Raw genomic sequence first — 56,749 nt, 5'->3', positions numbered from 1 at the left:
GGGGAGCCCATGGCCGAATGGTTCGTCGAAGGGCTGCTGCGCCGCCTGCTGGGTATGGGCGAGCACCAGGGCGATCCGGTTGGCGCCAAGCTGCTGGAGCACGCGGTCCTGCACGTGGTACCGAACATGAATCCAGACGGCTCGGCCCTGGGTAATCTGCGCACCAACGCCGCCGGTGCCAACCTCAACCGCGAGTGGCTCGAACCGGACGAGCAGCGCAGTCCCGAGGTGCTGGCGGTGCGCCGTGCCATCGCCGCGAGCGGCTGCGATCTGTTCCTGGACATCCATGGCGACGAGGCCCTGCCCTATGTCTTCGTCGACGGCTGCAACGGCCTGCCCACCTTCGGCGAGCGCGAAGAAGCCGAGCAAGAGGCCTTCCTGCAACGCTTCCTGCGCGCCAGCCCGGATTTCCAGACCCAGTATGGTTATCCCCGCGGCCACTTCGGCAGCGAGACCCTCAAGCTCGCCACCAAGTACGTCGGCCATACCCACGGCTGCCTGGCCCTGACCCTGGAACTGCCATTCAAGGACAACGCCAACGACCCGCGCCCGGACGTCGGCTGGAACGGTGCCCGCAGCGCCGCCCTGGGCGCTGCCATGGTCAGCGCCCTGTACTGGCAGTTGGCGGACCTCTGAGTCCAGACCTGCCCCTGCCATCCCCCCACGGATGAAACCGACCGGCCATTTCGCTATGATGGTCGGTCACCTTATCAGCGTCGCGATCCAGCCAAGACCATGACCGAGCCCCGCAAGATTCTCGTCACCAGTGCCCTGCCCTACGCCAACGGTTCCATTCATCTCGGCCACATGGTCGAGTACATCCAGACCGACATCTGGGCCCGCTTCCAGCGGCTGCGCGGCAACCAGTGCACTTACGTCTGCGCCGACGACGCCCACGGTTCGGCCATCATGCTGCGCGCCGAGCGCGAAGGCATCACGCCCGAGCAGCTGATCGACAACGTCAAGCGCGAGCACAGCGCCGACTTCGCCGACTTCGGCGTGGCCTTCGACAACTTCCACTCCACCCATGCGGAGGAGAACCGGGAGCTGTCGCGCGCCATCTACCTGAAGTTGCGCGAGAACGGCCACATCGCCACCCGTCCGGTCACCCAGTACTTCGACCCGGACAAGCAGATGTTCCTGGCCGACCGCTTCATCAAGGGCACCTGCCCCAAGTGCGGCAGCCCCGACCAGTACGGCGACAACTGCGAGAAGTGCGGCGCCACCTACGCGCCCACCGAGCTGAAGGACCCCAAGTCGGCCATCTCCGGCGCGACCCCGGTGCTGCGCGAGTCCGAGCATTTTTTCTTCAAGCTCCCCGACTTCAGCGCCATGCTCAAGGGCTGGACCCGTGGTGGCGCCCTGCAGGAATCGGTAGCCAACAAGATCGCCGAATGGCTGGACGCTGGCCTGCAGCAGTGGGACATCTCCCGGGATGCGCCCTACTTCGGTTTCGAGATCCCCGACGCCCCGGGCAAGTACTTCTACGTCTGGCTGGATGCGCCCATTGGCTACATGGCCAGCTTCAAGAATCTCTGCGACCGCCGCGACGACCTGGACTTCGACGCCTACTGGAACAAGGACAGCACCGCTGAGCTGTACCACTTCATCGGCAAGGACATCGTCAACTTCCACGCGCTGTTCTGGCCGGCCATGCTCGAGGGCGCCGGCTACCGCAAGCCCACGGCGCTCAACGTTCACGGCTTCCTCACCGTCGACGGCCAGAAGATGTCCAAGTCCCGTGGCACCTTCATCAAGGCGCGCACCTACCTGGACCACCTGAATCCCGAGTACCTGCGCTACTACTTCGCCGCCAAGCTCTCGCGTCACGTCGAGGACATCGACCTGAACCTCGAGGACTTCGTGCAGAAGGTCAATTCCGACCTGGTGGGCAAGGTGGTCAACATCGCCAGCCGTTGCGCCGGCTTCATCCACAAGGGCAATGCCGGCCTGCTGGTGGACGCCCAGGCCGCGCCCGAGCTGGAAGCTGCCTTCCGCGCCGCCGCACCGAGCATCGCCGAGGCCTACGAGACCCGCGACTTCGGCCGCGCCATGCGCGAGATCATGGCCCTGGCCGACCGGGCCAACGCCTGGATCGCCGAGCAGGCGCCCTGGAGCCTGGCCAAGCAGGACGGCAAGGCCGACGAGGTCCAGTCCATTTGCGCCCAGGGCATCGAGCTGTTCCGCCAACTGGTGATCCTGCTCAAGCCCGTGCTGCCCAAGCTGGCCGCCGACGCCGAGGCCTTCCTCAACGTCGCGCCCCTCACCTGGGCCGACCTCGATACCCGCCTGGCCAACCATCAGCTCAATGCCTTCCAGCCCCTGCTCACCCGCATCGAACCCGCCAAGGTGCAGACCATGATCGACGCTTCCAAGGAAGACCTGGCCGCCCAGGCCGCGCCCCAGCCCGACGGCAACGGCGAACTGACCAAGGCCCCGCTGGCCGAGACCATCGACTTCGACACCTTCGCCAAGGTCGATCTGCGCATCGCCCTGATCGAGAAGGCCGAATTCGTCGAAGGCGCCGACAAGCTGCTGCGCCTGACCCTGGACATCGGCGATGCCAAGCGCAACGTCTTCTCCGGCATCAAGAGCGCCTATCCCGAGCCGAGCCAGCTCGAAGGCCGCCTGACCCTCTACGTCGCCAACCTGGCGCCGCGCAAGATGAAGTTCGGCGTCTCCGAAGGCATGGTGCTGGCCGCCGGCCCCGGTGGCAGCGAGATCCACCTGCTCAGCCCCGACAGCGGCGCCAAGCCCGGCCAGCGGGTGATGTGACAGCGACGGCGCCTTAGAGCCTGTTCAAAGGCTCGCGAGCTAGCGACAAACAAGGCGAAAATGGCTAGGGAAGTGGAATTTACAAGGCGTAAACGAGCATTCCGAAGCCATTTCCAAAGCAGTTTGTCCGACGCGCAGCAGCCTTTGAGCAAGCTCTCAGGGCGCCGTTCTTCTCTCAATCAAGACCATGAACGCTCAAGCCCAGCTCATCACCGCCATCGACGCCCTGCTGCCCCAGACCCAGTGCGGCAAGTGCGGCCATCCCGGTTGCCAGCCCTATGCGGTCGGCATCGCCGCGGGCGAGGCGCACAACAAGTGTCCGCCCGGGGGCGCGGCCACCATCCACGAGCTGTCCGCCCTGCTCCAACGGCCAGCGCTGCCGCTGGACTCACCCTATCCGGTCACGCCGAGCCAGCGCGCGGTGATCCGCGAGGACGAGTGCATCGGCTGCACCAAGTGCATCCAGGTCTGCCCGACCGACGCCATCCTCGGCGCGGCCAAGCTGATGCACACGGTCATCGAAAGCGAATGCAGCGGTTGCGAGCTGTGCCTGGCGCCCTGTCCGGTGGACTGCATCGATCTGGTCCCAGTGGCGGAGCCTGCGGATCGAGAAGCGGCGCGCCAGCGCGCGCGCTACTATCGCCGCCGTTTCGACGCTCGCCAAGCGCGCCTGCAGCGGGAGCGCGAGCGGCTGGAGACCGAGCGCCAACGGCGCCAGGCACCGGCAGCCGCTATCGCCGCATCCCCGGCGGCGGCCGCCGCGGAGGCCCCGCTCAAGTCCCTGAAGATCGCCGCCGCCATGGCCCGTGTCGCCCAGCAGAAGGCCGAGCGGCAACTGGCCCAGTACGGTACGCCAGCCCTGGCGGCCCAGGTTCGGCAGTTGCGTGAGGCCGCCCGACAGGCCCAGGAAGCGCTGGATCAGGCCCAGCAGGCGCCGGTCGATCCGGCGGCGACTGCACGGACGCCTTCAGTCCCGGCCCCCGCCGCCCTCAAGCAGGCCCGCATCGCCGCCACCCTGGCCCGCGCCCGGCTGACCAAGGCCGAGCGCGCCTTCGGTGTCCTGCCTACGCCCGACCAAGCCGCCCAACTGGAAGCGCTACGAGACGCTGCCGAGCAGGCCGCCCACCATCTCGTCGCCCTGGAAGACCGGACCACCCCATGAACGCCGCCAAACGCCTGGAGATCTTCCGTCGCCTGCACGAGGACAATCCCGATCCCAAGACGGAGCTGTCCTACGCCTCGCCCTTCGAGCTGCTGATCGCGGTGATCCTGTCCGCCCAGGCCACCGACGTCAGCGTCAACAAGGCCACCGCGCGACTCTATCCGGTGGCCAACACGCCCCAGGCCATCCATGACCTGGGCGTGGAGGGCCTGTCGGAGTACATCAAGACCATCGGCCTCTACAACAGCAAGGCCAAGAACGTCATCGAGACCTGCCGGCTGCTGCTGGAGCGTCATGGCGGTGAGGTGCCCCAGACGCGCGAGGAACTGGAGGCTCTGCCCGGCGTGGGTCGCAAGACCGCCAACGTGGTGCTCAACACCGCGTTTCGCCAGGTCGCCATGGCGGTGGACACCCATATCTTCCGGGTCAGCAACCGCACCAACCTCGCCCCCGGCAAGAACGTGGTGGAGGTCGAACAGAAGCTGCTCAAGGTGGTACCCAAGGACTACCTGCTGGATGCCCACCATTGGCTGATCCTTCACGGACGCTACGTTTGCCAGGCGCGCAAACCACGCTGCGGCAGCTGTCGCATCGAAGATCTTTGCGAATACAGGGCGAAAACATCGGACGATTGAAAAAGGGCGTACCAAAGCCCTTCGCCGATTGAAAAAATCTTTTTTACCGGTTCCTGCTTTGCCGCTATAAGGTCGGCGAAAAGGTCCCGCGGCTCTGTCGATGACTGGCGTGTGACCCTGTTCAGCCTTGCAGGAGTTACCCATGGCCGAAGACAAAAGCGATATCGATGTAGACGAGGATTTCGAGATTGAAGGCGAGGCGCCCGAGGCCGTCGAGCCCGTCGTCAGCAAGACCAACCTGACCAAACGCCGGCTGATCGACAACATGCTCGAAGAGCGCCGCCTGAAGAAGCAGATCTCCGAATACGACTTCGACTTTTGAGCCAAGAAAAAACCCCAGCCTAGGCTGGGGTTTTTGCATTGCGACGCCACCCTTACAGCAGGGTACGGCCCTTGCCTGCGGCAATGCGCATGCGCAGGGCGTTGAGCTTGATGAAGCCCGCTGCGTCCGCCTGGTTGTAGGCACCACCGTCCTCTTCGAAGGTGGCGATGTTGGCGTCGAACAGCGACTCGTCGGACTTGCGACCGACGACGATGACGTTACCCTTGTACAGCTTCAGCCGCACCACGCCGTTCACGTTGGCCTGGGAAGCGTCGATCATCTGCTGCAGCATCAGGCGCTCGGGGCTCCACCAGTAGCCGGTGTAGATCAGGCTGGCGTACCTGGGCATCAGCTCGTCCTTGAGGTGGGCTACCTCGCGGTCGAGGGTGATGGACTCGATGGCGCGGTGCGCCTTGAGCATGATGGTGCCGCCGGGGGTCTCGTAGCAGCCACGGGACTTCATGCCCACGTAGCGGTTCTCGACGATGTCCAGGCGACCGATGCCGTTCTCACCGCCGATGCGGTTGAGTTCGGCCAGCACCGTGGCCGGGCTCAGCTCCTTGCCGTCGATGGCGACGATGTCACCATTGCGGTAGGTCAGTTCCAGGTAGGTGGGGGTGTCCGGCGCGGCTTCCGGGGACTTGGTCCAGCGCCACATGTCCTCTTCGTGCTCGGTCCAGGTGTCTTCCAGCACGCCACCCTCGTAGGAGATGTGCAGCAGGTTGGCATCCATGGAGTACGGCGACTTCTTCTTGCCGTGGCGCTCGATCGGGATCTGGTGCTTCTCGGCGTAGTCCATCAGCTTCTCGCGGGAGAGCAGATCCCACTCGCGCCAGGGCGCGATCACCTTGACGCCCGGCTTGAGCGCATAGGCGCCCAGTTCGAAACGCACCTGGTCGTTGCCCTTGCCGGTGGCACCATGGGAGATGGCGTCGGCGCCGGTCTCGTTGGCGATATCGATCAGGCGCTTGGCGATCAGCGGACGGGCGATGGAGGTGCCCAGCAGGTACTCGCCTTCGTAGAGGGTGTTGGCACGGAACATCGGGTAGACGAAGTCGCGGACGAATTCTTCGCGCAGGTCGTCGATGTAGATTTCCTTGACGCCCATGGCCTTGGCCTTGGCGCGAGCCGGCTCGACTTCCTCGCCCTGGCCGAGGTCAGCGGTGAAGGTCACCACTTCGCAGTTATAGGTATCCTGCAGCCACTTGAGGATCACCGAGGTGTCCAGGCCGCCGGAATACGCCAGGACAACCTTCTTCACATCCGCCATGCCGTTCGCTCCCGTGCGTTGCGTTGAGTCGGAAAGCGGCAATTCTACTGGTCGTGGCGCGCCTTTTACAGGGGTGCGACCCAGTCAGATGTCTGAGCGACATCCGCGCCCAGGTCGCTAGTGCGGTGTTGCAGAAGTTCGCGCAAGAATTGGCGAGTGATTTTTGGGCGGTTCGCCGCTACGGCCGAAAAACGCCGCCAAATTGTGCAGTCAACTTCTGAAACACCACACTAGCCCTTGGGCTTGGCCGGCGGTGCCGGGGTGGGCGCCGGCGGCTCGGCGGGATTGGCCGCCGTGCTGGTAGGGGTCGCCGGCGCCGGGGCACTGCTCGGCGGGACACGGGAGAACACCAGGGTCACCCGGCGGTTCGCCGCCCGATTGGCCTTGCTGTTGTTGGGCGCCACCGGATACTGCTCGCCGAAGAAGCGCAATTCGATCTGCTCGGCGGCGAAGCCCTTGGCCTTGAGGTACTCCATCACCGCGATGGCACGCAGGCGCGATTCCTGGCGATTGTCCAGACGCGTGCCCTGGTTGTCGCTGTAGCCGGAGACAATGACGTGGTTGACCGTCGGATCGGCGTTCAGATAGTCGTCGATGAGGTCGAGCTTGGCCTTGGCCACGTCGTCCAGGGTATCGCCGCCACCGGGGAAATTGATCTGGGAACGGCGGATCTGCTCGAAGTTGACCGCCAGCAGCTTCTGGGTGCAGGCCTGGAACTGCTGGTAGGCCGGTTCGAAGCGCACTGGCAGCAGCCGCACCTCGACCCGGTCGTCCAGGGTGCCTGAGCGACTCACCTGCGGCATACGCCCTTCCATCAATCCCGCCAGCAGCCGCTGAGCCTGCTGTGCGCTGGTCGCCAGGGCCTGCTCGCCCTCCACCACCTGCACCGAGCCGAGACTGATGTCGCCCAACCCCGGCTTCCAGGGCACCGCCGCCGCCTTGAGACTGGCGCTGCCGGTCGGCAGCCACTGCCCGCTCGGGCGCAGTTCGAACACCGTGGCCTCACCGGCGCGGCGCAGGAAGCCGCCACTGCCGAAGCGTGGTATAGGCTGTACCAGCCGACAGGCGAAGATATCGCCCTCCACCTTCCATTCCACGCTCTCGAGCCGGCTCTGGAAGGTCGTTCCCCAGGCCGGTACGGCGAGCAGTAGCGTGGTGAGGATGAGGGAGTGCGGGCGCACGGCGAGGCTCCGGGAGCTAAAGGTACTTGGGCTTCTTATCGGTCGGGCAGGCGGAAAACTTGAGTATCGATAGGCCTCACGGGTGCCGGCTATCCGCCTTTTCCGGTAGCATTTCCCTACTTTCCCGCAGCCTGGAATCCCGCATGACCGACCGGATCACCCTCGCCCGTCCCGACGACTGGCACATTCACCTGCGCGACGGCGCCGCCCTGCAGCAGACCGTCGCCGACGCCGCCCGCGAATTCGGTCGCGCCATCGTCATGCCCAACCTGGTGCCGCCGGTGCGCAATGCCGAGCAGGCCGCCGCCTATCGCGAGCGCATCCTCGCCGCCCGCCCGGCCGGCAGCCGCTTCGAGCCGCTGATGGTGCTCTACCTCACCGACCGTACCAGTCCGGAAGACGTCCGCACGGCCAAGGCCAGTGGCTTCGTGCATGCCGCCAAGCTCTATCCGGCCGGCGCCACCACCAATTCCGATTCCGGCGTCACCTCCCTGGACAACCTCTTCCCCACCCTGGAAGCCATGGCCGAGGTTGGCCTGCCCCTGCTGGTGCATGGCGAGGTCACCCACGCCGAAGTGGACGTCTTCGACCGCGAGAAGAAGTTCATCGACGAGCACCTGGTGCGCATCGTCCAGCGCTTCCCGACGCTGAAGGTGGTCTTCGAGCACATCACCACCGGCGACGCCGCCGCCTTCGTGCGCGAGGCCCCGGCCAACGTGGGCGCCACCATCACCGTCCACCACCTGCTGTACAACCGCAACCACATGCTGGTGGGCGGTATCCGGCCGCACTTCTATTGCCTGCCGATCCTCAAGCGCAACACCCACCAGCGCGCCCTGCTGGACGCCGCCACCAGCGGCAATCCCAAGTTCTTCCTCGGCACCGACTCAGCGCCCCACGCCCGCCATGCCAAGGAAGCGGCCTGCGGCTGCGCCGGCTGCTACACCGCCTACGGCGCCCTGGAGCTCTATGCCGAGGCCTTCGAGAGCCGCAATGCCCTGGAGCGCCTGGAAGGCTTCGCCAGCCACTTCGGCGCGGACTTCTACGGCCTGCCGCGCAACACCGAGACCGTCACCCTGGTGCGTGAGGACTGGCAGGCGCCCGCGTCCCTGCCCTTCGGCGATCACGAGGTGATTCCCCTGCGCGCCGGCGAGACCCTGCGCTGGCGCCTGGAGGTGGGCGCATGAGCATGGACGAGACCTTCAACGAAGAACTGGACGCCGGCCAGCCGATGTCCGATTCGCGCATCCCCATGGCGCGACGCTTCCGCGGCTATCTGCCGGTGGTGGTGGATGTCGAGACCGGCGGCTTCAACGCCGCCACCGATGCCCTGCTGGAAATCGCCGCCACCACCGTGGCCATGGACGACGAAGGTGTGCTCTACCCGGACCACACCTACTTCTTCCGCGTCGAGCCCTTCGCCGGGGCCAACATCGAGGCGGCGGCGCTGGAATTCACCGGCATCAAGCTCGACCATCCGCTGCGCATGGCGGTCGGCGAAGAGCAGGCGCTCAGCGAGATCTTCAAGGGCGTGCGCAAGTCGCTCAAGGCCAGCGGCTGCAAGAGAGCCATCCTGGTCGGCCACAACAGCAGCTTCGACCTCGGCTTCCTCAACGCCGCGGTGCTACGCTGCGGCCTGAAGCGCAATCCCTTCCACCCCTTCTCCAGTTTCGATACCGCGACCCTCGCCGGCCTGGCCTATGGCCAGACGGTACTGGCGAAAGCCTGTCAGGCGGCCGGGATCGAGTTCGACAATCGCGAAGCCCACTCGGCTCGCTACGACACCGAGAAGACCGCCGAGCTGTTCTGCGGCATCGTCAACCGCTGGCGGGAGATGGGTGGCTGGGTCGATCTCGATTGACCACTCGTCGCCTGAGCGGCCTTTGATGAGATTTTGCCGCCTACAACTTTGACAATCATTCTCATTGTCATTAGCTTTGGCGGCACCTCCACTCATTCAGCAGGCGATCCATGTACGTGTGTCTTTGCCGTGGCGTGACCGACAAGCAGATCCGTGAAGCCATCTACGACGGCTGCTGCAGTTATCGGGAAGTTCGGGAAAGCACCGGTTGCGCCACCCAGTGCGGCAAGTGCGCCTGCCTGGCCAAGCAGGTGGTCAAGGAGACCCTCGGCGAGCTGCATGGCGCCCAGCAGCTTGCCTATGCTCTGGACGTCCCCCGCGTCTAAGCGTTTTTTTGTGAAAGAGCCGGACCTCGTGTCCGGCTTTTTTATTGTCTAATCAAACGTTTACGAAAAGGATGGAAAAGCTTTCGATTACCGTTCGATTTTCGTCGATTTTTCAACGACTTAAGCTTTTGACAAAGGCCTTTTCGACGCTCAGACTCGCGGCAATCCCATCCCCTTCGCAGGTCAGGCCATGAAAGGCGATATCACCGTCATCCAGCATTTGAACAAGATCCTCGGCAACGAACTGGTCGCCATCAACCAGTACTTCTTGCATTCGCGGATGTACAACGACTGGGGGATCCGCAAGCTCGGCCACCACGAGTACAAGGAATCCATCGACGAGATGAAGCACGCCGATCGCCTGATCGAGCGCATCCTGTTCCTGGAAGGCCTGCCCAACCTGCAGGACCTGGGCAAGCTGATGATCGGCGAAAACACCCAGGAGATGATCCAGTGCGACCTGCGCCTGGAGATCAGCGCCGTGGCCGACCTGCGCGAAGCCATCACCTACTGCGAAAGCGTGCGCGACTACGTGAGCCGCGACATGCTCAAGGACATCCTCGAGTCCGAGGAAGAGCACATCGATTGGCTGGAGACCCAGCTGACCCTGATCGCCAGCGTCGGCATCGAGAACTACATCCAGTCGCAGATGCACGACGACGATGACTGAGTGACTGACTGACTGAATCGTACCCATGAAAAAGCCCGCTCGATGCGGGCTTTTTCATGGGCGCAAGAGAAGGAATCAGGCGTCCTTCTGCTCCACGGCCTGCTTGATCAGGGTCTGCAGCTCGCCCTTCTCGTACAGCTCGGCCAGGATGTCGCTGCCGCCGACCAGTTCACCACCGACCCACAGCTGCGGGAAGGTCGGCCAGTTGGCGTACTTGGGCAGGTTGGCGCGGATTTCCGGGTTCTGCAGGATATCGACGTAGGCGAACTTCTCGCCACAGGCCATCAGCACCTGGGCGGCACGGGACGAGAAACCGCACTGAGGCGCGTTCGGCGAACCCTTCATGTAGAGCAGCACGGGGTTGTTGGCAATCTGGTCTTTGATGGTATCGATGATGTCCACGATGCACCTCGCTAATACGGTGGGACGATTGTAACGGAAAGGCCCGTCAAACGCCGGAATTTCCACGAGGGCGAGCCCTTGCCGGCGCGCCCCGAATGGGTAATCGACCACGCGCCTGCCAGGCCGTTCGCGACAGCGCATCCGATCGGCGACCGGCAAACTTTGCCGGCGGGCCTATGGTCAGGTTAAGGGTAGGCGCCGCTCGGTGCGCCTGTTTCATGATCCCAGGAGAACTCCATGAGCCTGTTCAGCAAGATCCTTTCCAAGCTCGGCATCGGCGAAGCTCAGGCGGACACCCCCGCCGCCGCCGCACCCGCCACCGGCGCGACCGACACTGGGGCGCCGGCTGGCAGCCCGGCTCCGGCCGGTGACGCAACGCCCATCAGCCAGGTGGACGTCACTGCCAAGCTCGATGCCCTGGCCGCCCAGAAGGGCGAACGGCTCAACTGGAAGACCTCCATCGTCGATCTGCTCAAGTTGCTCGACCTGGATAGCAGCCTCGCCGCCCGTCAGGAGCTGGCCAAGGAGCTGAACTGCCCGGCCGACAAGCTGGGCGACTCCGCCCAGATGAACATGTGGTTGCACAAGGCCGTCCTGCAGAAGCTCGCCGACAACGGCGGCAAGGTGCCAGCCGACCTGCTGTAAGGTCCAGCCCAGCAGCCAATGGGCTTCGGCCCGCCACCAGCGCACGTCCGGCAGGCCGGAAAAGCCCAGGCGTGCGATGGTGGTAAAATGCGACATGAACTTATACCATTTCGCCTTTGGTCTTTCCGCCGTTCGAAACGGCATGTTCTCAGGTTCGCCGCGCCCTTCACGGGCGGCCGTTACCTGGATGGGACGCTAGGGTAACGAAATGACGGTTCGCCATTTTCTTTCTTTCATGGACTGTTCCTCCGCGGAACTGCGCCAGCTCATCAATCGCGGCATCGAACTCAAGGCCCTGCGCAACCGGGGCGTCCTGCACGAGCCCCTGCGCAACCGTGTCCTGGGCATGATCTTCGAGAAGGCCTCGACCCGTACCCGCCTCTCCTTCGAGGCCGGCATGATCCAACTCGGCGGCCAGGCGATCTTCCTGTCCTCCCGCGACACCCAACTCGGCCGCGGTGAACCGGTACCGGACAGCGCCCGGGTCATGTCCAGCATGCTCGACGGGGTGATGATCCGTACCTTCGCCCACGAGATGCTCACCACCTTCGCTGCCAACTCCAAGGTGCCGGTGATCAACGGCCTGTCGGACGACCTGCATCCCTGTCAGCTGCTGGCCGACATGCAGACCTTCTTCGAATACCGGGGCGACATCCAGGGCAAGACGGTGGCCTGGATCGGCGACGGCAACAACATGTGCAACAGCTACATCGAGGCCGCCGAACAGCTGGACTTCCACCTGCGCATCGCCTGTCCGGAAGGCTACGAGCCCAATCCACGCTTCCTCGCCCGCGCGGGCGACCGGGTCCGCGTGGTTCGCGATCCGCGCGAGGCCGTGGCCCAGGCCCACCTGGTCAGCACCGACGTCTGGACCTCGATGGGCCAGGAGGAGGAAACCCGCTTGCGCCTGGCAGCCTTCAAGCCCTACCAGGTGACCGCGGAACTGCTCGACGGGGCGGCGCCCGATGTGCTCTTCATGCACTGCCTGCCAGCCCATCGCGGCGAGGAGATCAGCCATACCCTGCTCGATGATCCCCGTGCCGTCGTCTGGGACGAAGCCGAGAATCGCCTGCACGCGCAGAAGGCCCTGCTGGAATTCCTCATCAAGCCACCGCTGCAAGCCTGATCGCGGCAGAGGCTTCGGGCATAGCGAGTACCCGAAGCCTCCGGATCAGAGCAGCAGGCGCCCGCTGAACACCGTTACCGCCCGCCCGGCGATACTGACGCGATCCCCATCCAGACGACACCAGAGCTGCCCACCCCGGGCCGACAATTGCTGGGCGGTGAGCATCCGCTTGGCCAGTCGTCGCGACCAGTAGGGAATCAGGCTGCAATGCGCCGAGCCGGTGACCGGGTCTTCGGCCACCCCCACCGCCGGCGCGAAGAAGCGCGACACGAAATCGACCTCCTGGCCGCGAGCCGTGACGATGACGCCTTGCCAGGGCAGCCGGGCGATGGCGGCGAGGTCCGGTGTGCAGTCACGCACCGCCTGCTCGGACTCCAGCAGCACCAGCAACTTATCGGCGGCCAGGGCATCCACCGGCGACACCCGCAGTGCCCGCTCCAGCTCCGGCGTGACCCCCAGCTCCGAGGGCACCAGCGCGGGAAAATCCAGCGCCAGCAAGCCGTCCGGCTCTCGGAACACCCTCAGGGTGCCGGACTGGCTGATGAACTCCAGCCGATCACCCGCCTCCCCGTATATCTCGAACAGCACGTGCGCCGTGGCCAGGGTGGCGTGACCGCAGAGCGGTACTTCCACGCGCGGTGTGAACCAGCGAATCCGCCAGGTATCGCCCTCACGGACCACGAAGGCGGTTTCCGAAAGGTTGTGCTCGGCGGCGATGCGCTGCAGCAGCTCGTCGGCTGGCCAGCTCTCCAGTCGATACACGGCGGCGGGATTGCCACGGAAGGGCTGATCGGTGAAGGCATCGACCTGATGGAATTCTAGGGACATGCACGCTACCTGAGCAGAGAAAGATGAACGGCGAAAGTCGGCGTTACCCGCGCCCTCCCTGGGCTGGGCCGGCATCGACGGGCAGTACGTCAGACCTGGCAACGTGGAATTCGTCTCGCGGACCTACATGACCAAGGTAGCAGGCACCGTCGCATTGGCAATGAATTGTCGAACGTCGTCACTGTTTTTGCGCTCAGGGGCTTTGACAGTTTTCGAATTTGAAATTAGATTTTCGGTTGCGAACAAATAGCTATCCAGCTACCCCTTAATAAATACAACAACACGAGGCTCCTAAATGAGTACTCCCCTCGCTCCAACCTTACGCGGTCAATGTATCGCCGAGTTCCTCGGCACTGCCCTGCTCATCTTCTTCGGTACCGGTTGCGTGGCCGCGGCGAAGGTCGGCGGTGCGACGCTTGGCTTGTGGGAAATCAGCATCATCTGGGGCGTGGGTGTGAGCATGGCGGTCTATCTCGCCGCTGGCGTCTCCGGTGCGCACCTCAGCCCTGCCGTCACCATCGCCCTCTGGCTGTTCGGCGGCTTCGAAAGACGCAAGGTCCCGGCCTACATCCTGGCCCAGGTCGCTGGCGCCTTCTGCGGCGCGGCGCTGGTCTACGGACTCTACAGCAGCCTGTTTTTCGATTATGAACAGGCGCACCACATGATCCGCGGTAGCCAGGCGAGCCTGGAGTTGGCCGGCGTCTTCTCCACCTACGCCAACCCTTCCCTGTCGATCGGCCAGGCCTTCCTGGTGGAGACCGTCATCACCGCCATCCTGCTGGCGATGATCATGGCCCTCACCGACGACGGCAACGGTCTGCCCCGTGGCCCGCTCGCGCCCCTGCTGATCGGCCTGCTGATCGCCGTGATCGGCGGCTCCATGGGTCCGCTGACCGGCTTCGCCATGAACCCGGCGCGGGATTTCGGGCCGAAGCTGATGACCTTCTTCGCCGGCTGGGGTGAGATCGCCTTCACCGGAGGCCGGGACATCCCCTACTTCCTGGTGCCGATCTTCGCGCCCATCGTCGGGGCCTGCCTTGGCGCCGCCGGTTACAAGGCGCTGATCTGCCGCCATCTGCCCGGCCTGGCTTCGGGTGCCTGCGACGTCCCGGCCAAGACCGAGGACAGTGCCCGCACCGAAGTGACCTCCGCCTCCAAGGCGTCCTGATCGCCGCGAATCACAATAAGGAACAAGACCATGACCGACCAGAACAAGCAGTACATCGTCGCGCTCGACCAGGGCACCACCAGCTCGCGCGCCATCGTGCTGGACCGCAATGCCAACGTGGTGACCATCGCCCAGCGCGAATTCGCGCAGATCTACCCGCAGGCTGGCTGGGTCGAACACGACCCCATGGAGATCTGGGCCACCCAGAGCGCCGTCTTCGTCGAGGCGCTGGCCCAGGCCAGCATCAGCAACGAACAGATCGCGGCCATCGGTATCACCAACCAGCGTGAAACCGCCATCGTCTGGGACAAGACCACTGGTCGCCCCATCTACAATGCCATCGTCTGGCAGAGCCGCCAAAGCACCGCGATCTGCGACCAGCTCAAGCGCGACGGCCTGGAAGACCATATCCGCAAGACCACTGGCCTGGTGATCGACCCCTACTTCTCCGGTACCAAGATCAAGTGGATTCTCGACCACGTCGAGGGCAGCCGTGAACGTGCCCGTCGCGGCGAGCTGCTGTTCGGCACCGTGGACACCTGGCTGATCTGGAAGATGACCCAGGGCCAGGCCCATGTGACCGATTACACCAACGCCTCTCGCACCCTGCTGTTCGATATCCACAAGCGCGAGTGGGACGCCACTATGCTGGAAGTGCTGGATATCCCCCGCGAGATGCTGCCGGAGGTGAAGTCTTCCTCCGAGGTCTACGGCCAGGCGCATCTGGGCAGCGGCCAGACCACCGGCATCCCCATCGCCGGTATCGCCGGCGACCAGCAGGCGGCCCTGTTCGGCCAGATGTGCGTGGAGCCCGGCCAGGCCAAGAACACCTACGGCACCGGCTGCTTCCTGTTGATGAACACGGGTGAAAAAGCCGTGCAGTCCCAGCACGGCCTGCTCACCACCATCGCCTGTGGTCCCCGCGGCGAGGTCAACTATGCCCTGGAGGGCGCCATCTTCAACGGCGGCTCCACCGTGCAGTGGCTGCGTGACGAACTCAAGGTGATCAACGACTCCCTGGATTCGGAATACTTCGCCACCAAGGTGACCGACAGCAATGGCGTCTACCTGGTACCCGCCTTCACCGGTCTGGGCGCCCCCTACTGGGACCCCTATGCCCGCGGCGCGCTGTTCGGCCTGACTCGTGGCGTCAAGGTGGATCACATCATCCGTGCCACCCTGGAATCCATCGCCTTCCAGACCCGCGATGTGCTGGATGCCATGCAGCAGGATGCCGGCGAGGCGCTCAAGTCGCTGCGCGTGGACGGTGGTGCCACCGCCAACAACTTCCTCATGCAGTTCCAGGCGGACGTCCTCGGCACCCGCGTCGAGCGCCCGGAAATGAAGGAGACCACCGCCTTGGGCGCAGCCTACCTGGCGGGCCTGGCCACCGGCTTCTGGAGCAGCCTGGACGAATTGCGCAGCAAGAGCACCATCGAGCGCGTCTTCGAGCCGGCCTGCGACAACAGCAAGCGCGACCAGCTCTACAAAGGCTGGAAAAAGGCGGTCGAGCGTACCCGCGGTTGGGCACTTGACTGAGTCGAAGCCGATCCGAACGCCGCCGGCATCTGCCTGATGGCGTTCCTGACGACCCCCAACGAGACCGGCGTCTTCCGACGCCGGTCTTGCTTTGCGCGACAAGCGCTTTCCACGCTGAAAGACCTCCGGCATCCTCTGTGAATTTACTCGATCACCTCAAGGAAGCCGCAATGAGCCTGGCGCCTCGCCAACAGCAGATTCTCGAACTGGTCCGTGAGCGCGGCTACGTCAGCATCGAAGAACTGGCGCAACATTTCTCCGTCACCCCCCAGACGATCCGTCGTGACATCAACCAGCTCGCCGAAGGCGGACTGCTGCGGCGCTACCACGGCGGCGCCGCCCACGATTCCAGCGTAGAGAACACCGAGTACAGCATGAGGGCCGGCCAGATGCGCGAAGAAAAGCGCCTGATCGCCGAAGCCGTCGCCGCCGCGGTGCCGGACCACGCCTCGCTGTTCATCAATATCGGCACCACCACCGAGGCGATCGCCCACGCGCTGCTCGGGCATCGCAGCCTCAAGGTCATCACCAACAACCTGCATGTGGCGAACATCCTCAGCGCCAAGGACGACTTCGACGTCCTCATCGCCAGCGGCAAGGTGCGTAGCGACGGCGGCGTGGTGGGCCAGGCCACCGCCGACTTCATCAAGCAGTTCAAGGTCGACTACGCCCTGGTCGGTATCAGCGGCATCGACGAGGACGGCACGCTGCTCGACTTCGACTACCAGGAAGTCTGTGTCTCCCAGGCCATCATCCATAACGCCCGCCAGGTGTTTCTCGCCGCCGACTCCAGCAAGTTCGGCCGCAACGCCATGATTCGCCTGGGCAGCCTCGAGCAGATCGACCACCTCTTTACCGAACGAGAGCCCTCCCCCGCCTTTGCCCGCTGCCTGAAGGAGTGGCAGGTGAAGGTGGAAGTGGCACGCCCACGTTGACGTCCCTGGCGACGACCATTCGTCGCCAAACCTTCGCATATATTCGTTTTTTTTCGTTTTAGCGGTCTCAGAAGAGGAGCCCAGCTAGAACACCCCTTTTCTCTGGGCTATCATGTTCGAAACCGAATAATTATGTTCGTTTCACAGGAGGCACCATGGCCCAGGCATCCACCGTAACTCCCCGGACCTACGATCTCGCCGTCATCGGCGGTGGTATCAACGGCGTCGGCATCGCTGCCGACGCAGCGGGCCGGGGTCTGTCGGTGTTCCTTTGTGAGCGCGACGACCTGGCGAGCCATACCTCTTCCGCCAGCAGCAAGCTGATCCATGGTGGCCTGCGTTATCTGGAGCATCACGAATTCCGCCTGGTACGCGAAGCCCTGGCCGAACGCGAGGTGCTGCTGGCCAAGGCGCCGCATATCGTCAAGCCGATGCGTTTCGTGCTGCCCCATCGTCCGCATCTGCGTCCGGCCTGGATGATCCGCGCCGGCCTGTTCCTTTATGACCATCTGGGCAAGCGGGAAAAGCTGCCGGGCTCCCGTGGTCTGAAGTTCGACGCCCACGGTCCGCTCAAGGCCGAGATCAAGCGCGGCTTCGAATACTCCGACTGCTGGGTGGACGACGCCCGCCTGGTGGTGCTCAACGCCATGCAGGCACGGGAGAAGGGCGCCGAGATCGTCACCCGCACCCGCTGCGTCAGCGCCCGTCGAGTGGACGGCCAGTGGGAGGTGGACCTCGAAGGACCCGCAGGTCGCCAGCAGATTCGCGCCAAGGCCCTGGTGAACGCCGCCGGTCCCTGGGTAGCCAGCTTCATTCGCCAGGATCTGCAACAGAAATCGCCTTACGGCATTCGCCTGATCCAGGGTAGCCACGTCATCGTGCCCAAGCTGTACGAAGGCGAGCAGGCCTACATCATGCAGAACGAAGATCGTCGCATCGTCTTCGCCATTCCCTACCTGGGCCAGTACACCATGGTCGGCACCACGGATCGCGAATACCAGGGCGACCCGGCCAAGGTGACCATCACGGAGCAGGAAATCGACTACGTGCTGGGCGTGGCCAATGCGCATTTTCGCAAGCAGCTTAGCCGTGACGACGTGCTGCACAGCTTCTCTGGTGTTCGTCCGCTGTGCGACGACGAATCGGACAATCCCTCGGCCATCACCCGGGACTACACCCTGTCGCTGGCCGAAGAACAGGGGGCGCCCCTGCTGTCGGTATTCGGCGGCAAGTTGACCACTTATCGCAAGCTCGCCGAGTCGGCGATGGCTCAGTTGCAGCCTTACTTCCCAGCCCTGGGTGGCAGCTGGACGGCGGTAGAGCCACTGCCCGGCGGCGAGGCCATGACCACCCCCCAGGCCCTCACTCGCGAACTGCTGGAGAAGGTCAGCGGCCTGACACCCGCCCTGGCACAGCGTTGGGCGACTACCTACGGCAGCCGGGTCTGGACGCTGCTCGGCGATGCCCGCTCGGTGGACGAGCTAGGTACCGTCCTGGGTGCCGACCTGTACGTTCGCGAGGTGGAATACTTGCAGCGTCACGAATGGGTAACCAGCGCCGATGATATCCTCTGGCGCCGTACCAAGCTGGGCCTGACCTTCACTGCGGCCGAGCGGTCGGCGCTGGAGAATTTTCTCGCCCACTCCGCTCCGCTGATCCAGGCAGACAAGGGCAGCAACGCCGCTTGATCGCTGGCAGTACTGGCCGGGGCGTCCACCGACGTCCCGGACCGCTGCGCGATTGGCGTACCTGGGACGGTGGCACCCAGAGGGCATAGGCAGCAACATGAAAAGCGTTCATGATGGGCCTTTAGTGCCCGTGCCCCAGCCATGTTCGAACTCCGTCACCTGAAAACCCTGCACGCCCTGCGCGAATCCTCCAGCCTGGTGGAAGCTGCGGAACGCTTGCACCTGACACAGTCCGCCCTTTCCCACCAGTTCAAGGAACTGGAAGAGCGCCTGGGCACCCCGCTGTTCATCCGCAAAACCAAACCCATCCGCTTCACCAGTGCCGGCCTGCGCCTGCTGCAGACCGCCGATGCGGTACTACCGCACCTGCGCAGTGCGGAACGGGATCTGGCACGGCTGGTGGGGGGAACGGCGGGTCGGCTGCACATGGCCATCGAATGCCACAGCTGCTTTCAATGGCTGATGCCCACCATCGACCAATTCCGCGATTCCTGGCCGGAAGTGGAGTTGGACTTGGCGTCGGGCTTCTCCTTTGCCCCCCTGCCGGCGTTGGCGCGGGGCGATCTGGACCTGGTGGTCACAGCCGATCCGGTGGACCTCTCGGGCGTCACCTATGTACCGCTGTTCACCTACGAAGCCCTGTTGGCGGTGGCCAACCAGCATCCCCTGGCGCAGCGTCCCTATATCGTGCCCGAGGATCTCGCCCAGGAGACCCAGATCACCTATCCAGTGGAGCGCGACCGGTTGGATATCTTCACCCGCTTCCTCGATCCGGCGGACGTCGAACCGCTGTCGATACGCACGGCGGAGATGACGGTGATGATGCTGCAACTGGTAGCGTCGGGCCGTGGTGTCTGCTGCCTGCCCAACTGGGCGATCCACGAATACAGCTCGCGCGGCTACGTGACAGCGCGCCGACTGGGAGAGAAAGGGCTCTATGCGACGCTCTATGCGGCGATCCGTGAGGACATGCTGGAGGCGCCCTTCATGCAGGATTTCCTGCTGACGGCCAAGGACACCTCCTTCGCGACCCTGGAAGGGGTCAGCAGCGCGCGCTGAGCCGGCGCGCTGCCGTTGGGGCTTACTTGCTGTTGCCGCCCGGGAAGCCGGCGAACCTCTTGTTGAAGCTCGAGACGCGGCCTTCGACCTTCATCTGGCGCTGCTCGCCGGTGTAGATGGGGTGGGAGGCGCTGGACACGTCGAGACTGATGTAGGGGTAGGTCTGGCCTTCATACTCCTGGGTACGGTCGCTCTCGGCGGTGGAACGGATCAGGAAGTAGGTGTCCGAAGTGGTGTCGTGGAACAGCACCGGACGATAGTTGGGATGGATACCGGGTTTCATGTTGCGTCTCCTGCTTTGGGCACCTGTGACGGAATGTCCTCGGCGCACCCAATAAAGATACATTATAACATATATTTGAATCTCTTGCAGCCCGGGCTGTGACGTCTGCGACAGCCCTGGCCCGTGCCATGGAACCATCCGCCGCGCCAGGGGCTCGTAACCTGAGGCCCTGACTGGCGGCATCTCCACTTTCCATGAGACCCGTCGCCGATCGATGCGTGCGGCCAGGCCGATGGCTTCGGGCAGACTGCCCTCCTCCGGCCGCTGGCGGCACGCCAAAGCCCTGCATTGGCTTCTCAAGGACTCCGAGAAGTCCACACGCATTGGATGCGCACGCCGGATCCGGGACTGGATTCGATGCGCCGCATCCCAAGGATTCAAGAGGCACAGAACCATGTGCGGCATCGCCGGAGAGCTTCGTTTCGATCATCAACCCGCAGCCCTGAGCGCGGTGGAGCGCATCACCCATCGCCTGGACCAGCGTGGCCCCGACGCCTGGGGCTTCCACAGCCAGGGACCGGTCGCCCTGGGCCATCGGCGGCTGAAGATCATGGATCTGGCGGAAGCCTCGGGCCAACCCATGATCGAGCCGGAACTGGGCCTGGCCATGGTGTTCAACGGCGCCATCTACAACTATCCGGAGCTGCGTAGCGAGCTGGAAGCCAAGGGCTATCGCTTCCACTCTGGCGGCGACACCGAAATCCTGCTCAAGGCCTATCACGCCTGGGGGAAGGACATGCTGCCCAAGCTCAATGGCATGTTCGCCTTCGCCATCTGGGAACGTGACAGTGGCCAGCTGTTCATCGCCCGGGACCGGCTGGGGATCAAGCCGCTGTACCTATCCCTCACCGACCAGCGCCTGAGATTCGCCTCCAGCCTGCCCGCGCTGCTGGAAGCCGGCGACATCGATACCCGCATCGATCCGGTCGCTCTCAACCACTATTTGAACTTCCACGCCGTGGTCCCGGCCCCACGCACCATCCTGCAAGGGGTGCAGAAACTGCCACCGGCGACCTGGATGACCTTCGACGCCTCCGGCAAGCAGCAGCGGGAAACCTGGTGGACCCTCGACTACGGACCCCACGAGGATGAGCGCCGCTTCACCCTGGACGACTGGGCTGAGCGAGTCCTGCATGGCCTGAAGGATGCCGTGGCGATTCGTCAACGCGCCGCGCGGGAAGTAGGTGTACTGCTGTCCGGCGGCGTGGATTCCAGCCTGCTGGTCGGCTTGCTGCACGACTCGGGCGTCAAGGACCTGCTGACCTTCTCCATCGGCTTCGAGGATGCCGGCGGCGAGCGCGGTGACGAATTCCAGTATTCCGACCTGATCGCCAACCACTACGGCACTCGCCACCGCCAGTTGCGCATCGCCGAAGACGAGATCATCCAGCAGTTGCCGCGTGCCTTCTCCGCCATGAGCGAGCCGATGGTGAGCCATGACTGCATCGCCTTCTACCTGCTGTCGCGGGAAGTCTCCAAGCACTGCAAGGTGGTGCAGAGCGGCCAGGGCGCCGACGAACTCTTCGCCGGCTATCACTGGTATCCCCAGGTGCATGGCGCCGCCGACCCCTTCGCCGCCTATCGTGCCGCCTTCTTCGACCGGGACTACGCCCAGTACGCCGCCACGGTGCAGGCTGGCGTGCGGCTCGAGGAAGACGCGGCCGAGGCCTTCGTCCGCCAGCATTTCGCCAAGCCCGGCGCCAGCGCTGGAGTCGACAAGGCGCTGCGTCTCGACAGTACCGTGATGCTGGTGGACGACCCGGTCAAGCGGGTCGACAACATGACCATGGCCTGGGGGCTCGAAGCCCGGGTGCCCTTCCTCGACTATCGCCTGGCCGAGCTGTCGGCGCGCATCCCCGCCGAGTTCAAGCTGGGCGACGGCGGCAAGCAGGTGCTCAAGGCCGCGGCGCGCAAGGTCATTCCCCACGAAGTGATCGACCGGCCCAAGGGCTATTTCCCGGTGCCGGGCCTCAAGCACCTGGAAGGCAACACCCTCACCTGGGTGCGAGAACTGCTGCTGGACCCGAGCCAGGATCGCGGCCTGTTCGAGACCGCCGAGATCGATCGCCTGTTGACCAATCCGGCGGATCGCATCACGCCCCTGCGCGGCTCCAAGCTCTGGCAATTGGCAGCGCTCAACCTTTGGCTGAGCGAGCACGGACTGTAAGGGCGGAAGACGCATGAAAGCGACCAGCTACAACCAACGCCTCCAGCGCGCCCAGACGCCGTCCTACGAACGCCTGCAAGCACGCCTGGCGGAAGGCGACCACCCCGACTGCCAGCCGCTCTGCCTGCATTGCGGCTGGGGCCGGCTGCTGATTGGCCATACCTATCCCGATCCCGCCAGCCTGGCCAAGGAACTCTTGACCGAAACGCCGGGCGAGCGCGACATCGCCCTCTACGTCGCCGCGCCCCACCAGGTGCTGGCCCAGGCGCCCCAGCAGCTGTTCCTCGATCCCTCGGATACCCTGCGCCTCTGGTTCAGCGACTATCGCCCCGCCCGCCGGATCTATCGCGGCTTTCGTATACGCCGCGCCTGCTCCGAACAGGACTGGAGCGAGATCAACCGCCTCTACCAGCAGCGCCACATGCTGCCCGTCGATACCGAACGGCTGACGCCCCGACACAAGGGCGGGCCGGTCTACTGGCTGGCGGAAGACGACGACAGCGGCGCCATCATCGGCTCGGTGATGGGCCTCAACCATGTCAAGGCTTTCCAGGACCCCGATGGTGGTTCTTCGCTCTGGTGTCTGGCCGTCTCCCCCGAGTGCAGTCGCCCTGGCGTCGGCGAGGCGCTGGTCCGCCATCTGATCGAGCACTATGCCAGCCGTGGCCTGGCCTATCTGGATCTGTCGGTCCTGCATGACAACCAGCAGGCCAAGCGCCTCTACGACAAGTTGGGTTTCCGCCCGCTGCAGACCTTCGCCATCAAGTGCAAGAACGGCATCAACCAGACACTGTTCCTCGGCCCCGGACCGGGCGCCGATCTCAATCCCTACGCCCGGATCATCGTCGACGAAGCCCTGAGGCGCGGCATCGAGGTGCAGGTGGACGACGCCGAAGGCGGCCTCTTCACGCTGATCCAGGGCAACCGACGCATCCGCTGCCGCGAATCCCTCACCGACCTCACCTCCGCCGTCACCATGACCCTCTGCGCCGACAAGGTGCTGACCAGCCGCACCCTGGCCCGCGCCGGGCTGCGGGTGCCGGAGCAACGGCTGGCAGGCAGTGACGAAGAGAACGTCGCCTTCCTGGAGCAGCATGGCGCCCTGGTGGTCAAGCCGGTCAACGGTGAGCAAGGCAAGGGCGTGGCCGTGGATATCCGTGACGCCGAGCACCTCGCCGTCGCCATCCAGGCCGCTCGCCGCCATGATGACCGCGTTTTGCTGGAAAGCTTTCACCAGGGTCTCGACCTGCGGTTGGTGGTGATCGGCCACGAGGTAGTGGCGGCGGCTATCCGCCGGCCGGCGGAAATCGTCGGCGACGGCCAGCACAGCGTCAGGGAACTGATCGAAGCCCAGAGTCGTCGGCGCATGGCTGCTACCGGCGGCGAGTCGCGGATTCCCATGGACGAGGAAACCGAGCGGGCCATCCGTGGTGCCGGCCATGATTGGGACAGCGTGCTGCCCGCGGGTACCCACCTGGCGGTCCGCAAGACCGCCAACCTGCACACCGGCGGCATTCTCGAAGACGTCACCGACATTCTCCATCCGGTGCTGGCCGATGCCGCCATCCAGGCGGCCCGGGCACTGGACATCCCGGTCACCGGCATGGACCTGCTGGTCCCCGCCGCCGACTCGCCCGACTACGTCATCATCGAAGCCAACGAAAGGCCGGGCCTGGCCAATCATGAGCCCCGCCCCACTGCCGAACGCTTCATCGACCTGCTGTTCCCGCTGTCCCGGGAGGTTCCCCTATGACTCGACTACCCGAACCGGATCTGGATTACCTGCGCAAGGTCCTGCTGGACATGCTGGCGATCCCCAGTCCCACCGGCTTCACCGACACCATCGTCATGTACGTCGCCGAGCGGCTCAACGAACTGGACATTCCCTTCGAGCTGACCCGCCGCGGCACCATCCGCGCCACCCTCAAGGGCCACAAGGAAAGTCCGGATCGCGCGGTCTCCGCGCATCTGGACACCATCGGCGCCATCGTCCGCGAGATCAAGGACAACGGCCGCCTGGGCCTGGCGGCCGTGGGCCATTGGTCGAGCCGCTTCGCCGAAGGCAGCCGCGTCAGCCTGTTCACCGACGATGGCACCCTGAGGGGCAGCGTGCTGCCGTTACTGGCCTCAGGCCACGCCTTCAACACCGAGATCGACAAGATGCCGGTGAGCTGGGACCACATCGAATTGCGCCTGGACGCCGTGACCAAAAGTCGCCACGAGACGGAGAAACTGGGCGTGCAGATCGGCGATTTCGTCGCCTTCGATCCGCTGCCGGAATTCACCGACAGCGGCTACATCAGCTCGCGCCATCTCGATGACAAGGCCGGCGTCGCCGCCCTGCTCACCGCGCTGAAGATGCTCAAGGAATCCGGCCAGACGCCGCCGATCGACTGCCATCCGCTGTTCACCATCACCGAGGAAGTCGGCTCGGGCGCGGCCGGCGCCCTGCCCTGGGACGTCAGCGAATTCGTCGGCATCGACATCGCCCCGGTGGCCCCGGGGCAACGCTCCGACGAGCATCGCGTCAGCGTGGCCATGCAGGATTCCGCGGGGCCCTACGACTATCATCTGTCGCGGCACCTGCTGCGGCTGGCCGAGCGCAACGATATCCCGGTACGGCGCGACCTGTTCCGCTATTACTACAGCGATGCCCACTCGGCGATCAGCTCCGGGCAGGACGTACGGGTCGCCCTGCTGGCCTTCGGCTGCGACGCGACCCATGGTTACGAGCGCACCCATATCCTCAGTCTGGCCGCGCTGAGCCAGTTGTTGACCGGCTACATCCTCAGTCCGCCGGTGTTCGACAGCGATGCCCAGCCCGCCGACAGCTCCCTGGAGCGCTTCGGCCACCAATTGCTGCCCGAAGATACTCATCTGGACAATCAGACGCAGTTGCCGCCCTTGGAAGAGGTCGTCGGCGACGGTAGCAAATAGCGCTCGTATATGGCGCCTGGGGTATCCTGGGCGCCTTTTCCCAGGCTCCTCTCGATGATCATTCCCCACGACCAACTCGCCGCCGCCACCCTCGACAATCTGCTGGAAGACTTCGTCACCCGCGACGGTACGGACAACGGCGACGACACGCCTCTCGCGACCCGCACCCAACGCGCCCGTCGCGCCCTGGAAAGTGGTGAGGCGGTGATCCTCTTCGATCCGGACAGCGCCCTCTGCCAATTGGTCCTGCGCCGCGACGTGCCGCGGGAGTTGCTGGACGACTGAGAAGCGTCCTGACTAGGTGCTGCCACGCGGCACCAACAGGATCACCAGCGCTCCCGCCACGCACAACAGTCCGCCGGCCAGGTCCGTCCAGGTCGGCCGGGTGCGCTCGACGAGCGCCAACCAGCCCAGGGACGCCACCACATAGATACCGCCGTAGGCGGCATAGGCACGCCCGGCGTAGGCCGCCTCGATTCGCGTGAGCAGTAGGGCGAATAGCACCAGGCTGGCAAGACCCGGGGCTATCCACCAGGGGCTACGATCAAGCCGTAGCCAGAGCCAGAAGGCATAGCAGCCGGCGATCTCGAACAGCGCAGCCAACAGGAACCAGAGGTAGTTCAGCATGGGGTCGCGCCATCCTCCTGGCGATAGGGCAAGGCCTCGGCGGCCTGCCGCGCATAGGCCCGGACCCCGGCGCGCTCCTGGTCGAGAAACTCCGCCACCGCCGCTCGCAGGCCGGGATGCACCAGGTAGTGCCAGGAGCGGGTCAGGGTCGGCTCGAAGCCGCGGATCAGCTTGTGCTCGCCCTGGGCGCCAGCGTCGAAGCGCTGCAGCCCTTCGGCGATGGCGTATTCGATGCCCTGGTAGAAGCAGGTCTCGAAATGCAGGCAGTCGAATTCCTGCAGGAAACCCCAGTAACGGCCATAGAGGGTCGTGTCGTCCTTGAGATAGAAGGCCATGGCCACCGGCCGGCTGCCTTGCTGGACGAGCACCACGCGGATGGCCTGCGGCAGGCGTTCGGCCAGCAGGCTGAAGAAGGCCCGCGTCAGGTAGGGGTCCTGACCACGCACCTCGTAGGTATTGGCGTAGCAGGCATAGACGAAATCCCACTCCGCCTCGCTCAGCTCGCTCCCCGTGCGCCAGTCGAAGCTCACGCCCAGGCCAGCCACCTGATCGCGCTCCTTGCGCAACTGCTTGCGCTTGCGCGAGGTCAAGGCCGTGAGGAAATCGGCGTAATCGCGGTAGCCGCGATTGTGCCAGTGAAATTGACAGCCGATACGAGCCAGCCAGCCCTCGCGCGCCTGCAGCAGGGCATCAGCCTTCGGATCGGTGAAGTTGACGTGCAGGCTGGACAGCTCGAGATCGGCCAGGCTACCCGTAGTGGCGTCGAGCAGGGTCGCGCAGGCGCCCGGCTCGCCCAGTAGGCGCGCGCCCTGTACCGGCGAGAAAGGCACGGCGGCCAGCAGCTTGGGATAGTAGTCGATCCCGGCGCGGCGGCAGGCATCGGCCCAGGCCCAGTCGAAGACGTACTCGCCGTAGGAGTGCAGCTTGAGATAGGCCGGCATCGCGGCGAGCAGTCGGCCCTGGCCATCCTTGAGGATCTGGTGCGCCGGCTGCCAGCCAGTCCCCTGCCCCAGGCTGCCGCTCTCCTCAAGGGTGGCGAGGAATTCATGGCGCAGAAAAGGCTGGTCGTCCGCCAGCAAGCCGTTCCATTGTGCCGCAGGTACCTGGGCCAGGCTGTAGAGATATTCGACGATCATCCCACTCCCCTTGCTTGGACTCGGCATACAGGTCTAACACAGTTAAGCGCCGCGATGGGCACCTGGGAAAGACCCTGACGGCTGGCTTTCGTGCGGACGAAAAAAAACCGCCATGAGGCGGTTTCTTTCGATTGTGGCGTCCCCTAGGGGACTCGAACCCCTGTTACCGCCGTGAAAGGGCGGTGTCCTAGGCCACTAGACGAAGGGGACGTTACCCTGGTGCGATCCTTGCGAATCACGAATTTGGTGGAGCTAGACGGGATCGAACCGTCGACCTCTTGCATGCCATGCAAGCGCTCTCCCAGCTGAGCTATAGCCCCAAGTACAGCATCTTGCCACGCCTGGGCTGCGTGACCGATATGGCGTCCCCTAGGGGACTCGAACCCCTGTTACCGCCGTGAAAGGGCGGTGTCCTAGGCCACTAGACGAAGGGGACGTTACCCTGGTGCGACCCTTGCGGATCGCGAATTTGGTGGAGCTAGACGGGATCGAACCGTCGACCTCTTGCATGCCATGCAAGCGCTCTCCCAGCTGAGCTATAGCCCCGCGTACAACGTTCGCCACGCCTGGGATACGTGACTGATATGGCGTCCCCTAGGGGACTCGAACCCCTGTTACCGCCGTGAAAGGGCGGTGTCCTAGGCCACTAGACGAAGGGGACGAAACCTTCTACCGATTTCCCCCGCAGGCGAAACCGAAATTTGGTGGAGCTAGACGGGATCGAACCGTCGACCTCTTGCATGCCATGCAAGCGCTCTCCCAGCTGAGCTATAGCCCCGTCGGTCAGGACGGGGCGCATGTTAAGAGGCCTCGCCTTGACTGTCAACACCAAAAAGCAAAAAAGCTGCTAGTAACAGACACTTATGCCCCGCTCCGCTCAAATCGCCCGGGACAGGGCCGCACGTTGGGCACGGGCGGCCAACAGATAGGCGAACTTGCCGTCGCTCGCCGACAGCTTGCGCAGGACCTTCTTGTCCAAGGCGCGATAGGCACCCATTTCCAGCGCCGTCCGCCCCGAGCTGCCGATCACCATGCCGGGATTGGCCACCATCAGCCTGGCGGCCTGCTCCACGGCCCTGGCGTAGCTCTTGCGGTCGTTCAGGTCGTAGTCCTGCAGCGGCAGCAGCATGCGCAGCCACTCGGCCCAGTAGAACTCGAGGAATTCCGACGGTAGGACGCGGCCGTCGGGCGTGCGCGGCTTGTCGTAGCCGATCTGCCGGGTGAAATACACCAGGGCCCGGTAGGGATCGTTCGCCATGGCGGTGAGGCCGAGGGACAGCGGCAACTGCTCGGGGAGGATCGGTCGGCCCTGGGGATCCTTGAGCCAGGCCTTGCGCTCGTCGAGTAGGCGAATCCAGAACTCCGCCGGGCTGGCGCTCTGGCTGAAGTCGTCGGTCACCCGCACCCAGACCCAGGTGTCGGGACCACCCCCGGGCTGCTCCCAGAAGGCGGAAAAGGTGTGATGACCATCGGTGAGATAGGGCTGCTGCCCTGGCCCGATGACGACGGTCTTCATCTCGTCCGGATAGCTGCCGGGTGGCCGGGCGCCCAGGCTGTCATCCGCCGAGCGCAAGGTGGTGGCGGGCTGGAAGCCACCGCTCAGATGCTGGCCGTTGGCTTCGCAGTAGTCGTCGAACAGCTTGCGCCGGTCGCTGGCGTACTTGCCGAGCTTGTACAGCACCTGGTCGTGACCGATGGCGGGCTGGGTGGGGCGCAGCTGTCGCAGCTGTACCCTGAGCAGGTGTCCTGGCTGCACGTGGCCTCCCTATTTCTCGCAGACGTCTTCCCAGGTCCGACAACGGTCGGCCGGGAAGACTCCTGCCGCCGATCAGACCTTGCGCAATACCACGCTGCCGATGGAATAACCGGCGCCGAAGGAACTGAGCACCCCCAGGCTGCCGCTGGCCAGGTCCTCATGATGCAGATGCAGAGCGATGACGGAGCCGGCCGAGCTGGTATTGCCGTAGGCATCCAGGATGACCGGCGCCTCGCCGGCCTCGGGCTCGCGCCCCAGCAGACGCTTGACGATCAGGTGGTTCATCGCCAGGTTGGCCTGGTGCAGCCAGAAACGCGAGACCCGCTCCACCGGAATGTCCAGGTCGGCCAGGTGATTGGCGATCAACTCGGCTACCAGGGGGCAGACCTCCTTGAATACCTTGCGGCCTTCCTGGACGAACAGCTTGTCCGGATTGGTCATGCCCTCCTCCGCCGCCCGGTTGAGGAAGCCGAAGTTGTTGCGGATGTTGTTGGAGAACTGGGTGAAGAGGCGCGTGCCGAGGATCTCGAAGCGGTGCGTCGAGGTCGCCTGGTCGGCGCGCTCCACCACCAGGGCGGTGGCGGCGTCGCCGAAGATGAAGTGGCTGTCGCGGTCGCGAAAATTCAGGTGACCGGTGCAGATTTCCGGATCTATCACCAGCACTGCCCGGGCCTGACCCAGTTGCACGGCGTTGGCGGCGGTCTGCAGACCGAAGGTCGCCGAGGAACAGGCGACGTTCATGTCGAAGCCGTAGCCCTGGATGCCGAGGGCGGCCTGGACCTCGATGGCCACCGCCGGATAGGGGCGCTGCAGGTTGGAGCAGGCCACGATGACGCCGTCGATGTCGGCAGCGGTACGCCCGGCACGTGCCAGGGCCTCACGGGCCGCGGCGACGCCCATCTCGCAGAGGATCGAAGGCTCGTCGTTGCTGCGCTCGGGGATGCGCGGCACCATGCGCGCCGGGTCGAGGATGCCGGCCTTGTCGACCACATGGCGACTGCGGATGCCGGAGGCCTTCTCGATGAAGGCGGCACTGGACTCCGGCTGGGGGGCCAGGGTGCCCTGGGCGATGGCTTCGGCATGCTCGGCATTCCACTGGCCAGCCCACTGGTTGAAAGAGGCAACCAGTTCGTCGTTGGAGATGCTTTCGGACGGCGTATAGAGCCCACTACCGCTGATGACCGCGTGCTGCACGGCTATTCCTCTTGTTGTCAGGATGACGCCGTGCCAGTTTGCCGTAAATCGTGGGTGGACGCCCGTGCAATCTCAGCGCCGATTGGTCGCCTCGGCCGCCCGCAGCACATCGCTGCCCACCTCGCTTTCGTATCTCTTGATCAACGGCGCCACGGCCGCTCGCCAGGCTTCGCGCTCGGCCGGTGTCTGCACCAGGATCTTGCTGGTGTTGGCGGCCACCACGCGCTCGCGGGCCTTGGCGTTGATGGCTTCCGCATCGCGGTTCACCGAGAGCGTCACCTCGTCGAGGATGGCTTCCAGCTCCGCCCGAATCCCGAACGGCAAGCCATTCCAGAAGTTGGTATTGGTGATGACCATGTAGGTCAGGAAGCTGTGGTTGTCTTCGACGATATAGGGTTGGACGGTGTTGAGCTTCTGCCCCAGCAGATTGGACCAGGGATTCTCCGCGCCCTGCACCTTGCCACTCTGCAGCGCTCCGTAGACCTGGGCGAACGGCAGCTTGACCGCCTGAGCACCCAACTGCTGGAAATAGGCGGCGAGGACGTCGGAAGACTCGACGCGGAAGGCCAGTCCCTTGAGGTCGGCCGGGGTCCGGATGTCGCGGGTTGCGGAAAGCTGCCGACCGCCGTTGTTCCAATAACCGAGCCCGGTGATACCGTGTGCCACCAGGCTGCCGAGCAACTCGCGGCTCTTGTCGCGGCGCTGGAAGCGCTTGACCGCTTCCAGGTTGTCGAACAGATAGGGAAGATCGTAGACCTGCAGCCCCTTGGCCAGGCCATTGAGCTTGGACACCGAAGGCGCGAGCAACTGCACCTTGTTGGCTTTCAGGGCTTCGAGTTCGTCGGCATCGCCCACCAGGGTGGAGTTGGGATAGACCTCGATCTTCACCTGCCCACCCAGCCGCTCCTGCACGAGCTTCTGGAACTGCAGGGCGCCACGGCCCTTCGGAGTGTCGTCATTCACCACGTGGGCGAACTTGATGACGACGGGATCGGCCAGCACCGGCCAGGCGGCACCACCGAGCAGCACAGCGGCCAGGGTAGCGAAGAAGCGTTTGGTCATGGGAATCCCTGCGATTGACGGTCCATCAGGTCGCACGCCAGCACACGAGTGGTGCGGTTGCGACGCCTTCACCTTAGCAGCCGCAGGGCTGGCTGCTGATCACCGGGGCGGGCTCGTACGACGAATGTGCCGGAAAGCAGGATCAAGGGTAGAAAAAGCGCCGTGAGAACGGCGCCAAGAAATCATCAGGGTGAAATCGGATCGCTGGCAGGAAAGGTTTCCTCGACGGATTCGTCGAGCTGCTCTTCGCTCACCTCGTCTTCGTCGTCGACGGGCGGATCCTGGGGCTGTTGTTGGGCGAATACGGCGTTCATGGCGCTTCTCCGGGCGATGCTTGGCGAAATGACGAGGAAGGAAATCCTGCCCCTCTGATTAGTCCCGGCGATGCAGGCGGACGTTCAGCTCGTCGACGATCGGTGCCCAGTCGGCGTCCTCCATGATTTCGTCCTTCAGGAAGGCCTTCTGCGCGGGTGACCAGAAATCGGCCTCCGAGACCTTCACCTCTTGCGGCAGCGGGGAGTGGCTGGCGATGAAGGCATCGATGCTGGCAGGGTCCGAATCGAGGCCCAACTGTTCGAAAAGGGTCGTCAGGTCATGAACGGGCAATTCCATGGTGGTCTCCAGGCAGGTGGCGGTCGGTGAGGATTGGCATCTAGAAAGACGTCAGCCTCAAGGGGTTCCCCGGCCTTAATAATTCCTTCAGCGTCACGCCTTAAGGTTGGCCCACGTTCACCCCAACCAGGGCCTCTGCCATGTCGCTTGTCTCCTCCTCGATCCAGTTCACCCCCGCGCCGCGTCGCATCCTCGTCACCGGTGCTACCGGCTTTCTCGGCGGCGCCGTCACCCAGCGCCTACTGGAGCTGGGCCACGTCGAGGGGCTGAGGTTCCTGATCCGCGCGGCCAACCAGGCGGAAGGCCTGGAGCGCCTCCTGCAGAATCTGCGGATGCACGATGTCGACGAACGCCTGGCCGCGCTGCTGCAGCCCGAGCAGATCATCTGCGGCGACCTGCTGGACACCCGGTGGATCGAAGCGGCCCTGCCGCAGCTGACGGTGCTGGATGAGGTCATCAACTGCGCGGCAGTGGCCTCCTTCTCGCGTAACCCGAAGATCTGGCCAGTCAACGTCGATGGCACCTTCGCCCTCGCCGAGGCGTGCGCCCAGTCCAGGCGCCTGAAGCGCTTCCTGCACGTGAGCACCGCCATGGCCTGTGGCCCCCAGCGCCAGTCGCCGGTCGCCGAGACCTGGGACTTCCCGGAACCCGAGCAGCAGCTGGTGGACTACACCGCCTCCAAGGCCGCCATCGAGCTGAAGCTGCGCAACGAACTGCCGCACCTGCCGCTGGTGGTCGCCCGGCCGTCCATCGTGGTCGGCCATCGCCGCTCAGGCTGCAAGGCCTCGGGCAGCATCTTCTGGGTGTTCCGCATGGGCTTCGCCCTGGAGCGCTTCACCTGCGGCCTCGACGAGCAGATCGACGTCATCCCGGTGGACTATTGCGCCGAGGCGCTGGTGGAGCTGGCCCTGAAGCCCGCGCTCAACCATAGCCTCTATCACATCTCCGCCGGGCACGCCGGTGCCTGCACCTTCGGTGAGATCGACCAGGCCTATGCCGGCGCCATGGGCGATGCCCCGGTGGGCGAACGCTATCGCCAGGTGGACAGCGCCGACCTCAAGGAGCTTGCCGCGGACTTCAACGAGCGCATCGGCCCGGCCAACCCGCGCCTGGTGCTGCGTGCCCTGAAGCTCTACGGTGGCTTCGCCGACCTCAATTACCTGTTCGACAACCAGCGTCTGCTGGAGGAAGGCATCGCCGCCCCGCCCCGCTTCACCGACTACCTGGACGTCTGCGTGAACTCCTCGCGCGACATCAGCATTCCCGCCCAGATGCAATGGGACTTCAAGTGACGCCATCCGCCCCAAGAAACTTTTTGTAAAACCGTTCTAAAGCCCGCCCCAGAGCTGCCGATAGCCTGGTGGCGGGTTGTGTCCAGGGTAGGTCGATGGAAGCGACTGTAGCCGCTTTCTCGATCCGCTCGAATCCCGCGGACCTTTCACTCCGGGGATAACACAATGACAATCCTGCAACGTGTCGCCGGCGGTTTCGGCCTCTTGCTTCTGGTACTGCTCGGCATCGTCGCGGTCAGCTACCGCAGTACCGCCTCGATCCAGGATCGCCTCGCGGTCATCACCAACCAGTCCGCCCCTCTCGGCCGCACCACCAGTGAACTCGGGGTGCGCATTCTCAGCGCCAACCAGGCTATCCTCAGCCTACTGGCCGTCCGGAGCGAAGCTCAGGTAGCCGTCTCCCTCAAGACCTTCGATGAGCAGATCAAGCGCTACGAAGAGGCGCTCAGCCAGATTCCGGCGTTGCTCGAAGGCTATCCGCAACTGGCTGCTACCCTGCAACAGGAAAAACAACTGGGCCAGGCCTATGCAGACCAGGGCCGTCAACTGGCACGGTTGCAGCAGGAGGCCTTGGCGGCACAGGACAAGGTCCTGACACTGCAAGGCTATGCCACCGTCGAAGGTGATCGCCTGACGCGCTACCTGCAAGGTTATGCCGCGCGGCAGAAGGCTACCGAAGGTGCCGAAGCGGCGCGCCTGGCCGAACTGCTGCTGGTGGAAACGGCCAAGGCCTATGGTGGCTTCGCCACCCAGGCGACCAAGCCGGACCAGACCCAGCTGGATCGTACCCTCACCGGGCAGACCGACGTGATCCGCGACCGTCTCAAGGCTCTGGCCGTGGTCGACCCGCGGACGGCCCGCTATGTCGGGGTGATGGTCACCGGCCTGCTGCACGATCTCGAAGCCCCGGACGGGCTCTATCAGGCCTACCGCCAGCAGGACGCCATGCAGACCCGCCTGAACGCCCAGCGCCAGAGCACCGAGCAGGCACTGAACGCCGTGTTGGCAAAGCTGGGTGAACTCAGTACCCAGGCCGTGGACATGGCATCCCAGAGCAAGCAGGACACCGATGCGACCGTGCACAGCAGCCGCCTGGTGCTGCTGATCGCCAGCGCCGCCGCAGTGGCCGCGGCCCTGTTGATCGGCCTGTGGGTGGCGCGCGGCCTGCGTCGTCCGCTACGGCGCTTCCGCGAAGCCCTGCGCCAGGTCACCGCTGGCGATCTACGGGTTCGCTTCGATACCGGCAGCCGGGATGAATTCGGCGATTTGGGCGGCTATCTCAACGAACTCACCGAGATGCTGCGGGGTACCTTCGGCGAGCTGACCCGATCCGCCGATGACCTGGCGAGTACCGCCGACACGAACGCGGCCGTCAGCAGCCGCACCACGGCGGCGGTGGAGGCTCAGACCCAGCACCTGGAGTCGACGTCCTCGGCGATGACCCAGATGGAAAGCACCGTCCAGGAAGTCGCCCGGCGCGCCCACGAAACCCGCGAGGCGGTCGACCAGACGCTCGGCCTCACCCAGCGCGTACAGGCAGCGGTCAGCGATACCATCAGCGGCATCCAGCAGCAGGCTGAACAGATCCAGCGGGCGACCGGCGCCACCCATGAGCTGCAGGGGTATGGCCAGAGCATCGACGGCATCGTCGATGCCATTCGTACCATCGCCGAACAGACCAACCTGCTGGCCCTCAATGCCGCCATCGAGGCGGCCCGCGCCGGCGAGCAGGGCCGTGGCTTCGCTGTGGTGGCGGACGAGGTTCGTTCCCTGGCCAGCCGGACCCAGGGCTCCACCAGCGAGATCCAGCAGATGATCGAGCAAATGCAGCAGAAGATTCAGTCGGTGGTCAGCGTCATGGGAACCAGTCAGGCGCTGTCGGACGACTGCGTGCAGCGCGCCTCCGGCTCCCAGCAGGCACTACAGGTGATGAGCGAGGCGGTGGCGACCATCCGCGAGATGAACGTGCAGATCGCGACCGCCACCGAACAGCAGAGCACCACGGTGCAGGAAACCAGCCGCATGATGGTGCATATCAGCACCGCAGCCACCCAGGTGGCCCAGGGCGCGGACGACACCGCACGCAGCAGCGACGGTCTGGCGCGGATGGCCCAGGGACAACGCCAACTCCTGCATCGTTTCACTGTCTGAAGGGACCTCGCCATGACTCCTATCCGTTTCAGCTCCCTGCTCGTCGCCCTCTTCGCCAGTACCTGGCTGGTCCCGACCCTGGGGGCGACACCCCTGATCGGTATCGCCAGCGCCAAGAGCGACAACTTCCAGAACCTGTTGCGCAGCAGCATGGAACAGCATGCCAGCCAGCTCGGCGCCGATACCTTCGTGATGGATGCCAACAACGATCCAGTCCTGCAGCAGCGCCAGGTACGGAACCTGATCGCGGCCAAGGTCGATGCCCTGATCGTGGTGCCGACCGTCATCAAGGCCGCGCCGGACATCCTGCGCGAGGCGACGGCTGCCGGCATTCCCATCGTGTTGCTCAATCGCCAGTACCTGCCCGAGCAATGGCCAGCCAAGGCCGCCTATGTCGGTTCCAACGAGCTGGAATCCGGCACCCTGCAGATGGAAGAGCTGGCGCGGCGGGCGCACTACCGTGGCAAGGTCGCGATCCTGGTGGGCGATCCCGACAATCCCTCCTCGCGGATGCGTACCGAGGACGTGGAGAAGGTGGTGGCCAAGTATCCCGAGATGCAGGTGGTGCAGAAGACCACCGCCAACTGGGAGCGCAACCAGGCGACCGATGCCGTCACCGCTTGGCTGAAGAAGGGCATGGCCTTCGACATCATCGCCGCCAACAACGACGAGATGGCCCTGGGCGCCATTCGCGCACTCGAAAAGGCGGGCAAGAATCCCAAGGACGCGCTCATCGGTGGCATCGACGCCACCCCCGAGGCACTACAGGAGCTGCGCTCCGGCAAGCTGGCGGTGACCGTGCTGCAGGATGCCAAGGGCCAGGGTGGCACGGCCGTCGACGTGGCGCTCGCCATGGCCCAGGGTCAACCGGTATCGGAGCACGTCAGCTGGATTCCTTTTCGTCTGATAACGTCCGACAGTCTCGAACAATCTCAGTGACCGAGGCGTAGCCACCGCGGGCATCGCGCAGCATCGTCCGCAGATTGCCCTCGATGGTGGTGCAGATGGTGCCCATGGTGATCTGGTGGCGACTGCGCTGGAACGGGCTCTGCAGATCGGTGCCGACCTTCTCCAGGGCCAGGAACATGAAGCCCACCACGGTGGACGCCAGCGGCGTGTACCACTCCAGGCTCTCCACCAGGCCGATGGGCATCAGCACGCAGAACAGGAAGATGAACAATCGCGGGAAGTTGACGTAGGGATAGGGCAAGGGGGTGTTGGCGATACGTTCCATGCCGCCCTGCCAGTTGGACATGTCGACAAAGGTCGCCTCCAGGCGCTCCAGGCGGATGCTGTCCAGCCGCCCCGCGCGATACTCCAGGGCGATGAGGCTGGCCGAGCCACTCAGGATGGCGTTGGCGAAATTGTTGGTTTCCTTGCGCATCGCCCACTCCTCCTTGCCCAGGTAGTTGCGGACCTCCTTGGGCAGCGAATCGCCGCTGAGCTGGCAGGCCAGGCAGCGCACATAGGCGAGGTGGCGCTCGATCAGCACCGTCTTGAGGGCGTTGAATTCCTCGTCGCCATCGTCGATCAGCGTCAGCACCTGTCGGCCGAAGCTGCGCGAACTGTTGACCATGCCGCCCCAGAGGGTGCGCGCCTCCCACCAGCGCTGGTAGGCACTGGTGTTGCGGAAGCTGGTGAGCACGATGAGCGCCGAGCCGATCAGGGTCAGCGGGATACTGGGCAGCTGGGCGCGGTGATCGACGAAGATCATGTAGTCGACGGTCACGGCGATGTCCCAGAGCAGTAGCCAGAACACCGACCAGCCGACATAGGTAAAGGTCTGTCGAAGGAAGGTCACTTTGCGGTCGATGAAACCCACGTTGATATCCCTTATCGCCTGAAGGAAAAGCTGCCCGCATACGAACCCGAGGGCAGCCACAGGTTCAGCGGAGGTCTCTGGAACGAGGCTCGCCACGCATTCCCGGTAGCGGAGCCGGGCTTTTCTTTTCCGAATGTGAAGCCTTGCCGGGGGCGCCGGGACGCCAGCAGGAAGACACGCGCTTGGCACGGCAGGGATCTGTTCGGCGATCCGCTACGGATATCGCCCTATTCAGCGAACATCCACCCCGGATCGCGGTCGGACGACAGGATGCCCTCCCGGAGCACTGCCATGACCGCCACCCCGCGCGTTCGTCTGGATGTCTGGAGCGATTACGTCTGCCCCTTCTGCTACCTGGAACTCCCCCAGCTGGCGCGCCTGCAGGAGGAATTCGGCGACCGAATCGCCATCGAGTGGCATGCCTTCGAACTACGTCCCGAACCCACTCCGCCCCTCGATCCCGCAGGCGATTACCTGCGAAGGACCTGGGATCGCGCCGTCTATCCGCTGGCGGCCGAGTACGGCATGGTGCTGCGCCTGCCCCCGATACAGCCGCGCAGTCGCCTGGCCCTGGAAGCGGCGGAATTCGCCCGCGAGCACGACCGCTTCGAAGCCTTCCACCTCGCGGTGTTCCAGGCCTTCTTCGAAGAGGGACGGGATATCGGCGACCTGGCGGTGCTCACCGACCTGGCGCGTCGCGTCGGGCTGGATGCCCAGGACCTGGAGCACAGCCTCGTGGCGGGTGACTACAGTGACCTGGTGCTGCACGCCGAGGATCGCGCCGAGGCGCTGGGAATCACCGCAGTGCCGACCCTGTTGCTGCGCTCGGCCCAGGCGCCCATCGAAGACGCCGAGGCGCTGGATGGCGCCCTGCCCTTCGCCGACCTGGCCGCAGCCGTGCGTGGGTGGCTCGCCACCCAGGATGCTAGTGTGGTGTTTTAGAAGTTCACGCAAGAATTGGCGAGTGATTTTTTGGCGGTTCGGCGTTCCGACTGGGCCAGGCGCCGCGACGAGTCATAGCAGGGCTATGGCGAGGAGTGGCAACGCCGCCCAGGCCGAAAAAGCGCCGCCAGAATTGTGTAGATAACTTCTGAAACACCACACTAGCGTTGCGCAGCCGGCTCCAGTTCCGGAAACAGCACCTCAGTGAAGCCGAAACGGGCGAAGTCCTGGATCCGCGACGGATAGAGACGGCCGATCAGGTGATCGTACTCGTGCAGGACCACCCGCGCATGGAAGCCCTCGGCCTCCTGGTCCACCGGTCGACCGTCGCTGTCCACGCCCTGATAACGGATACGCCGCGCCCGTGGTACCTCGCCGCGTAGTCCGGGAATGGACAGGCAGCCTTCCCAGCCCAGCTCCTCCGTGGCGTCCAGCACCTCGATCCGCGGATTGAGCAGGGCCTGCCGGGGAACGGGTGGCGCTTCTGGATAGCGAGCGTTGCGCTCGAAGCCGAACACCATCAATTGCAGGTTCTCGCCGATCTGCGGCGCGGCCAGGCCCACGCCACCGGCAGCGGCCATGGTGTCGAACATGTCCTGGATCAGCTCTCGCAGCTCGGGCGAGCCGAGTCGCTCGGTGGCTACCGGCGGGGCGATCCGCAGCAGACGCGGATCGCCCATCTTCAAAATGTCGCGAATCATGCGAGGATTCCTCCTTTTGGCCGGTCTCGTGACCGGCGTTTGCCAGGAGCTTAAACCAGATGCCTTCCCTACTGCTCGCCAGTGCCCTGGGCCTGGGCCTCGGCGCCCCCCTCGCCCTGGCCGAGGATGCCGCTCTCGCCGCCCGCCTGGACCCGATCCTGGAGCGCGCCATCGCTCAGCAGCGTATCGTGGGTACGGTAGTGATGATCGCGCGCCATGGCCGGGTGGTGTATCGCCGAGCGGCGGGCTTCGCCGATCGTGAAGCCCAGCGCCCCATGCAGGAGGACCAGCTGTTCCGCTTCGCCTCCCTGACCAAGCCGGTGGTGGCCGTCACCACCCTGCGCCTGGCCGATCAGAACCGTCTGGATCTGCAGGCCCCGGTGAGTCGCTACCTGCCCTACTTCACCACGCGCCTGGCCGATGGCACCCCGGCCGTACCCACCCTGGCGCAACTGCTGAGCCACACCTCCGGGCTGCACTACGGCTTCAGCGAGGACGCGGACGGCCCCTACCATCGCGCCGGGGTATCCGACGGTCTCGACGGCGCCACCCTCACCCTGGAGGACAATCTGCGCCGCCTGGCCGGCGTCCCCCTGGACTTCCCACCAGGTAGCGCCTGGCGCTATTCCCTGGGTCTGGACGTGGTCGGCGGAGTATTGCAGGCCGCCAGCGGCGCGCCCCTTCCGGACGTGGTCCGGCGCGAGGTGGCCACGCCGCTCGACCTCCAGGACCTCACCTTCCAGGTGAGCGACGCTGCGCGCCTGGCGACGGCCTATCGCGACGGCTATCCGCGCCCGGAACCCATGAGCGAGCCCTATCTGCTGCCGTTGCCCAAGGGCGGCATCCTCTATTCGCCGGCACGCGCCCTCTCGGCCATGGCCTTCCCCTCCGGCGGGGGTGGCATGCAAGGTAGCGCGGGCGCCTATCTCGCCTTTCTGGAGGGGCTACGTCAGGGTCGCCTGCTGTCTCCTGCCAGCCAACGGCTGTTCATGGAAGATCAGATTCCGCAGCTGCAGCGCGAGGACGCCCCGGGCTGGGGCTTCAGCCTCGGGGCGGCGGTGTTGCGGGATGCGCGGGTGGCGAAGACGCCCCAGAGTCCCGGTACCCTGCAGTGGGGCGGGGTCTATGGCAATGCCTGGTTCATCGATCCCGTCCGCGAGTTGAGCGTGGTGATCCTCACCAACACGGCCATCGCCGGCATGACCGGGCCCTTCCCCGATGCCATCCGCGATGCCCTCTACGCCGACTAGGTTTTTACGAACAGTCGCCGAGCGAAGGTGGCGCCGCGTCGTTCAACGAAGCCTCAGCGTACGCAGGCAGTTTTCGTACGGAACCCAAGCCTGGCCCGCTCAGGGGCTGGCCAGCAGCCTATCAGCATCGACCGCCGTTTGAGGCGCCTGCTCTGACGCCTCGCCGGTCGGCGCGGGAACGGCTTGAACCAGCGGCAGCGGCACGTCCAAGGCGGCGCAGAACAGCCCGAGCAGTTCCAGTTCGAGGGTTTTCACTCTGAGGTCGGCCTCGATCAGCGCGAGCAGGCCCTCCAGGACCAGCAGGCGGGCGTCCGGGGTCAACCGCAGCAAACCCGAGAAGGCTCGCTCCAGCGCCGGGCGCCAGAGCCGCGGTGGGGCATAGTCGCAGTGCCGACCAGGGAAGGTCCTGGCGAGCGCCAGCAGAAAGGCCTGCTGCGCGGCCTGGCGACCGTCATGGGCCTGCGCGGCCACCGTGGCGTACAGCAGCACGACTGCCGCTTCGCCCTGCGCGAGGGTGAGCCGTCCGGCGGGACGCTGGCGCGTCGGCATCAGGCTGCCAACCAGTTGGCGCTGCACGACCCAGGCCAGGCAATAGCGGCTCAGATCGCTGCCGGCCTCGGGCTCCAGCCGGCGCTTGAGCGTCACCAGCACCTCGCGCAACGTCGCCCGGGGCAGGCGGCGCAGGGCGGGAAAGGTCAATTGGGCCAGGGGCAAGCGCAGGGCGGGATGCAGCGCGGCGAGAGCACTGGCGAGTGCCGGCGCCAGCGCCGGCGCGGGTGCACCAGCCAGCTGCAGCAACAGCGGCCAGGCCGCATCGGACTGGCGGGCTGCCGCACGCAACGCCGGAGGCAGCTCCGCGAGCAGCCCTGCGGCCGCCGCGATCGAGGGCAACTCCGCCACGGGCGCCGCGGCGGAAGGCGCGATCTCGCCCCTGGGCGGCGGCTCGCCCGCGACGTAGGCCTTGCCCACCGGAATGCTGGCTTCGACCCGCAGACGCTGCAGTTCGTCCGCCGAAAAGGACGGATCGAGCTGCTGGATGCGGTCGAGCAGCGGCGGATGGGTAGCGAACCAGGAGGCCCCGGCGTCACCCACCAGCATATGGGCAACGCTGCGCGCCCGCGGGTGGTAGAGCCGCCCCTGCAGGGGATGCGCGGCGATCTTTTGCAGGGCGCCGGCGAGCCCCTGCGGATAGCGGGTGAACTGCACCGCCGAGGCGTCGGCCAGTCGCTCCCGCGAACGGGATACCGCGGCCTGGATCAATAGCGCGCAGCCCAGGCCCAGGGAGCCGAAGGCATAGAGGGTCAGGCCGAAGACCACCTCGAACAGGGTGGAGGCCTGCAGCGATCTCTTGCCCGAGTGGCGGGAGCGAGTGACCAGCAGTTCGCGGCCCAGGTCGGCGAGCAGACTGATGCCGTGCAACCAGCCGACCAGGCGCAGATTGAGGCGCATGTCGCCATTGAGCAGATGGCTGAATTCATGGGCGACCAGGCCTTGCAGCTCGGCGCGATCCAACCGTTCCAGGGCGCCACGGGTCACGCAGAGCACGGCATCGGCCGGACCGTAGCCGGCCACCAGGGCGTTGATGGCCGGTTCGTCGGCCAGCAGGTAAAGACGCGGCACGGGTACGGCCGCTGCGATGGCCATCTCCTCCACCACGTTGCGCAGCCGCTGGGCGTCGGGGCCGGCGAGTTCGTCCAGGGCCGTGGCGCCCAGTGCCGTCACCACGGCCGCGCCACCCTGGCGGGCGAGCTGGCGGATTTTCCACAGCGAGGCGCCAGTCAGGACCAGCAGCAGGCCCAGGGCCGTGAGCAGTTGGGCCGATCCCACCCCGCCCAGGCGAGCCACCACGCCTGGCGACAAGGCCAGGGGTGCGACGCTGCCCCCTACCGCAGCGAGGCCGAGCAGAACCAGGGCGAACAGCAGGAAGCACAGCCGTGTCCGGCGGCGGGCGGTAGACTGGTCGAGGACGAAGCGCACCGGCTCAGCCCAGGCTGATGCGCGGTGCCTGCCGGGACACGCCCTCCTCCAGCGGCAGCGGCTGGGCCTGGAGGAAGGCGAAGCGGGCCGCGAGCAGATTGCCGGGGAAGGTCTCGCGGCGGTTGTTGTAGTCCATCACCGCATCGTTGTACGCCTGGCGCGCGTAGGCGATGCGATTCTCGGTGGACGCCAGCTCTTCGCTGAGCTGCTGGACGTTCTCGCTGGCCCGGAGTTCGGGATAGCTCTCGCTCACCGCGAGCAGCCGGCCAAGGGCTTGGCCCAGCTGGTTTTCACTGGCACCCAGGGCCTGCAGGGCGGCCGGATCGTCCGGGTGGGTCTTGGCCTTCTGCAGGCCGAATTCCGCCTGCTGGCGCGCGGCGATCACCGCCTGCAGGGTTTCGCGCTCATGGCGCAGATAGCCCTTCACCGCCTCCACCAGGTTGGGCACCAGGTCGTGGCGGCGGGTGAGCTGGACGTCGATCTGGGCGAAGGCGTTGCGGCAGGCGTTGCGTGCCGTGACCAGCGCATTGTAGAGGCTGACCGCGAACAGGCCGATGGCCACCAAGGCCGCCAGCAACAGCAGCAGTTTCATCGAATCATCCTTGAGCGAGGCCAGAAGCCCCCAGTCTAGGGATTTCTACCCCGCCGCAGTCGACAGGGCGACGGATGCGGCGGTTGAGCGGATGGCTGGCGCGACCGGCCGGCAAGCGGCGGATCAGGACGGAGTTGGCGTGTCGTTGTCGCTCGGCGTGCGCGGCGCCGAGCCCACCTTGCGACCGGACTGCAGCTCCGCCATCAGGGCATCCCGCTCCTGACGAATCTGCGCGAGGGTGGTCTGGGTCCGGGTCAATTCTTCCTGCAGGCGCTGGGCCTGGGCCTCGGACGCGCGCAGTTCGCGATTCTGCGCACGCAGTCCGGTCACCACCTTATGGGCACGGGTGAGCCGCATGACCATGTTGTCCACCTTGAGCTCCAGGGCTTCGCGGTGCGACAGCAGCTCTTCGACGTAGGGGTCGTCGCTCTTCTTCCAGTCGGGGTAGTTTTCGTCGTACACCTCCTCCGGGCCCTCATCGAAGAGGTCGACGTTACGACTCGATGCAGGGCCGGTGGGTGGCGACGGCGGGGCATCGGCCGGAGGGGCAGCAATCTCAGCCGGGCCCACCGGTAGCTGGTCCTCGTCCTCGCCCTCGACCTTGGCGGCGGCGTCATTGCCGAAATGACGCTGCCAGAGGAGGAACACGACGAGGGCGATCAGCAGGATGTTGCACAGAGTTATCAGGACGAATCCCCAATCCATCAGCTGTGCATGACTCATCTGCCGCTCCCTTCGTTGTGCCGGGAACCCCGGCCGGCCGGTCTGGTGACAATAGGCGCCGCTCGCACCCAGGATCGGCTGGCGCCCGGCCAGCCGGCGCCGGTCCATCCGGGACCCGCGCTGAAGACACTATGAATACAATTAGCGCCTCGAGTCATCCCCGCCAGCCAAGCGGAGGATTGGCGGGGACGATCTGTCTGTCAGCCGGTGGCCAGCCGGGACGCCTGGCTAGGGTGGAGCCAGGCGTCCGGGCTGGCGACGAACGCCGAGAGCTGGCGTTGCGAGGGATTGGACGACGGCACCGCCGCAGTCCCGGGCCCGACCGAGCAGGCGCACGGCGTCACGCCAGGCTCTTGCTCACCACCTCGTAGACATCACTGGACAGCTCGCCGCTGGCCAGGATGCGCTCCAGCTCGGCGCGCATCAGCGCCTGGCGCGCCGGGCCGTACTTCTTCCAGCGGGTCAAGGGCGTGAGCAGCCGCGAGGCGATCTGCGGATTGAGGCGGTTGAGGGTGATGATCTGGTCGGCCAGGAAGCGATAGCCGCTGCCATCCTCGGCGTGGAAATTGACCAGGTTGGCATTGGCGAAGGCGCCGATCAGCGCTCGTACCTTGTTGGGATTCTTCAGGGTGAAGACCGGGTGCTCCATCAGCGTCTGGACGCGCGCCAGGCCGCCCGGCAGCGGGCTGGATGCCTGAACGCTGAGCCAGGTGTCCATGACCAGCGGATCGTTCTTGAACTCCTCGAAGAAGCGCGCCAGCACCTCGGCCTTGTCCTGCTCGAAACCGGAGTTGACCAGGGCGCTCAACGCCGCCAGGCGTTCGGTCATGTTGTCGGCGTGCTCGAACTGATCCAGGGCGGCGTCGCGCACCTCCGGCTCTTCCAGCAGCATCAGGTAGCCCAGGGCGGCGTTCTGCAGACTGCGGCGGGCGATATGGTCGGCACTGGCCTGGTAGGGCGTGGCCCGCGACTCCTCGCGGGCACTACGGTAGCGCTGCCAGAGCACGTCACGCAGGGCCTCGGCGATGGTCCGGCGGGCCTGGCGACGGGCGTCATGGATGGCGATCGGATCGGCCTGCTCGGCCAGTTCCACCAGATAGGCCTCGGCCGGCAGCGAGAGCATCTCGGCGACCATGGCCGGATCGAGGGACTCATCCGCCGCCACGGTGCGCAGGGCCTCCACCAGCCGGGTGTCCAGCGGTTGGCCGGCGATCATGTCCTGCAGCACCTGGACGGCCAACTGCTGGCCGGCATCCCAGCGGTTGAAGCCATCGCTGTCGTGCTGCATGAGGAAGGTCAGCTGCTCGCGGCTGTAGGGGAAGCTGAGCTTGACCGGGGCGGAGAGGCCGCGCAGCAGCGAGGGCAGCGGCCGCTCGGGTACGTCGACGAAGGTGAAGGTCTGCTCGGCCTGGATGACCGACAGTACCCGGTCGGTACCCTGGGCCGCTTCCTCGCCTTCCAGGCGCAGGGGCAGTTCGCGACCCTGGCCATCCAGCAGGCCCAGCTGGACCGGGATGACGAAGGGTTCCTTGGTCGGCTGACCCGGAGTTGGCGGGCAGCTCTGGCTAAAGGTCAGACGATAGGTCTTGGCCGCGGCATCGTACTGCTCGCTGACCGCCAGGCGTGGCGTACCGGCCTGGCTGTACCAGCGCTTGAACTGACTGAAGTCGGCACCATTGGCGTCTTCCAGGGCCTTGACGAAGTCGTCGCAGGTCACTGCCTGGCCGTCGTGGCGCTCGAAATAGAGGTCGGTGCCCTTGCGGAAGCCCTCCGGGCCCAACAGGGTGTGCAGCATCCGCACCACCTCGGCGCCCTTCTCGTACACCGTCAGGGTGTAGAAGTTGGATATCTCGATGAAGTGATCCGGGCGTACCGGGTGGGCCATGGGGCCGGCGTCTTCGGCGAACTGGTTGGTGCGCAGGAAGGCCACGTCCTCGATGCGCTTGACCGTGGGCGAGTTCATGTCCGAGCTGAAGCCAGCATCGCGGAACACGGTGAAGCCTTCCTTGAGCGACAGCTGGAACCAGTCGCGGCAGGTCACGCGGTTGCCCGACCAGTTATGGAAGTATTCGTGGGCGACGATGGCCTCGACGCGCTGGTGGGCGGCGTCGGTGGCGGTGCGCGGGCTGGCCAGCACGGCGCTGGAGTTGAAGATGTTGAGCCCCTTGTTCTCCATGGCGCCCATGTTGAAGTCGTTCACCGCGACGATCATGAAGATGTCCAGATCGTATTCGCGGCCGTAGACCTCCTCGTCCCAGCGCATGGACTTCTTCAGGCTGTCCATGGCGTGTTGCAGCTTGCCGATGTTCTCCGGCTCGACATAGATGCGAAGGGCCACGTCGCGGCCACTGCCGGTGCAGTAACTGTCTTCCGCGCACCAGAGGTCTCCGGCCACCAGGGCGAACAGGTAGGCCGGCTTGGGGAAGGGATCTTCCCAGGTGGCCCAGTGGCGACCACCCTCGGCATCGCCGCTGGCCACCGGGTTGCCGTTGGAGAGCAGGATCGGATACTTCGCCTTGTCGGCCTCTACCGTGGTGGTGAAGACGCTCATCACGTCCGGCCGGTCCAGGTAGTAGGTGATCTTGCGGAAGCCTTCGGCTTCGCATTGGGTGCAGAACATCTTGCCGGAGACGTACAGCCCTTCCAGGGCGGTGTTGGTCTCCGGATGGATGCGTACCGAGGTCTTGAGCACGAAGGCCTCGCCCTGCGGCTGCAGGGTCAGGCTGCCCGCCTCGACCTGGTAGTCACCGGCGGCCAGGGCCTGGTCGTCCAGCGCCACCGCCAGCAGTTCCAGCTCCTCGCCGTGCAGCACCAGGGGCGGCAGACCCGCGCCACGCGCCGGGTTGCGCTGCAGGCGTAGTTCGGCGTGTACCTGGGTCTGGTCATCGTGCAGCTCGAATCTGAGGCGGGTTTCCTCGATGAGGTACTCGGGCGCCTGGTAGTCCTTCAGGTAGATGGTCTGGGGCTGGTCGGTGCGCATGGGCTTACATCCTTACTCGGAAACGGACACGGCCAGCTGATAGGCCGTGTACTTGCGAATGTTGATCACGCCGGTATCGAACATCAGGTATTGACCCTTGATGCCCAGCAGCGTGCCTTCCACCACCGGCGTCTTTTCCAGGTCCTGGCTGACCACCTTGGTGGGATAGACCGTCACCGGATAATGGATCTCGATGGGCGCCATGTCGACCACCGGCTGGATCGCCTGCAGGCCGAAGCGGCCCTGGAGATCGTCCAGGCCCTGGGCGCAGGCATCGAAGATGCGCTCGCGCAGCGCGACCAGGTCTTGCGGCGCGGCGACGCCCTTGAGCATGGCGCGCCAGTTGGTGCGATCACCCACCTGGCTGCGCAGCAGGTCTTCCACCAGGCCGGACTGCTGGCGGGTGGCGACCCTCAGGATCGGCAGCGCCTGGTAGGCCCCCTGGTCGATCCAGCGGGTGGGCAGCTGGGTGGCGCGGGTGATACCCACCTTGAGGCCCGAGGAATTGGCCAGGTAGACCACGTGGGGCACCATGCAGTAGGTCTCGCCCCATTCGGGTTCGCGGCAGGTGCCGTGTTCGTAGTGACATTTCTCCGGGCTGACGATGCAACTGTCGCACTGCGCCAGGGCAGTGAAGCAGGGATAGCAATAGCCCTGGCTGAAGCTCTTGCGGGTCTTGCGCCCGCAATGGGTGCAATGGATGGCGCCCAGGTATTCCAGCCTTACGCGGCGGCCGATCAGCGGATTGACCGGCACCTCGCGGTCATCGAGGCGGAAGGCGTAGTTAACGGGGTCGGCCAGGGTCACGGCCATCTTGCGCAGGGCGCCACGGCCCAGTTCGGTCTTCACGGTGGTGTTTCTCGGTTTCCAAGAGCCCGCTCAACGTCTCGCGAGCTAGCGACAAACAAGGCGCAACGACCAACGGGAGTAACAGCCAACGACTGGCCCGTAGGGTGAGCGCCAGCGAATCAAAGGCCTGAGGAAGCGGATCGGACTCGTGCTCGATTTTACGAATGGTAAATGAGCATTCCGACGGGGCTGGCCTTCCAGGGCCTTTTCAACGCCGTTTGGCCGACGCGCAGCAGACGTTGGGCGGGCTCTGATAAAGACGCGAGGTGCCTCTTCGTTCGAAGGACACCTCGTCGGGCAATGCTGGGACGATCAGTGAATGGCGTCGGACTTGAACAGGATGTTCTCGATGGGTACCGACTTGGAGGCGCATTCCTGGGGGCCCATGTAACCGGTGCGCTGATCCTCGGGCAGGTGCCTGGCCTCGTAGGCGATCACCGCCTGCAGGCAAAGCTCCACCTGATCACGGCTCAGCTTGCGGCCATCGGGCCATTTGCCGATTTCCACGGCCAGCTTGAGGCCCTCGTAGATATCGGGGGTGATGTTTTCCAGCATCTGGGCGAAGGACGTCGACATGGGTCGCTCCGGACTCTAGTGAATCGCCAGTTTACCGGGCTACCGGCGACGGTGCACCTTGCCTGGTTCAACGGGAGGCATAGGTGGTGTTTCCGCTTGCTGCCGCGATAGGACCCGCAAAGATCCCCTTACCCCCGCTGCAACGAATGCCCGACGGCGCCCTTCTCTGCCACCTTGGCGGCATCCCAGAGCTCATCCATCTCCTCCAGACTGGCTGCCTGGGGCGTGCGTCCCTGGGCTTTCAAGGCCTCCTCGATATAGCGGAAGCGCCGCTCGAACTTGGCGTTGGCCTGGCGCAGGGCATCTTCGGCATCGACCCGTAGATGGCGCGCCAAATTGACCATCACGAACAACAGGTCACCGACCTCTTCCGCCACCTGCGCGGCCTGGCCGCTGGCCATGGCCTCGCGCACCTCGTCCAGCTCTTCCTGGATCTTGGCCACCACCGGCGTCGCATCGGCCCAGTCGAAGCCGACATTGGCCGCGCGTTTCTGCAGCTTGGCCGCACGACTCAAAGCCGGCAGCGCGGCCGGCACGTCATCCAGCAGCGACAGCTGCTCGGGCGCCGCAGCCTTTTCCGCGCGCTCCTCGGCCTTGATCTCTTCCCAGCGCCGCTTGATGGTTGCCTCGTCGAGCCGTGGCAGGTCCAGCGGACCGTGCAAGTCGCCATCGGGAAAGACATGGGGATGGCGGCGCACCAGCTTGCGGGTGATGCCATCCACTACCTGGGCGAAGTCGAAATGGCCGTCCTCCCGGCCCAGCTGGCTGTAGTAGACGACCTGGAACAGCAGATCGCCCAGCTCGTCGCGTACCTGGGGGAAGTCGCGCCTGGCGATGGCATCGGCCACCTCGTAGGCCTCTTCCAGGGTATGGGGCACTATGCTGGCGTAGTCCTGCTGCAAATCCCAGGGGCAACCGTGCTGGGGATCGCGTAGCCGGGCCATGAGGTGCAGGAGATCGTCGAGCTGGTACATGGGTGAATCCTGTCGCACAAAAAAGCGAGGCGCCCGGAGCGCCTCGTGAGGATCGTCGTCGCGCCACTCAGGCAGCGCGGTTACGACGGGCTTCGATGATGTTGGGCAGCTGGGAAATGCGCCCGAGCAGGCGACCGAGGGCATCCAGACCGGGGATCTCGATGGTCAGCAGCATGTTGGCGGTGTTTTCCTCGCGATTGCTCCGGGTGTTCACCGCCAGCACGTTGATCCGCTCGTTGAGCAGGATCTGCGAGACGTCACGCAACAGGCCCGAGCGATCGAAGGCCTTGATCAGGATGTCGACCGGATAGGTCTGTACCGGCACCGGCCCCCAGCTCACCTGGATGGTCCGCTCCGGCTCGCGACTGGCCAGCTGCAGGGCGTTGGCGCAGTCCTGTCGGTGGATGGTCACGCCGCGGCCGAGGGTGATGTAGCCGACGATGGGATCGCCCGGCAGCGGCTGGCAGCAGCCGGCGATCTGGGTCAGCAGATTGCCCACGCCCTGGATCTGCACATCGCCGCGCTTGCCCGGCTTGTTGGTGGGCTTGCGCGGGATGAGGTCGAGGGTGTCCTGGCCCTTGTCCGGCTCTACCAGTTGCTGGGCCGCGTGCATCACGTGGGCCAGGCGCAGATCACCCGCGCCCAGGGCTGCCAGCATGTCCTCGGCGCCCTTGTAGTTGACCTTCTCGGCCAGCTTGTCGAAGTCCACCGGCGGCAGCGCCAGGCGACCCAGCTCGCGCTCGATCATGGCCTTGCCGGCGGCAACGTTCTGGTCGCGCGCCTGGAACTTGAACCAGTGGACGATCTTGGCCCGGGCCCGGGAGGTATTGACGTAACCCAGGTTGGGATTGAGCCAGTCGCGACTGGGCGAACCCTGCTTGCCGGTGATGATCTCCACCTGCTCGCCGGTCTGCAGCTGGTAATTCAGCGGCACGATGCGGCCGTTGATCTTGGCACCGCGGCAGTTGTGGCCGATCTCGGTATGCACCCGATAGGCGAAGTCCAGCGGCGTCGCGCCCTTGGGCAGGTCGATGGCGTGGCCGTCGGGGGTGAAGACGTAGACCCGGTCCGGCTCGATGTCGACCCGCAGTTGATCGGCCAGGCCGCCGATGTCGCCCAGCTCCTCGTGCCATTCCAGCACCTGGCGCAACCAGGAGATCTTCTCTTCGTAGTGATTGGACGCCGACTTGACGTCGGTACCCTTGTAGCGCCAGTGGGCGCACACCCCCAGCTCGGCCTCCTCGTGCATGGCGTGGGTGCGGATTTGCACCTCCAGCACCTTGCCCTCCGGGCCGATCACCGCGGTGTGCAGGGAACGGTAGCCGTTCTCCTTGGGATTGGCGATGTAGTCGTCGAACTCGCGGGGAATGTGTCGCCAGAGGGTATGCACGATGCCCAGCGCGGTATAACAGTCGCGCACCTCGGGCACCAGCACCCGCACGGCGCGGACGTCGTAGATCTGGCTGAATTCCAGGCCCTTGCGCTGCATCTTCCGCCAGATGGAATAGATGTGCTTGGCCCGGCCGCTGATGTCGGACTTGACGCCGGTGGCGGTCAGTTCGTCGCGCAGCTGCTGCATGACGTCGGCGATGTACTGCTCGCGATCCAGCCGCCGCTCGTGCAGCAGGGTGGCGATCTGCTTGTACTGCTGGGGTTCCAGGTAGCGGAAGGACAGGTCCTCCAGCTCCCACTTGATATGGCCGATGCCCAGCCGGTGGGCCAGGGGTGCATAGATGTCGGCGACCTCGCGGGCCACCCGGTTGCGGCGCTCCTCGGTGGCGTTCTTCACCGCGCGGATGGCGCAGGTACGCTCGGCCAGCTTGATCAGGGCGACGCGCACGTCGTCGACCATGGCCACCAGCATGCGCCTCAGGTTGTCCACCTGGGTCTGGCTGCCCAGCACCATGGACTTGCGCGGATTGAGACTCTCGCTGATGGCCGCCATGCGCAGCACACCTTCGATCAGCTTGGCCACCACCGGGCCGAAATGCTCGGCCGCGGCCTCCAGCGTCGCCTTGCCTTCGCGCACCGCACGATAGACGATGGCGGCGATCAGGCTGTCCTGGTCCAGCTTGAGATCGGCGAGAATCTCGGCCATCTCCAGACCGGTATGGAAACTGGAAGTCCCTTCGGCCCAGGTATGCTCGATCTGCCCCGAGTTCTCCTCCGCCGAGCGGGCGAAGCCGCAGGCATCCAGCAAGGCCTCGCGATCGAGATTCGGATCCACGCTCTGGATGTGATCCAGCCAGGCGTGGAGGTTGATGCTGCCATCGACGTTGACTGGCTGATGCGCTCTGACCTGTACCATCTACCCCTTCCTCACGGCGTAGCCTTCTCGCCGGATTGGCTCGCATCGGTTGGCGAGCCGTCGTTACCCGGGCATCCTGCCCGCTTCGAACAGCACCATGGCTTCCACATGGGCGGTCTGCGGGAACATGTCGAGAATCCCCGCTCTTGTCATGCGATAGCCCTGTCGGACCAGCTCTCCGGCATCCCGTGCCAAGGTGGCCGGATTGCAGGAGACATAGACCAGCCGCCCGATACCCAGGCCCCTGAGCTGCCGGACCACTTCCAGCGCACCGTCGCGCGGCGGATCCAGCAGGGCCAGCGAATGGCTGCCCAGATCGGCGGGTAGCGGGTTCGACAGGTCCACCTGTAGAAAGTGCGCGTTGCCGATGCCGTTGTCACGTGCATTTTGTATTGCCCGTGATGTCATCGCCGCGACCCCTTCGATACCGGTGACGGCCGCTGCCTGCCGCGCCAGCGGCAGGGCGAAGTTGCCCAGCCCGGAGAACAGATCGAGCACCCGGTCATCCGCCGCCGGCGCCAGCCAGTCCAGCGCCTGGGCGACCATGGCCTCGTTGATGGCGGCATTGACCTGGACGAAGTCGCCCGGCTGATAGGCCAGCGTCAGGCCCCAGGAAGCCAGCCGGAAGCCCAGGCTGGCGTCGGCCTGATCCGGCTGCGGCTCACCCTTGCCCTGCCACCAGAGCTGGACGCCGGCCGCCGCGCAGAAGTCGCGCAGGCGCGCCTGGTCACCCGGCAGCAGCGCCTGGGTATGGCGCACCAGCAAAGCCGTCGCCGTCCCCTGGAAGAGTTCGACATGACCGATCGCCTGGGGCCGTTCCAGCCCGCTCAGCAGGTCGGGCAGCGCCCGCAGCAGGGGCTGTAGTTCCGGCACCAGCACCAGGCAGTCGTCGGGAGTAACGATGTCCTGGCTGGCCTCGGCGCGAAAGCCTACTTCCAGGCGGCTCTGGCGCTCGTCCCAGCGCACCGCGATACGGGCGCGTCGGCGATAGCCGAATTCGGGACCGACCATGGGCGCGGCCCAGGCCAGCGGCTGCACCCCGGCCAGACGGCGGAACTGCTCGGCCAGGGCTTCCTGCTTGAGGGTCAGCTGATCGGCATGGGGCAGGTGCTGCAGGGTGCAACCGCCGCAGCGGTCGGCCACGCTGCAGGGCGGTGTACGCCGCAACGGACTGGCCTCCAGCACCCTGAGGGCACGGGCCTCGACCACCTGACTGCGCGCGCCGAGCACGCGCGCCTCCACCTGCTCGCCCGGCAGGGCGCCAGCGACGAACCAGGTCCGCCCGCCTTCGCGGGCAATGCCGCGCCCGTCATGGGACAGCCGCTCGATGGCCAGCAGCTGCCGCTTGCCGGTCGGTACCCCGGTCGCACGGGCGCCACCGGCTGGTTGGAAGCGCAGCCCGCCGCCTCGTTTAGCGCGGGTCATAGACGCCGGTCGACAGGTAGCGATCGCCTCGGTCACAGATGATCGCGACGATCACCGCATTGTCCACTTCCCGGGCGATGCGCAGGGCGCCCGCCACCGAACCACCGGACGACACACCACAGAAAATACCTTCTTCCCGCGCCAGGCGGCGCATGGTGTCCTCGGCTTCCTGCTGCCCCATGTCGATGATGCGATCCACGCGACTGGCGTCGTAGATCTTGGGCAGATAGGCCTCCGGCCAGCGGCGGATGCCGGGGATGGCCGCGCCCTCCTCCGGCTGCAGCCCGATGATCTGCACCTTGGGATTCTGTTCCTTGAGGTAGCGCGAGGTCCCCATGATGGTACCGGTGGTGCCCATGGAGCTGACGAAATGGGTGATGCTGCCGTGGGTCTGACGCCAGATTTCCGGCCCGGTCCCCAGGTAGTGGGCCACCGGATTGTCGCCATTGCCGAACTGGTCGAGCACCTTGCCGCGGCCTTCGGCCTGCAGGCGGGTGGCCAGATCGCGTGCGCCTTCCATGCCGTCTTCCTTGCTCACCAGGATCAGCTCGGCGCCATAGGCGGTCATGGCGGCCTTGCGCTCGGCGCTGGAGTTGTCGGGCATGATCAGGATCATGCGGTAGCCCATGATGGCGGCGGCCATGGCCAGGGCGATGCCGGTGTTGCCGGAGGTGGCCTCGATCAGCGTATCGCCGGGCTGGATGTCGCCGCGGGCCTCGGCCTGGCGGATCATCGACAGCGCCGGCCGGTCCTTCACCGACCCCGCCGGGTTGTTGCCTTCCAGCTTGAGCAGCACGGTACTGCGGGTATCGCTGGCCAGGCGCTGCAGGCGCACCAGCGGCGTGTTGCCGATGCAATCGGCGATGGTGGGATAGTGCAGACTCATGGATCAGCTCGTTTCGCCAGGGGTGAAAGCTGTCCATGATACCCCCAATCCCGCGCCGACCCTACCCATGAGGCGCCAGGCTACGGCCTGGGCGCGGTCGCTCCGTCGCTGGCCACTTCCAGGGCCGCAGGCAGGCTGAGCGACAGGATGGCTTCCGGCCCCAGGTTGGGGCGCACCTGGGACGTCACCTGCAACCCCGGCAGACTCGCCAGGCGCTCGGCCAGCCGCTTGGGCGCCTCGGGCGCGACCTTGCGGGTCATATCCTCGCTGCCGGAAAACAGCCAGAGGTGCACTGGCCGGGCACCCCCCACGCCCTGGAACTCCTGCGCCCGCTTGAGGATGAGGCCCTGCTGCCAGCCGAAGGCCACGTCGCTCGCCACGTAGCGCTGGAACGCCTGGGGCTGCCTAAAAAGGGTATCGAGCACGAACAGCCCGCCATAGCCATGGCCCCACAGCGTCTGGCGATTGGGGTCCACCGGCACGCTTTGGGTCAACAATGGTTTGATGCGCTGCTCGATCAGATCGAGGAAGGCGCGCGACCCGCCGGCTGGCCAGTCCTTGCGCACATCGTCGCGATTGCGCCCATTGCCCACCGCCGGGGTGTAGTCGTAGGTGCGCTCCTGGGTGGCGTCGGCCGCGTCGGCGTAACCGATGGCCACCAGCGCCGGCGGATTCTTCAGTTTATGGGGCGACAGCCAGACATCCTGCAACTGCGCCAGGGCGGCATCGCCATCGAGCAGGAACAGCGCCGGATAGCCCATCATCGGCGCCGGTTGCTTGGGTATGCCGATATAGACCCGATAACGGCGCTTGCCGTCCGCCGAGTCCAGCAGATGCGTCTCGAAGCTGTAGTACATCGAGCCCCGCTCCACCAGTGTGGCCTTGCGCGGCTCCTGGGCCTGGGCCTCCATGGTCCAGCCGGAACCCAGCGCCAGGGCGCCCATCAGCAACAGACTGCAACTCTTCTTCAAAGGATCTCCTCGAACGAACCACGCCGGAACGACCGGCAATCCCTACCAGACCACCTTCGGGAGCGATGGTTGTGCACCGCGGCAACGCGCCGTGGCATCGTTCGCGAATTTTCGCGGATCGACGTTCGCCGGGGTGCGACCTCTTTCGCAAAGACTCTCTTTACATTTGGTAAAGGGGGTAGACTTGCCAATTTTCCGAGGAATGAGCCGTGCTGGACGAATTGGGACTCAAGGGGCGCATTCTGCTGCTGAGCGTCCTCCCCACCTGCTGCATGGCAGCCCTGCTGGGGGTCTATTTCAGCTGGGTCCAGCTGTCCGACATGCGTAGCCAGCTGATCGAGCACGGCCAGCTGGTCGCCCAGCAGATGGCGCCGCTCATCGCGCCGGCCATGCGTACCGGCGACAACGACCAGCTCAACCGCATCGCCCAGCGCGCCCTCGATCAGGCCGACGTCCGCGCCATCAGCTTCCTGGATGCCGACGGCAACGTCCTGGCCCACGCCGGCCCCTCGATGACCCTCGAACTGAGCGGCCGGGACTTCCAGACCATCAGCATGAGGTCGGGGCTGGACATCACCCACTTCAACCTGCCGGTGCAGACCCACGACCTGCGCCTCACTCGCAGCGACGGCACTACCGCCACTCCCCAGACCCTGGGCTGGATCCAGCTCGAACTCTCCCATCACGCCACCCTGCTGCGCGGCTATCGCAACCTGGTGGCCGGACTGCTGCTGATTCTGCTGGGACTGGCCTTCACCGCCTTCGTCGCGGTACGCATGGGCCGCCGGATCAACCGCCCGCTGCAGGTGATCGCCCAGGGCGTCGGCCAGTTGCAGGAAGGCCGCCTGGAGACGCGCCTGCCCCTCCGGCTCGGCAGCCCCGAATTCGACGAACTGGCGACCGGCATCAATCGCATGGCCGAAGCCATGGAAAATGCCCAGTTCGAGATGCAGAACAACATCGACCAGGCCACCGAGGACGTCCGCCAGAACCTGGAAACCATCGAGATCCAGAACATCGAGCTGGACCTGGCGCGCAAGGCCGCCCTGGAAGCCAGCCGGATCAAGTCGGAATTCCTGGCCAACATGAGCCACGAGATCCGCACCCCGCTCAACGGCATCATCGGTTTCACCAACCTGATGCAGAAGAGCGAGCTGACCCCGCGCCAGCAGGACTACCTGAGCACCATCCAGAATTCCGCGGAAAGCCTGCTGGGCATCATCAACGAGATCCTCGACTTCTCGAAGATCGAGGCCGGCAAGCTGGTCCTGGAGAATCTGCCGTTCAACCTGCGCGACATGATCCAGGACACCCTGACCATCCTGGCGCCGTCCGCCCACGAAAAGCACCTGGAGCTGGTCTGCCTGGTCTATCGCGATACGCCGACCCACCTGGTGGGCGATCCGCAGCGCCTGCGCCAGGTCCTCACCAACCTGGTGAGCAACGCCATCAAGTTCACCCATTCCGGCACCATCGCCGTGCGCGCCATGGTCGAGGAAGAGACCGACGACCACGCCCAGTTGCGCATCAGCGTTCAGGACACCGGCGTCGGCCTCGCCGAGGAAGACCGCCAGCTGCTGTTCCAGGCCTTCTCCCAGGCCGACAACTCCCTGACCCGCCAGGCGGGTGGTACCGGCCTCGGCCTGGTCATCTCCAAGCGCCTGATCGAGCAGATGGGCGGCGAGATCGGCCTGGAAAGCGTGCCGGGCGAAGGCTCGGAATTCTGGATCACCCTCAATCTGCCCAAGGCCCACGGCAGCATCGACAGCCACAAGCGCATCGCCCTGGCCGGTCGCCGGGTCGGCCTGGTGGAGCCCCACCCCCTCACCCGCCAGGCGCTACAGCACCAATTGGAGGAGTGCGGGCTGAGTGTGGAGCTGTTCGAGACCCTGGAGCAGCTCAGCGAAGCGGTCGCCCACCCGGCCTCCGGCAAGCTGCCGGTCAGTCTGGCAGTGCTTGGCGTCAGTGCCCGCAGCATCCCGCCGGATCTGCTCACCGAGCGTATCTGGGAACTGGGTCGCCAGGACTGCAATACGCTGGTCTATTGCCCCACCACCGACCAGGCGGTGTTCCATGCCTCTTTGCCCGACGTCCATTGCCAGTTGCATTCCAAGCCGGCCTGCAGTCGCAAGCTGGAACAGGCGGTGGCCGAATTGCTCAACCAACGCCCGCAGCGTAACGAGAGCGGTGGCCTGGGCATCACCGATCGTCCACCGCGCCTGCTCTGCGTCGACGACAACCCGGCCAACCTGCTGTTGGTGGAAACCCTGCTGACCGACCTCGGCGCCCAGGTGACCGCCGTCGACAGTGGCTATGCCGCGGTGGAGGCAGTACAGCAGGACCGCTTCGACCTGGTGTTCATGGACGTACAGATGCCCGGCATGGACGGTCGCCAGGCCACCGAGGCGATCCGCGACTGGGAAGCCAGTGAAGGTGGCACCCCGGTACCCATCGTCGCCCTCACCGCCCACGCCATGGCCAACGAGAAGCGCGCCCTGCTGCAGAGTGGCATGGACGACTACCTCACCAAGCCCATCAGCGACCGGCAACTGGCCCAGGTCATTCTCAAGTGGACCGGCCTGCGCCTGCTGCACAGCTCGGCACCGGAGGTGACCAGCCTCAGCAGCGGCGGCCAGGACATTTCCACCCTGCCGGTGATGGACCCGGACGAAGGCCTGCGCCTGGCGGCCAACAAGCCGGACTTGGCCAAGGACCTGCTGAGCATGCTGCTCGCCTCCCTGGCAGCGGATCGCCAGGCCATCCGCCAGGCCCGCGAAGATGGCGACCGCATCGCCCTGATCGAGCGTGTCCACCGCCTGCACGGCGCCACCCGCTATTGCGGCGTACCGCAACTGCGCGCCGCCTGCCAGCACAGCGAAACCCTGCTCAAGCAGGGCGCGCCGACCTCCAGTCCGGCACTGGAGGAACTGGACGCCGCCATCGTCAACCTGTCCGCCCAGGCCA

The 56,749-nt window shown here is 65.4% G+C and carries 51 protein-coding genes, 6 tRNA genes and 1 pseudogene (2 of these 58 cut by a window edge); 27 read left to right on the top strand and 31 right to left on the bottom strand.

Annotated features, from left to right (window positions below; genetic code table 11):
* The 5 genes from AR540_RS07890 to AR540_RS07870 all read left to right on the top strand — a co-directional run.
* Positions 1-636, top strand: the 3' portion of a protein-coding gene (locus AR540_RS07890) for a M14 family metallopeptidase (RefSeq protein ID WP_059227605.1). It extends 516 nt beyond the left edge of the window; only the last 636 of its 1,152 coding nucleotides appear in the window; the start codon falls outside the window, past its left edge; it ends in the stop codon at positions 634-636.
* A 99-nt stretch (positions 637-735) separates the two neighbouring features.
* Positions 736-2,775, top strand: a complete 2,040-nt coding sequence (gene metG / locus AR540_RS07885) for a methionine--tRNA ligase (RefSeq protein WP_059227603.1) — start codon at positions 736-738, stop codon at positions 2,773-2,775.
* 187 nt (positions 2,776-2,962) lie between these two features.
* The gene (locus AR540_RS07880) at positions 2,963-3,937 is read left to right on the top strand and encodes an RnfABCDGE type electron transport complex subunit B (protein WP_059227601.1); all 975 of its coding nucleotides are present in this window, start codon (positions 2,963-2,965) and stop codon (positions 3,935-3,937) included.
* Positions 3,934-4,572 carry an endonuclease III gene (gene nth, locus AR540_RS07875; protein WP_059227599.1) on the top strand — a complete coding sequence of 213 codons (639 nt, stop codon included), beginning with the start codon at positions 3,934-3,936 and terminating at the stop codon, positions 4,570-4,572. Before AR540_RS07880 ends, nth begins: the two co-directional genes overlap by 4 nt.
* A 142-nt stretch (positions 4,573-4,714) precedes the next feature.
* Positions 4,715-4,894 (top strand): PA3496 family putative envelope integrity protein, encoded by a 180-nt coding sequence (locus AR540_RS07870; protein WP_059227597.1) that lies wholly within the window; start codon positions 4,715-4,717, stop codon positions 4,892-4,894.
* A 52-nt stretch (positions 4,895-4,946) separates the two neighbouring features.
* Here the strand turns inward: AR540_RS07870 and AR540_RS07865 are convergent, their stop codons facing one another.
* Both AR540_RS07865 and AR540_RS07860 read right to left on the bottom strand, forming a co-directional pair.
* Positions 4,947-6,164, bottom strand: coding sequence for an argininosuccinate synthase (locus AR540_RS07865; RefSeq protein ID WP_059227595.1), 1,218 nt, complete (start codon positions 6,162-6,164; stop codon positions 4,947-4,949).
* Positions 6,165-6,394: 230 nt separating this feature from the next.
* Positions 6,395-7,345 (bottom strand): flagellar protein MotY, encoded by a 951-nt coding sequence (locus AR540_RS07860; RefSeq protein WP_059227593.1) that lies wholly within the window; start codon positions 7,343-7,345, stop codon positions 6,395-6,397.
* Between the two features lie 143 nt (positions 7,346-7,488).
* Between AR540_RS07860 and pyrC the strand changes: the two genes are divergently transcribed.
* The 4 genes from pyrC (at position 7,489) to bfr (ending at position 10,202) form a co-directional block, all read left to right on the top strand.
* Positions 7,489-8,532, top strand: a complete 1,044-nt coding sequence (gene pyrC / locus AR540_RS07855; protein WP_059227591.1) for a dihydroorotase — start codon at positions 7,489-7,491, stop codon at positions 8,530-8,532.
* A gap of 2 nt (positions 8,533-8,534) precedes the next feature.
* Positions 8,535-9,206, top strand: a complete 672-nt coding sequence (gene rnt, locus AR540_RS07850) for a ribonuclease T (RefSeq protein ID WP_442963772.1) — start codon at positions 8,535-8,537, stop codon at positions 9,204-9,206.
* 110 nt (positions 9,207-9,316) lie between these two features.
* Complete coding sequence (locus AR540_RS07845) at positions 9,317-9,532, top strand: bacterioferritin-associated ferredoxin (protein ID WP_058760977.1); 216 nt, start codon at positions 9,317-9,319, stop codon at positions 9,530-9,532.
* Between the two features lie 190 nt (positions 9,533-9,722).
* On the top strand, positions 9,723-10,202 hold the full coding sequence (bfr, locus tag AR540_RS07840) for a bacterioferritin (RefSeq protein ID WP_059227587.1): 480 nt from the start codon (positions 9,723-9,725) through the stop codon (positions 10,200-10,202).
* 75 nt (positions 10,203-10,277) lie between these two features.
* On the opposite strand, the gene grxD is transcribed toward bfr, so the two are convergent.
* On the bottom strand, positions 10,278-10,604 hold the full coding sequence (grxD, locus tag AR540_RS07835; protein WP_059227585.1) for a Grx4 family monothiol glutaredoxin: 327 nt from the start codon (positions 10,602-10,604) through the stop codon (positions 10,278-10,280).
* Between the two features lie 237 nt (positions 10,605-10,841).
* On the opposite strand from grxD, the gene AR540_RS07830 reads away from it, so the two are divergent.
* Positions 10,842-11,249 (top strand): DUF3597 domain-containing protein, encoded by a 408-nt coding sequence (locus tag AR540_RS07830; protein ID WP_059227583.1) that lies wholly within the window; start codon positions 10,842-10,844, stop codon positions 11,247-11,249.
* A gap of 208 nt (positions 11,250-11,457) precedes the next feature.
* Positions 11,458-12,375, top strand: a complete 918-nt coding sequence (gene argF, locus AR540_RS07825) for an ornithine carbamoyltransferase (RefSeq protein ID WP_059227580.1) — start codon at positions 11,458-11,460, stop codon at positions 12,373-12,375.
* Positions 12,376-12,420: 45 nt separating this feature from the next.
* Here the strand turns inward: argF and AR540_RS07820 are convergent, their stop codons facing one another.
* Positions 12,421-13,203, bottom strand: coding sequence for a PhzF family phenazine biosynthesis protein (locus AR540_RS07820; RefSeq protein ID WP_059227577.1), 783 nt, complete (start codon positions 13,201-13,203; stop codon positions 12,421-12,423).
* Positions 13,204-13,498: 295 nt separating this feature from the next.
* Here AR540_RS07820 and AR540_RS07815 point away from each other — a divergent pair, with 295 nt between their 5' ends.
* From AR540_RS07815 to metR, 5 genes are all read left to right on the top strand, one after another.
* On the top strand, positions 13,499-14,371 hold the full coding sequence (locus AR540_RS07815) for an MIP/aquaporin family protein (protein ID WP_059227576.1): 873 nt from the start codon (positions 13,499-13,501) through the stop codon (positions 14,369-14,371).
* Positions 14,372-14,401: 30 nt separating this feature from the next.
* Positions 14,402-15,910, top strand: a complete 1,509-nt coding sequence (gene glpK / locus AR540_RS07810; RefSeq protein WP_059227574.1) for a glycerol kinase GlpK — start codon at positions 14,402-14,404, stop codon at positions 15,908-15,910.
* A gap of 170 nt (positions 15,911-16,080) precedes the next feature.
* Positions 16,081-16,845, top strand: a complete 765-nt coding sequence (locus AR540_RS07805; RefSeq protein ID WP_059227572.1) for a DeoR/GlpR family DNA-binding transcription regulator — start codon at positions 16,081-16,083, stop codon at positions 16,843-16,845.
* A gap of 155 nt (positions 16,846-17,000) precedes the next feature.
* Positions 17,001-18,533: a glycerol-3-phosphate dehydrogenase gene (gene glpD, locus AR540_RS07800; protein WP_059227570.1), complete on the top strand. Its 1,533-nt coding sequence runs from the start codon at positions 17,001-17,003 to the stop codon at positions 18,531-18,533.
* Positions 18,534-18,674: 141 nt separating this feature from the next.
* Entirely contained in the window at positions 18,675-19,592 is a 918-nt protein-coding gene (gene metR, locus AR540_RS07795; RefSeq protein WP_059227569.1) for a transcriptional regulator MetR, read from the top strand.
* A gap of 22 nt (positions 19,593-19,614) precedes the next feature.
* On the opposite strand, the gene AR540_RS07790 is transcribed toward metR, so the two are convergent.
* Positions 19,615-19,875, bottom strand: a complete 261-nt coding sequence (locus tag AR540_RS07790; RefSeq protein ID WP_059227567.1) for a type B 50S ribosomal protein L31 — start codon at positions 19,873-19,875, stop codon at positions 19,615-19,617.
* A 394-nt stretch (positions 19,876-20,269) separates the two neighbouring features.
* Here AR540_RS07790 and AR540_RS07785 point away from each other — a divergent pair, with 394 nt between their 5' ends.
* The 4 genes from AR540_RS07785 to AR540_RS07770 are packed head-to-tail and all read left to right on the top strand — an operon-like array spanning position 20,270 to position 25,264.
* Entirely contained in the window at positions 20,270-22,042 is a 1,773-nt protein-coding gene (locus tag AR540_RS07785) for an N-acetylglutaminylglutamine amidotransferase (protein WP_059227564.1), read from the top strand.
* 13 nt (positions 22,043-22,055) lie between these two features.
* The gene (gene ngg, locus AR540_RS07780) at positions 22,056-23,795 is read left to right on the top strand and encodes an N-acetylglutaminylglutamine synthetase (RefSeq protein ID WP_059227563.1); all 1,740 of its coding nucleotides are present in this window, start codon (positions 22,056-22,058) and stop codon (positions 23,793-23,795) included.
* A complete protein-coding gene (locus tag AR540_RS07775) occupies positions 23,792-24,979 on the top strand; it encodes an osmoprotectant NAGGN system M42 family peptidase (protein ID WP_059227561.1) in 1,188 nt (395 codons plus the stop codon). The genes ngg and AR540_RS07775 overlap by 4 nt, the downstream gene beginning before the upstream one ends.
* Positions 24,980-25,033: 54 nt before the next feature.
* Positions 25,034-25,264, top strand: a complete 231-nt coding sequence (locus AR540_RS07770) for a YheU family protein (protein ID WP_059227559.1) — start codon at positions 25,034-25,036, stop codon at positions 25,262-25,264.
* A 12-nt stretch (positions 25,265-25,276) separates the two neighbouring features.
* On the opposite strand, the gene AR540_RS07765 is transcribed toward AR540_RS07770, so the two are convergent.
* The 13 genes from AR540_RS07765 to AR540_RS07710 form a co-directional block, all read right to left on the bottom strand.
* Entirely contained in the window at positions 25,277-25,606 is a 330-nt protein-coding gene (locus tag AR540_RS07765; protein WP_059227558.1) for a YnfA family protein, read from the bottom strand.
* On the bottom strand, positions 25,600-26,742 hold the full coding sequence (locus AR540_RS07760; protein WP_059227556.1) for a GNAT family N-acetyltransferase: 1,143 nt from the start codon (positions 26,740-26,742) through the stop codon (positions 25,600-25,602). Before AR540_RS07760 ends, AR540_RS07765 begins: the two co-directional genes overlap by 7 nt.
* Before the next feature lie 134 nt (positions 26,743-26,876).
* Positions 26,877-26,952, bottom strand: a tRNA-Glu gene (locus tag AR540_RS07755).
* Between the two features lie 34 nt (positions 26,953-26,986).
* Positions 26,987-27,062 (bottom strand) — tRNA-Ala (locus AR540_RS07750).
* A 40-nt stretch (positions 27,063-27,102) separates the two neighbouring features.
* Positions 27,103-27,178, bottom strand: a tRNA-Glu gene (locus AR540_RS07745).
* 34 nt (positions 27,179-27,212) lie between these two features.
* Positions 27,213-27,288, bottom strand: a tRNA-Ala gene (locus tag AR540_RS07740).
* A 39-nt stretch (positions 27,289-27,327) separates the two neighbouring features.
* Positions 27,328-27,403, bottom strand: a tRNA-Glu gene (locus tag AR540_RS07735).
* 41 nt (positions 27,404-27,444) lie between these two features.
* A tRNA-Ala gene (locus tag AR540_RS07730) sits at positions 27,445-27,520 on the bottom strand.
* 99 nt (positions 27,521-27,619) lie between these two features.
* A complete protein-coding gene (locus AR540_RS07725; RefSeq protein ID WP_059227554.1) occupies positions 27,620-28,498 on the bottom strand; it encodes a ParB/Srx family N-terminal domain-containing protein in 879 nt (292 codons plus the stop codon).
* Between the two features lie 72 nt (positions 28,499-28,570).
* Complete coding sequence (locus tag AR540_RS07720; RefSeq protein WP_059227552.1) at positions 28,571-29,692, bottom strand: beta-ketoacyl-ACP synthase III; 1,122 nt, start codon at positions 29,690-29,692, stop codon at positions 28,571-28,573.
* Positions 29,693-29,764: 72 nt separating this feature from the next.
* The gene (locus tag AR540_RS07715; protein ID WP_059227550.1) at positions 29,765-30,754 is read right to left on the bottom strand and encodes a DctP family TRAP transporter solute-binding subunit; all 990 of its coding nucleotides are present in this window, start codon (positions 30,752-30,754) and stop codon (positions 29,765-29,767) included.
* Between the two features lie 185 nt (positions 30,755-30,939).
* The gene (locus AR540_RS26190; protein ID WP_269085518.1) at positions 30,940-31,068 is read right to left on the bottom strand and encodes a hypothetical protein; all 129 of its coding nucleotides are present in this window, start codon (positions 31,066-31,068) and stop codon (positions 30,940-30,942) included.
* A 58-nt stretch (positions 31,069-31,126) separates the two neighbouring features.
* Positions 31,127-31,366: a DUF2789 domain-containing protein gene (locus tag AR540_RS07710; protein ID WP_059227549.1), complete on the bottom strand. Its 240-nt coding sequence runs from the start codon at positions 31,364-31,366 to the stop codon at positions 31,127-31,129.
* Between the two features lie 140 nt (positions 31,367-31,506).
* On the opposite strand from AR540_RS07710, the gene cprA reads away from it, so the two are divergent.
* From cprA to AR540_RS07695, 4 genes and pseudogenes are all read left to right on the top strand, one after another.
* Entirely contained in the window at positions 31,507-32,658 is a 1,152-nt protein-coding gene (gene cprA / locus AR540_RS07705) for a cationic peptide resistance protein CprA (RefSeq protein WP_059227546.1), read from the top strand.
* Positions 32,659-32,823: 165 nt separating this feature from the next.
* Positions 32,824-33,951, top strand: a pseudogene (locus AR540_RS26395) (HAMP domain-containing protein); the annotation flags it as partial.
* Between the two features lie 3 nt (positions 33,952-33,954).
* A complete protein-coding gene (locus AR540_RS26390) occupies positions 33,955-34,809 on the top strand; it encodes a methyl-accepting chemotaxis protein (protein ID WP_442963771.1) in 855 nt (284 codons plus the stop codon).
* A gap of 12 nt (positions 34,810-34,821) precedes the next feature.
* Positions 34,822-35,748: a substrate-binding domain-containing protein gene (locus AR540_RS07695; protein ID WP_059227542.1), complete on the top strand. Its 927-nt coding sequence runs from the start codon at positions 34,822-34,824 to the stop codon at positions 35,746-35,748.
* Here the strand turns inward: AR540_RS07695 and AR540_RS07690 are convergent.
* Positions 35,693-36,631: a bestrophin family protein gene (locus AR540_RS07690; RefSeq protein ID WP_059227540.1), complete on the bottom strand. Its 939-nt coding sequence runs from the start codon at positions 36,629-36,631 to the stop codon at positions 35,693-35,695. The two genes, AR540_RS07695 and AR540_RS07690, sit on opposite strands and share 56 nt — an antisense overlap.
* Before the next feature lie 291 nt (positions 36,632-36,922).
* Between AR540_RS07690 and AR540_RS07685 the strand changes: the two genes are divergently transcribed.
* Positions 36,923-37,573 carry a DsbA family oxidoreductase gene (locus tag AR540_RS07685; RefSeq protein ID WP_059227537.1) on the top strand — a complete coding sequence of 217 codons (651 nt, stop codon included), beginning with the start codon at positions 36,923-36,925 and terminating at the stop codon, positions 37,571-37,573.
* A gap of 161 nt (positions 37,574-37,734) precedes the next feature.
* On the opposite strand, the gene def is transcribed toward AR540_RS07685, so the two are convergent.
* Positions 37,735-38,274: a peptide deformylase gene (gene def / locus AR540_RS07680; RefSeq protein ID WP_059227535.1), complete on the bottom strand. Its 540-nt coding sequence runs from the start codon at positions 38,272-38,274 to the stop codon at positions 37,735-37,737.
* A gap of 59 nt (positions 38,275-38,333) precedes the next feature.
* Here def and AR540_RS07675 point away from each other — a divergent pair, with 59 nt between their 5' ends.
* The gene (locus tag AR540_RS07675; protein ID WP_059227532.1) at positions 38,334-39,524 is read left to right on the top strand and encodes a serine hydrolase domain-containing protein; all 1,191 of its coding nucleotides are present in this window, start codon (positions 38,334-38,336) and stop codon (positions 39,522-39,524) included.
* Positions 39,525-39,623: 99 nt separating this feature from the next.
* Here the strand turns inward: AR540_RS07675 and AR540_RS07670 are convergent, their stop codons facing one another.
* The 11 genes from AR540_RS07670 to AR540_RS07620 form a co-directional block, all read right to left on the bottom strand.
* Complete coding sequence (locus AR540_RS07670) at positions 39,624-41,501, bottom strand: M48 family metallopeptidase (RefSeq protein ID WP_059227530.1); 1,878 nt, start codon at positions 41,499-41,501, stop codon at positions 39,624-39,626.
* A 4-nt stretch (positions 41,502-41,505) separates the two neighbouring features.
* On the bottom strand, positions 41,506-42,093 hold the full coding sequence (locus tag AR540_RS07665) for a LemA family protein (protein WP_059227528.1): 588 nt from the start codon (positions 42,091-42,093) through the stop codon (positions 41,506-41,508).
* 123 nt (positions 42,094-42,216) lie between these two features.
* Complete coding sequence (locus tag AR540_RS07660) at positions 42,217-42,816, bottom strand: hypothetical protein (RefSeq protein WP_059227526.1); 600 nt, start codon at positions 42,814-42,816, stop codon at positions 42,217-42,219.
* Between the two features lie 340 nt (positions 42,817-43,156).
* Positions 43,157-45,796: an aminopeptidase N gene (gene pepN / locus AR540_RS07655; RefSeq protein ID WP_059227524.1), complete on the bottom strand. Its 2,640-nt coding sequence runs from the start codon at positions 45,794-45,796 to the stop codon at positions 43,157-43,159.
* A gap of 12 nt (positions 45,797-45,808) precedes the next feature.
* Positions 45,809-46,609 carry a DUF2797 domain-containing protein gene (locus AR540_RS07650; RefSeq protein WP_059228002.1) on the bottom strand — a complete coding sequence of 267 codons (801 nt, stop codon included), beginning with the start codon at positions 46,607-46,609 and terminating at the stop codon, positions 45,809-45,811.
* A 348-nt stretch (positions 46,610-46,957) separates the two neighbouring features.
* On the bottom strand, positions 46,958-47,221 hold the full coding sequence (locus AR540_RS07645; RefSeq protein WP_059227522.1) for a YeaC family protein: 264 nt from the start codon (positions 47,219-47,221) through the stop codon (positions 46,958-46,960).
* A gap of 128 nt (positions 47,222-47,349) precedes the next feature.
* The gene (gene mazG, locus AR540_RS07640) at positions 47,350-48,195 is read right to left on the bottom strand and encodes a nucleoside triphosphate pyrophosphohydrolase (protein ID WP_059227520.1); all 846 of its coding nucleotides are present in this window, start codon (positions 48,193-48,195) and stop codon (positions 47,350-47,352) included.
* Between the two features lie 67 nt (positions 48,196-48,262).
* The gene (gene relA / locus AR540_RS07635) at positions 48,263-50,503 is read right to left on the bottom strand and encodes a GTP diphosphokinase (RefSeq protein ID WP_059227518.1); all 2,241 of its coding nucleotides are present in this window, start codon (positions 50,501-50,503) and stop codon (positions 48,263-48,265) included.
* A gap of 63 nt (positions 50,504-50,566) precedes the next feature.
* A complete protein-coding gene (rlmD, locus tag AR540_RS07630) occupies positions 50,567-51,928 on the bottom strand; it encodes a 23S rRNA (uracil(1939)-C(5))-methyltransferase RlmD (RefSeq protein ID WP_059227516.1) in 1,362 nt (453 codons plus the stop codon).
* On the bottom strand, positions 51,915-52,814 hold the full coding sequence (gene cysM / locus AR540_RS07625) for a cysteine synthase CysM (RefSeq protein WP_059227514.1): 900 nt from the start codon (positions 52,812-52,814) through the stop codon (positions 51,915-51,917). The genes rlmD and cysM overlap by 14 nt, the downstream gene beginning before the upstream one ends.
* An 80-nt stretch (positions 52,815-52,894) precedes the next feature.
* Positions 52,895-53,785, bottom strand: a complete 891-nt coding sequence (locus AR540_RS07620) for an alpha/beta hydrolase (RefSeq protein ID WP_177339197.1) — start codon at positions 53,783-53,785, stop codon at positions 52,895-52,897.
* A gap of 209 nt (positions 53,786-53,994) precedes the next feature.
* Between AR540_RS07620 and AR540_RS07615 the strand changes: the two genes are divergently transcribed.
* Positions 53,995-56,749, top strand: the 5' portion of a protein-coding gene (locus AR540_RS07615) for a response regulator (protein WP_059227512.1). Its footprint extends 14 nt past the window's final position; only the first 2,755 of its 2,769 coding nucleotides appear in the window; it begins with the start codon at positions 53,995-53,997; its stop codon lies beyond the right edge, outside the window.

Origin of the sequence: Pseudomonas sp. EpS/L25, from assembly GCF_001512295.1 — a bacterium.
Taxonomy (GTDB): Bacteria; Pseudomonadota; Gammaproteobacteria; order Pseudomonadales; family Pseudomonadaceae; genus Chryseomonas.
The sequence above is the reverse complement of the archived record's forward strand: the minus strand, read 5'-3'. Positions and strand labels throughout refer to the sequence as shown.

What these genes read in the sequence shown, in the direction of transcription:
- metG (WP_059227603.1), top strand. Translation starts at nt 736, where the DNA reads ATGACCGAGCCCCGCAAGATTCTCGTCACCAGTGCCCTGCCCTACGCC.
- AR540_RS07880 (WP_059227601.1), top strand. Translation starts at nt 2,963, where the DNA reads ATGAACGCTCAAGCCCAGCTCATCACCGCCATCGACGCCCTGCTGCCC.
- nth (WP_059227599.1), top strand. Translation starts at nt 3,934, where the DNA reads ATGAACGCCGCCAAACGCCTGGAGATCTTCCGTCGCCTGCACGAGGAC.
- AR540_RS07870 (WP_059227597.1), top strand. Translation starts at nt 4,715, where the DNA reads ATGGCCGAAGACAAAAGCGATATCGATGTAGACGAGGATTTCGAGATT.
- AR540_RS07865 (WP_059227595.1), bottom strand. Translation starts at nt 6,164, where the DNA reads ATGGCGGATGTGAAGAAGGTTGTCCTGGCGTATTCCGGCGGCCTGGAC.
- pyrC (WP_059227591.1), top strand. Translation starts at nt 7,489, where the DNA reads ATGACCGACCGGATCACCCTCGCCCGTCCCGACGACTGGCACATTCAC.
- rnt (WP_442963772.1), top strand. Translation starts at nt 8,535, where the DNA reads ATGGACGAGACCTTCAACGAAGAACTGGACGCCGGCCAGCCGATGTCC.
- AR540_RS07845 (WP_058760977.1), top strand. Translation starts at nt 9,317, where the DNA reads ATGTACGTGTGTCTTTGCCGTGGCGTGACCGACAAGCAGATCCGTGAA.
- bfr (WP_059227587.1), top strand. Translation starts at nt 9,723, where the DNA reads ATGAAAGGCGATATCACCGTCATCCAGCATTTGAACAAGATCCTCGGC.
- AR540_RS07830 (WP_059227583.1), top strand. Translation starts at nt 10,842, where the DNA reads ATGAGCCTGTTCAGCAAGATCCTTTCCAAGCTCGGCATCGGCGAAGCT.
- argF (WP_059227580.1), top strand. Translation starts at nt 11,458, where the DNA reads ATGACGGTTCGCCATTTTCTTTCTTTCATGGACTGTTCCTCCGCGGAA.
- AR540_RS07820 (WP_059227577.1), bottom strand. Translation starts at nt 13,203, where the DNA reads ATGTCCCTAGAATTCCATCAGGTCGATGCCTTCACCGATCAGCCCTTC.
- AR540_RS07815 (WP_059227576.1), top strand. Translation starts at nt 13,499, where the DNA reads ATGAGTACTCCCCTCGCTCCAACCTTACGCGGTCAATGTATCGCCGAG.
- glpK (WP_059227574.1), top strand. Translation starts at nt 14,402, where the DNA reads ATGACCGACCAGAACAAGCAGTACATCGTCGCGCTCGACCAGGGCACC.
- AR540_RS07805 (WP_059227572.1), top strand. Translation starts at nt 16,081, where the DNA reads ATGAGCCTGGCGCCTCGCCAACAGCAGATTCTCGAACTGGTCCGTGAG.
- glpD (WP_059227570.1), top strand. Translation starts at nt 17,001, where the DNA reads ATGGCCCAGGCATCCACCGTAACTCCCCGGACCTACGATCTCGCCGTC.
- metR (WP_059227569.1), top strand. Translation starts at nt 18,675, where the DNA reads ATGTTCGAACTCCGTCACCTGAAAACCCTGCACGCCCTGCGCGAATCC.
- AR540_RS07790 (WP_059227567.1), bottom strand. Translation starts at nt 19,875, where the DNA reads ATGAAACCCGGTATCCATCCCAACTATCGTCCGGTGCTGTTCCACGAC.
- AR540_RS07785 (WP_059227564.1), top strand. Translation starts at nt 20,270, where the DNA reads ATGTGCGGCATCGCCGGAGAGCTTCGTTTCGATCATCAACCCGCAGCC.
- ngg (WP_059227563.1), top strand. Translation starts at nt 22,056, where the DNA reads ATGAAAGCGACCAGCTACAACCAACGCCTCCAGCGCGCCCAGACGCCG.
- AR540_RS07775 (WP_059227561.1), top strand. Translation starts at nt 23,792, where the DNA reads ATGACTCGACTACCCGAACCGGATCTGGATTACCTGCGCAAGGTCCTG.
- AR540_RS07770 (WP_059227559.1), top strand. Translation starts at nt 25,034, where the DNA reads ATGATCATTCCCCACGACCAACTCGCCGCCGCCACCCTCGACAATCTG.
- AR540_RS07765 (WP_059227558.1), bottom strand. Translation starts at nt 25,606, where the DNA reads ATGCTGAACTACCTCTGGTTCCTGTTGGCTGCGCTGTTCGAGATCGCC.
- AR540_RS07760 (WP_059227556.1), bottom strand. Translation starts at nt 26,742, where the DNA reads ATGATCGTCGAATATCTCTACAGCCTGGCCCAGGTACCTGCGGCACAA.
- AR540_RS07715 (WP_059227550.1), bottom strand. Translation starts at nt 30,754, where the DNA reads ATGACCAAACGCTTCTTCGCTACCCTGGCCGCTGTGCTGCTCGGTGGT.
- AR540_RS26190 (WP_269085518.1), bottom strand. Translation starts at nt 31,068, where the DNA reads ATGAACGCCGTATTCGCCCAACAACAGCCCCAGGATCCGCCCGTCGAC.
- AR540_RS07710 (WP_059227549.1), bottom strand. Translation starts at nt 31,366, where the DNA reads ATGGAATTGCCCGTTCATGACCTGACGACCCTTTTCGAACAGTTGGGC.
- cprA (WP_059227546.1), top strand. Translation starts at nt 31,507, where the DNA reads ATGTCGCTTGTCTCCTCCTCGATCCAGTTCACCCCCGCGCCGCGTCGC.
- AR540_RS26390 (WP_442963771.1), top strand. Translation starts at nt 33,955, where the DNA reads ATGCTGCGGGGTACCTTCGGCGAGCTGACCCGATCCGCCGATGACCTG.
- AR540_RS07695 (WP_059227542.1), top strand. Translation starts at nt 34,822, where the DNA reads ATGACTCCTATCCGTTTCAGCTCCCTGCTCGTCGCCCTCTTCGCCAGT.
- AR540_RS07685 (WP_059227537.1), top strand. Translation starts at nt 36,923, where the DNA reads ATGACCGCCACCCCGCGCGTTCGTCTGGATGTCTGGAGCGATTACGTC.
- def (WP_059227535.1), bottom strand. Translation starts at nt 38,274, where the DNA reads ATGATTCGCGACATTTTGAAGATGGGCGATCCGCGTCTGCTGCGGATC.
- AR540_RS07675 (WP_059227532.1), top strand. Translation starts at nt 38,334, where the DNA reads ATGCCTTCCCTACTGCTCGCCAGTGCCCTGGGCCTGGGCCTCGGCGCC.
- AR540_RS07665 (WP_059227528.1), bottom strand. Translation starts at nt 42,093, where the DNA reads ATGAAACTGCTGCTGTTGCTGGCGGCCTTGGTGGCCATCGGCCTGTTC.
- AR540_RS07660 (WP_059227526.1), bottom strand. Translation starts at nt 42,816, where the DNA reads ATGAGTCATGCACAGCTGATGGATTGGGGATTCGTCCTGATAACTCTG.
- pepN (WP_059227524.1), bottom strand. Translation starts at nt 45,796, where the DNA reads ATGCGCACCGACCAGCCCCAGACCATCTACCTGAAGGACTACCAGGCG.
- AR540_RS07650 (WP_059228002.1), bottom strand. Translation starts at nt 46,609, where the DNA reads ATGGCCGTGACCCTGGCCGACCCCGTTAACTACGCCTTCCGCCTCGAT.
- AR540_RS07645 (WP_059227522.1), bottom strand. Translation starts at nt 47,221, where the DNA reads ATGTCGACGTCCTTCGCCCAGATGCTGGAAAACATCACCCCCGATATC.
- mazG (WP_059227520.1), bottom strand. Translation starts at nt 48,195, where the DNA reads ATGTACCAGCTCGACGATCTCCTGCACCTCATGGCCCGGCTACGCGAT.
- relA (WP_059227518.1), bottom strand. Translation starts at nt 50,503, where the DNA reads ATGGTACAGGTCAGAGCGCATCAGCCAGTCAACGTCGATGGCAGCATC.
- rlmD (WP_059227516.1), bottom strand. Translation starts at nt 51,928, where the DNA reads ATGACCCGCGCTAAACGAGGCGGCGGGCTGCGCTTCCAACCAGCCGGT.
- cysM (WP_059227514.1), bottom strand. Translation starts at nt 52,814, where the DNA reads ATGAGTCTGCACTATCCCACCATCGCCGATTGCATCGGCAACACGCCG.